This window comes from Amycolatopsis eburnea, assembly GCF_003937945.1.
In the GTDB taxonomy this organism is placed as follows: Bacteria; Actinomycetota; Actinomycetes; order Mycobacteriales; family Pseudonocardiaceae; genus Amycolatopsis; species Amycolatopsis eburnea.
Genome location: NZ_RSEC01000053.1, coordinates 1 through 56,281 on the forward strand (window position 1 = coordinate 1; position 56,281 = coordinate 56,281).

Consider the following 56,281-nt stretch of genomic DNA (forward strand, 5'->3'; position numbering starts at 1 on the left):
GCCAGCTCGTCATACGACGGGCGAACACCTTCCCCCACAAGCAAGATCATCCCACATGGCCACTCACAGCCCGGAAACGACCTGAACAGTTACCGATCAGGTAGTCAATGACATCTGCGCAGCGAACGCCCCCAACGCATCCCGCCGCCGCCCGGGATCGGCGTCGCCAGGACTGATGACAATCCGCGTAACCCCTTCCGCGGCCAGCGTTTCGACATCCTCCGGCGACATGTCGAGAGACCCCCACCGCGTGTACTGCACCCGATCCGGATCACGCCCCGCCGCGATCGCCGTCGTCCGGACGAGCGCGAACTGCCGGCGACGCTCCTCCGCCGTCAGCCTCCCACCAGGAAAGTACCCATCCCCCCGCAACCCGGCCCGCCGCGCCGCGGCCGCACTGGACCCGCCGACGTGGATCGGCAGCTCCCCCAACGGTTTCGGGTACACGCACGCGTCCTCGAAGCGGTGGAACTCACCGGCGAAACCGACCCCCGACTCGTCGCCCGCCCACAACGCGCGCAGGATGTCGATCGCCTCGTCCGCCCGCCGGCCCCGGCTCGCGAAGTCGACGCCGACCGCGCGGGCCTCGCCGGGCAGTGCGCCCACGCCCACCGTCAGCAACCGCATGCGGCCGCCGGACAGGACGTCGATCGTGGCGAGGCGCTTGGCCAGTGTCACCGGGTGGTGGTACGGCAGCAGCAGGACACCCGTGCCCAGCAGGATGCGCCTTGTCCCGGCGGCCACGAAACTCAAGCACTCCAACGGGTCCGCGTACGGCAGCGACGGCGGCAGTGCCACCTCCCCGATCTTCGCGCCCGGGTACAGCGCGACGTGCTCCGGCAGGTAGAACGACTCGAACCCGAACTCCTCCGCGTCCCGGGCGAAGCCCAGGAGCGTTTCCGGGTCGGCGCCGAAAAAGGGTGTGCTGTAACTGATTCCGAACTCCACGCCGCGAAGGTAGACCTTCACGCGAACGTCAAGGCAAGTTCATCCCGGTGAGGCGGGCGAGGGCGGCGAACCCGTCGTCGGAGCCGGGCCAGTGCTTCCGGACGGCGTCGAGCCCCGCCCGCCGGACGACGCTCCGCAGCACCGCCGCGACGATGATGGCGTCGTCGGCGTAGCCGAGCACCGGGATGAAGTCCGGGACCAGGTCGATCGGCAGCGCGAGGTAGGCCAGCAGCAGGCCGAGCCGGACCCGCACGCCGCGGGGCAGGGTCTTGTCCGCCGCGAGCCGCCGGAGGAGCCGCAGCAGGTCCGGGAGCAGGCGGAGGGCTTCCTTGAGCTGCCCTCCCCGCGGGCGGGCGACGAGCAGCGCGACGACGAGGGCGAGCCACGCGAGCACCAGCGCGCCGGCGATGGCGATCAGCAGATCCCACCAGAACGAACCGGTTCCCATGGCACGATGCTACGGCGGCGGGATTCAGCGATTCCGCAGCTGGGTCCCAGCGATCCTGTGCGCTGGACCGCCGCGCCGTCCGGGCGAACACTCGGAGCATGCAGCGTTCCGAAGCGACCGACCTGACCCGCCTGCTGCGACGCCTCGCGATCCGGGCCCTCGCGCTCGGCGCGGTGACCGCCCTAACGGGCCTGACCACCGTCGCGATGGCCCTCGTGCTGGCCGGGTTCGGGTTGCTCTTCGTGCCCGTCCGCGAGCGCTGACGGCCCGTCCAGCAGGTGCGCCAGCAGGGCCCGCGCGGCCGGGTTCGCCGGCCGGGGGCCGCGGCCGGCCAGGTGGATCGAGCGGCTGAAGCCCGGCTCCGCGAGCGGCGCGTACGGCAGCCCCGACTTCTCCGCCACCGGGCGAGGGACGATCGAAACGCCGAGGCCCGCCGCCACCAGGTCGACGAGCAGGGGCATGTGGGTCGCCTCGCAGACCCGCTGCCTGCGGACACCCGCGTCGGCGAACCGGCGGGCGATCATCACCTCGATGCCGCTGCCGCTGAAGCCCACGAACGGCTCGTCGGCCAGCTCCGCCAGCGGGATCCGGTCGCGGCCCGCGAGCCGGTGGCCCGGACGGCACAGCAGGACCAGGTCCTGGCTCCAGCTCGCGAAGCTGAACAGATCGGCCGCCAGCGGCTCCGGCACGGCCAGGAAGCTCAGGTCCAGCTCGCCGTCGGCGATGCCCGCCGTCAGGTCGAAGACCGTGCTCTCGCGGACGTGGATGCGGACACCCGGGTAGCGGAGCCGGAACTCGCCGAGCTTCGACGGCAGGTCCACGACCGTCAACGTCTGGATCGTGCCGATCGACACCCGCCCGCGCGTCAGGCCGCTCACCGCGGCCACCTCGCCGCGGGCGGCCGCGACGTCCGCGACGATGCGGTGTGCCAGCGGGAGCAGCGCCCGGCCCGCTTCGGTCAGCGTGACGCGGCGGGTGGTGCGGTCGAACAGCGAGGCGCCCAGTTCGCCCTCGAGCTTCCGGATCGACGCGCTCAGCGCCGACTGCACCACGTGCACCTCCTGCGCCGCGGCCGTGAAACTCCCGCTCCGCACCACCGCGAGGAAGTGCTCGACCTGCCGCAGCTCCATGCACCGACCATAGGCCGGTCCGGCGCGGGCGCCCGGGGCCGTGGTGGTCACATCACCGTCCGTGCTCGCCAGCACTCGTCCAGGTAATCACTCATCCGTGTCGGATCCGGCGACCGATCGCCTCGAATGTCGCAATGGGCACTACTGCCCGTCCGCAATTCGCGGCCGCTCCCCCGGCCCGAGCACCACGACAAGGTGGCCGGCCCGGCGGTGATCACTTTTCGCGCAGTGCCCCGGCTCCGGTCGCGCGGCGAAATCCTTGCCGCGCGTAGCGATTTTGATAGCGTGGCCGGGCTTCCCCAGCGGGCCGAACTCTGACCGGCGCCGCTTCCCCCCGTTTTTCCTTTGCGGTGAAAGGACTTCTTCATGCGCACCACCCTGCTCCGAGCCGGGAGCCTGGCCGGGATCACGGCCGCCCTCCTCGCGGGATCCGCCGGCGTCTCGGCCGCCGGCGACGCCGTCACCGGGTCCGCGTTCGGGGCCTCCGCTTCGGTTTCCGTGCTGCCCGGTGTGCTCACCGGCGACAAGGGGATCACCGTCGAGACCGGGCAGCTCGCCGCGTCGAGCAGCACCGGGCCGGCTTCGGCGAGCGTCGCCGACGTGCCGCTCAAGGGCCTCGTCACGGCGAAGGCGATCAGCAGTTCCGTCGTGACCGGCGACGGCACCGTGGCCGCCAAGGCGAGCGTCGCCGAGGCGACCCTGCCGCTGCTCGCGCCGGTCGCCGGGCGGGTGCCGTCGATCCGGGTGATCAGCGCACGCTGCGCCTCGGCCGACGGGCACGTCACCGGCAGCAGCGACCTCGCCGGCGTCAACCTCGGGCGGCTCGGGACGCTGCCCGCCGCCACCGGGCCGAACCAGCGCCTCGGGATCCCCGGGGTGGCCGAGGTGATCGTCAACGAGCAGGTCCAGCGCTACGACGGCGGCCTCGAAATCACCGCGCTGCACGTCAAGCTCCTCGACGGCGACGCCAAGCGGCTCGGCAGCGGCGACGTCAAGCTCGCGTCGGTCACCTGCGGCCCGTCCAAGGAGCACGCGCCCCAGGCGCCGCCGCGGCCGGGGCCGGGCCAGGTCGTCGTCGTGCCCGCCGGCGCCCCGCAGACCGGCGACGGCAGCCTCGCGGCGGAGGGCTGACGATGCCCCGCCGCGCGCTGCTGATCGGCCTCCTTTCCCTGCTGCTGGCGGGATGCGGGGCCCAGACCACCCCCGCCGCGCCACCGCCGAGCGCGGTTCCCGCCGCCACGGTCGCCCGGTCGCTGCCGACCGCGCTCGACGTCCCGGCCATCGACGCGAAGTCGTCGCTGGTGTCGCTCGGGCTCAACCCCGACCGGACGGTCGAGGTGCCGCCGGTCGACCAGCCGCTGCAGGCCGGCTGGTACGAGTACGGCCCCACGCCGGGCGAGGCCGGGCCGGCGGTCATCCTCGGGCACATCGACGGCGACCACCGGAAGGGCATCTTCTGGCGGCTGCACGAACTGAAGCCGGGTGAAGAGGTGCACGTCGACCGCGAAGACGGCGGACGGCTGACGTTCGCGGTGACGAAGGTCGAGCAGATCGCCAAGAAGGAGTTCCCGACCGAAGCCGTCTACGGCGACACGACCGACCCGGAACTGCGCCTCATCACCTGCGGCGGCCGGTACGACGCGGCGAACCGCAACTACCTCGACAACGTCATCGTGTACGCGAAGCTCAAGCGCTGAGCGCGTACGACCGCTGAGACGCGTGTTTCGCGGGTGACGGCCCGGGGAAGCCCCGCCCGGGGGCCGGCACTCGAGGAGGTCGTCATGGCGGCAACACCGGCGTCGTCCGGGGTGCGGACGCTGATCCCGGCGCGCATCGACCGGCTGCCCTGGTCGCGGTTCCACACCCGGATGGTCGTCGCGCTCGGGGTGGCCTGGATCCTCGACGGCCTCGAGATCACCGTGGCCAGCGCGGTCGCCGACACCCTGACCAGCCCCGAGACGCTGCACATGTCGTCGACGGCGGTCGGGCTGCTCGCGACGGTCTACCTGGCGGGCGAGGTGGTCGGGGCGCTGTTCTTCGGCAGTCTCTCCGACAAGCTGGGCCGCCGGAACCTGTTCATGCTCACCCTCGCCGTCTACCTGGCCGGCAGCGGCCTGACGGCGCTGACCCTCGGCAACGGCGCGGGCTGGGTGGTCTTCCTGTACGCCACCCGGTTCGTCGCCGGGATGGGGATCGGCGGCGAGTACGCGGCGATCAACTCCGCCATCGACGAACTGATCCCGGCCCGCTTCCGGGGCCGGGTCGACATCGCCGTCAACGGGACGTACTGGGCCGGGGCCGTGCTCGGCACCATCGGCACGTACATCCTGCTCAACCAGGTGGACCTGTCGCTGGGCTGGCGGCTCGGCTTCCTGATCGGCCCGGTGCTCGGGCTGGTGATCCTGCTGGTGCGGCGCCACCTGCCGGAAAGCCCGCGCTGGCAGATCATGCACGGCCGGACCGAGGCCGCCGAGGAGTCGATCGCGCGGATCGAGCGCGAGGTCGAGCACGCGGGCCGGGACCTGCCGCCGGTCGACGAGAAGAAGGCCATCGAGGTGACGCCCGCCGAGCAGATCGGCTACGTCGCGCTGGCCAGGGTGCTGTTCCGCGAGTACCCGTCGCGCGCGGTCCTCGGCGCGTCGCTGATGATCAGCCAGTCGTTCCTGTACAACGCGATCTTCTTCACCTACACACTGGTGCTCGGCAAGTTCTACGGCGTGTCCTCGGCGGCCACGCCGATCTACCTGATCGCGTTCGCGGTGGGCAACCTGGTCGGGCCGTTCACCATCGGGCACCTGTTCGACACCCTCGGCCGGCGCCGGATGATCTCGGGCACGTACGTCGTTTCGGGCGTGCTGCTGGCCGTCACCGCGGTGCTGTTCTACGCCGGTGCGCTCAACGCGATCACGCAGACGATCGCGTGGTGCGTGATCTTCTTCTTCGCCTCCGCGGGCGCCAGCGCGGGTTACCTGACGGTGAGCGAGATCTTCCCCCTCGAAGTCCGGGCGAAGGCGATCGCGGTGTTCTTCGCGATCGCCCAGTGCTTCGGCGCGCTGGGCCCGGTCATCTACGGCGCCCTCATCGGCACCGGCGACCACCCGGTCCGCCTCTTCATCGGCTACCTGCTCGGCGCGGCGGTCATGGTCGCGGGCGGGCTGGTCGCGCGGTTCCTGGCCGTGGACGCGGAGGGGAAGTCGCTGGAGGACGTCGCCCAGCCGCTGGCCGCGGGCGGACGACGGGGGCGGACCCGGGCGGAGGGCGCTTCGTCGCCGTTTTCGACTTGAGCGGGTCGGGGTCGGAGCGTGGCCGGCGATGTCATGAAAGGGTCGTTCATGTCGTCTGGCGAGGTGAAAGGGTCGTTCACTACGTCCCGGGCCAGGGCCCGGTGAAGTCGCGGCGGCGAGCGGGTGACCGGTCGCCCCCGCCTGGGCCGTGGCCTGCCCGGCGCCGCGGGGATCGGCCGGGCTGCGCGACTTTGTCGAGACCCTGACGTCCCGGACGAGGGTCCGGCACAGCCGCGGCGGCTCGCTCGGCGGCTTCGCTGACGTCTTGAATGAGTCATTCAGGTCTTCGGAGGTCCTGAATGACTCATTCAAGACATCGTCCGGTCGCCGGTCCCGCCGAGCCGGTTTACGCTCGGCTCCACAGGGGTAGCCCGGCAGCGAAGCGGAGCGGGAGGTGACATGGGACCACGGCACTGGCTCGAATCCTGGCCCGTGTACCGCCAGCTCACCGGCACCGATCCGCTCGGCCGGGGCAAGGCCGCCGAGTCCTCGCGGTCCGCCGCCCTAGCGCCGCGGACCGCGAGCGCCGACCGGGTCGCGAAATCCGTCTGCCCCTACTGCGCCGTCGGGTGCGGGCAGCAGGTGTTCGTCAAGGACGAGAAGGTCGTCCAGATCGAAGGCGATCCCGACAGCCCCATCTCGCGCGGGCGGCTTTGCCCGAAGGGGTCGGCCAGCACGCAGCTGGTCACCGGGCCGCAGCGGGAGCGGAAGGTCCGGTACCGCGCGCCCTACGCCACCGAGTGGACCGAGCTCGATCTCGAGACCGCGCTCGACATGGTCGCCGACCGGGTGCTCGACGCCCGGCGCAAGGGGTGGCAGGACACCGACGAGCACGGCGCGCCGCTGCGGCGGACGATGGGCATCGCCAGCCTCGGTGGCGCGACCCTGGACAACGAAGAGAACTACCTGATCAAGAAGCTCTTCACCGCGCTCGGCGCGATCCAGATCGAAAACCAGGCGCGTATTTGACACTCCGCCACCGTTCCCGGTCTGGGGACTTCCTTCGGTCGCGGTGGCGCGACGGACTACCAGCAGGACCTGCAGAACGCCGACTGCGTCATCATCATGGGCTCCAACATGGCCGAGGCGCACCCGGTCGGGTTCCAGTGGGTGATGGAAGCGAAAGCTCGTGGTGCGCAGGTGCTGCACGTCGACCCGCGCTTCACCCGGACGAGCGCGCTCGCCGACGCCCACGTGCCGCTGCGGGCCGGGACGGACATCGCGTTCCTCGGCGGGGTGATCAACCACATCCTGAGCAACGACCTGGACTTCCGCGAATACGTCGTCGCCTACACGAACGCGTCCTTCCTGGTGCACGAGGACTACCGGGACACCGAGGACCTCGACGGCCTCTTCAGCGGCTACGACGAGGCCAAAGCCGCCTACGACCCGGCGACCTGGCACTACGAGGACATCCGGCCGCAGGACACCGGGCACGGGAAGGAGACCTCGCCCTCGGACCAGCACGGCTCCGGCGGGCCGGTGGTCGAAGGCGGCAGCGAGGAGATCGCCGCCGACCCCACGCTGCAGCACCCGCGGTGCGTGTTCCAGATCCTCAAGCGCCACTTCGCCCGCTACACCCCGGAAATGGTCGAGGCGACCTGCGGGACGCCGAAGGAGCTCTTCCAGCGGGTCTGCGACGCCTGGACGAGCAACTCGGGCCGGGACCGGACCGCCGCGCTCGTCTACAGCGTGGGCTGGACGCAGCACAGCGTCGGCGCGCAGTACATCCGCGCAGGGTCGATCATCCAATTGCTGCTGGGCAACATCGGGCGGCCCGGCGGCGGCGTGTTCGCGCTGCGCGGGCACGCCAGCATCCAGGGCTCGACCGACATCCCGACGCTGTTCAACCTGCTGCCCGGCTACCTGCCGATGCCCACGCCGGCGCAGCGCACGCTGGCCGACTACCTCGACGCCGTCAGCGGCGACAAGCAGAAGGGGTTCTGGCGCAACGCCGACGCCTACACCGTGTCGCTGCTCAAGGAGTACTGGGGCGAGAAAGCCACCGCCGACAACGACTTCTGCTACGGCTACCTGCCGCGGATCAACGGCGACCACGGCACCTACCGCACGGTCATGGACATGGTCGACGGCAAGGTGTCCGGCTACTTCCTGCTCGGGCAGAACCCGGCCGTCGGGTCCGCGCACGGCAGGCTGCAGCGGCTCGGCATGGCCAACCTGGACTGGCTGGTCGTGCGCGACCTGGCGATGATCGAAAGCGCCACCTTCTGGAAGGACGCGCCGGAGATCGAAACCGGCGAGATCACCCCGGAGACGTGCCGCACCGAGGTGTTCTTCTTCCCCGCCGCCTCGCACGTCGAGAAGGAAGGGACGTTCACCCAGACCCAGCGCCTGCTGCAGTGGCGCGAAAAGGCCGTCGAACCGGCCGGGGACCAGCGCTCGGAGCTGTGGTTCTTCTACCACCTGGGCCGCAAGCTGCGGGAGCGGCTGGCCGGGTCCGCCGACGAGCGCGACCGGCCGCTGCTCGACCTCGCCTGGGACTACGCGGTGCACGGCGACGAGCCGTCGGCCGAAGACGTGCTGCGGCGGATCAGCGGCCAGGACCTCACCACCGGCGAGGACGTCAGCGGCTACCTCGACCTCAAGGCCGACGGCAGCACCTCCAGCGGCTGCTGGATCTACAGCGGCGTCTACGCCGGCGGCGTCAACCAGGCCGCCCGCCGCAAGCCCCGGTCCGAACAGGACCACACCGCCCTCGAGTGGGGCTGGGCCTGGCCGTACAACCGGCGGGTGCTCTACAACCGCGCCTCGGCCGATCCCCAGGGCCGGCCGTGGAGCGAGCGCAAAGCCCTCGTCTGGTGGGACGCCGACGCCGGTGAATGGACCGGGCACGACGTACCCGACTTCGAGAAGACCAAGCCGCCGGACTACGTCCCGCCGGCGGACGCCGTGGGCCCGGCCGCGCTGCGCGGCGACGACCCGTTCGTCATGCAGGCCGACGGGAAGGCGTGGCTGTTCGCGCCGTCCGGGCTGGCCGACGGCCCGCTGCCGACGCACTACGAGCCGCACGAGTCGCCGTTCCGCAACCCCTTCTACGCCCAGCAGGGCAACCCGGCGCGGAAGGTGTACGGCCGCCGGGACAACCCGTCGAACCCGTCGCCGCCCGAGCCGCACGGCGAGGTGTTCCCGTTCGTCTTCACCGCCGCCCGGCTGACCGAGCACCACACCGCGGGCGGGATGAGCCGGACCCTGCCCTACCTCTCGGAGCTGCAGCCGGACCTGTTCGTCGAGGTCTCCCCCGAACTCGCGGAGCTGCGCGGGCTGGCGCACCTGGGCTGGGCGCACGTCGTCACGTCGCGGGCGGCCGTCGAAGCGCGCGTCTTCGTGACCGACCGGATGCGGCCGCTGCGGGTGCAGGACCGGGTCGTGCACCAGGTGTGGATGCCCTACCACTGGGGCGGTTCCGGGCTGGTGCCCGGCGACGTGGTGAACGACCTGTTCGGCGTCGTGCTGGACCCGAACGTGTTCATCCAGGAGAGCAAGGTCGCCACCTGCGACGTCCGGCCCGGGAAGCGCCCGCGCGGCGCCGCGCTGACCGCGTACCTCGCCGACTACCGGGAGCGCGCGGGCATCACGCCGGAAACGGGTACGCGGGTGTCGACGGCGCACGAGACCCGGCACGTCGAACCCGGCCACGAGGAGGACGGCACATGAGCGTCGAGGACCGGCTGTCCGGCCCGCTGCCGGACGTCGCCGGGGAAGCCGGGCACACCGGGCACCCGCCGCGGGTCGGGTTCTTCACCGACACGTCGGTGTGCATCGGCTGCAAGGCCTGCGAAGTGGCCTGCAAGGAGTGGAACGCCGTCCCCGAGGACGGGCTGGACCTGCTCGGGATGTCGTTCGACAACACCGGCGCGCTCGGCGCGAACACGTGGCGGCACGTGGCTTTCGTCGAGCAGCCGCGCCCGCCGGGCGGACCGGGCACCGCTCCCCCGCCGGGCGCGCCCGAAGACCTCGGCATGCCGTCGTTCGACCTGCCGGGCGCGAAGACCGGCGCCGACGGCCGGACCGACTTCCGCTGGCTGATGGCGTCGGACGTGTGCAAGCACTGCACGCACGCCGGCTGCCTGGACGTCTGCCCGACCGGGGCGCTGTTCCGCACCGAGTTCGGCTCGGTCGTGGTGCAGCAGGACATCTGCAACGGCTGCGGCTACTGCGTTTCCGGCTGCCCGTACGGCGTCATCGACCGGCGGCCGGACGACGGGCGCGCGCAGAAGTGCACGCTCTGCTACGACCGGCTGCACGACGGCCTCGAACCGGCCTGCGCCAAGGCGTGCCCGACCGACTCCATCCAGTTCGGCGAGCTCGACGAGCTGCGCGAGCGGGCCGACCGGCGCGTCGAGCAGCTGCACGAACGCGGGGTCCCCGAAGCCCGGCTCTACGGGCACGACCCGGCCGACGGCGTCGGCGGCACCGGCGCGTTCTTCCTGCTGCTGGACGAACCCGAGGTCTACGGCCTGCCGCCGGACCCGGTGGTGCCGACCCGCGAACTGCCCGCGATGTGGAAGTACGCCGGGATGGCGGCCTCGGCGCTGCTCGCCGCCGCCGTCGCCGCGTTCGGAGGACGCCGCCGATGACCGACCGCAAGCCGCGCCGCTCCCGCGAAGAGCTGGTGGTGCCGGACGCCGAATTCCGGTCGTACTACGGGCGTCCGGTGCTCAAGCCGCCCGTGTGGGAGTGGAAGGTGCCGGCGTACCTGTTCACCGGCGGGCTCGCGGCGGGCACGTCGCTGCTGGCCGCGGGCGCCGACCTGACCGGGCGGCCGCGGCTGCGCCGGGTGGGCCGCACCGGGTCGCTGGCGGCGCTGCTGGCCAGCGTCTACCTGCTGGTCGCCGACCTCGGCCGGCCGGAACGGTTCCACCACATGCTGCGGGTGGCGAAACCGACGTCGCCGATGAGCGTCGGCACGTGGATCCTCAGCGCGTTCGGGCCCGGGATGGGGGTCGCGGCGGCCGCCGAGGTGCTGCCCGCCGGGTCGTGGCCGGGCAAGCTCGCGAGTGCGGCCGCCCGCCCGGCCGGGCTCGCGTCGGCGGCCGTCGCCCCGGCCGTCGCGTCGTACACGGCGGTGCTGCTGTCGCAGACGGCGGTTCCGGCGTGGCACGAAGCCCATCCGCAGCTGCCGTTCGTCTTCGCCGGCTCGGCCGCGGCCAGCTCCGGCGGCTTCGCGATGGCGCTGGTGCCGGTCGAGGAGGCGGGCCCGGCCCGCGCGCTGGCCGCGATGGGCGCGGTGACCGAGCTGGTGGCGTCGAAGGTGCTGGAGAAGCGCCTCGGCCTGACCGCGGAGGCCTACACGACGGGCAAGGCGCACCGGCTGCGGAAGTGGTCGGAGCGGCTGACCGCGGCGGGCCTGCTGGGCACGCTCGCCGGGCACCGCAGCCGCGTGGTGTCCGCGGCCGCCGGCGCGGCGCTGTTCGCCGGGAGCGCGCTGCAGCGGTTCGGGGTGTTCGAGGCCGGGGTCGCGTCGACCGAGGACCCTAAGTACGTCGTCGTGCCCCAGCGCCGGCGCGCCGCAGCAGCACCCCGGCCATAACGCCCGCGACCACGGCGGCGAGGATCCCGGCGTAGCCGAACGTCCACCCGAGCCCGGCCGCGTCGATCACCGGCTGGGCGAGCAGCGGGGAGGCGAACTGGCCGAGGAACAGCGCCGACGTGAGCAGGCCGAGGGCCTTGGTGCGGGCGCCGGGGGCGACCGAGGCGACCACCCAGCCGTTGACCACCGGGTTCAGCAGGCCGATCCCCACGCCGACCACCACCATCCCGGCCGCGGCGGTGCCCAGCCCGCCCGCCGAGCCGAGGACGGCCAGCCCGGCCGCGAACGCGGCGAACACCGCGGCCGCCAGCACCGGGAAGTCCCAGCGGGCGCGCAGGCGCCGGAAGTTCAGGCCGACCACGGTCATCACCAGGTTCACCGCGGCGATGAGCGCGCCGGTCACGGCCGGGCCCGCGCCGCCGACCCGGTCGAGCCAGAACGGTGCCTGCGTCGGCACGGTGTAGAACACGATCACGCCGAGGAACATGACCGCGTACAAGCCGAGCAGCCGCGGCGTCCACGGCGTCGCGGCCGGGGCGTCTTCGGGGCCCGCCTGCGGTGCGTCCGCTTCGGGGACGAACCGGAGCACCAGGACCAGCACCGGCACGGCCAGCAGGTAGACGGCGAACGGGCCGCGCCAGCTCAGCGCGGCCAGCAGGCCGCCCAGCAGCAGCGCGACGACCCCGCCGAATCCCATGGCGGCGCCCTGCAGGCCCAGCACGCGGCCGTGGTCGGCGACGGGGTGGTGGTCCGCGAGCAGCGCGGTCGCCGTGGTCATGACGCCGGCGATGCCGACGCCGAGGATCGCGCGGCCGGCGAGCAGCGCGGGCAGGGAGTCGAGGACCAGGCCGGAGCCGCCGCCCACGATGTAGAGCAGCAGGCACGCGACGAGCACGCGCACCCGGCCGGTCCGGCCGCTGAGCCGGGCCAGCAGCGGCGCGGAGACCATGATCGCCAGTCCCGGCAGGGTCAGCACCAGGCGCACGAGCAGCTGGGCGTGGGGCTCGGCGGCGAAGTGCCGCTCCATGCCCGGCAGGGCCGGGGTGATCGTGGCGCTGGCCATGATCGTCATCGTGCTGACCGCCAGCAGCGTCGCCAGCAGGGACTTCGGCGGCCGCCGCACGATCGTCGTCTCGGTCATGCGGCGAGCGTAGAAGCTCGACCATACTTGAGGTCAACCGTCCGGCGAACGCCGCTTGACCAGCCGCTCCACCCGCGATTATGGTCAGCGTCCCCGCTCGGTGTTAGCGCTAACTCACACGAAGGTCCCCGACGATGACGAACCCCCGCGGCTCGGTGACGATCACCGACGTGGCCAACGCGGCCGGGGTTTCGGCGAGCACGGTGTCGTACGTGATCACCGGCAAGCGGACGATCTCCGCGGCCACGCGGCGGCGGGTGGAGGAGACCATCCGCACCCTCGGCTACCGGCGCCGCGGCGGGTCGGTCGCGTCCCGGGCCGGCGTGCTGGCGGTCGCCGTCGGGCTGGACCGGCACCTGGGCGTGGCGATGGAGTTCTTCGCCGCGGCCGCCGGCACCGCCCGCGAACTCGGCTTCGACCTGCTCCTGGTCACCGACGACACCGGCACCGCGGGCCTGCACCGGGTGACGTCGGCCGCGCTGGCCGACGCGGTGATCGTGCTGGACGCGGGCGACGACGACCCGCGCGTCCCCGGCCTGCTCGCCTCGGGGAGCCCGGCGGTGCTGATCGGCCGCGGTCCTTCGGCCATCCCCGTGGACTTCGCGCCGGCCGGCCAGGCGTGCGCGACGCACCTCGCCGGTCTCGGCCACCGCGCGATCGCGCACCTGACGCCGTCGGCCCCGCACCGGCTCCGCTACCTGGCGGGCTTCCGCGAGGCCGCCGTCCACCGGCGCCTGGAAGCGCTTTCCCGCCCGTGCGCACCCGAGGACGTGCCGCGCTGCCTGGACGAGCTGCTCACCCGCGACGGGCCGACGGCGCTGGTCGTCCACGACGAAGCCGTGCTCCCGCCGGTCCTGGCCGAGCTGGGGCGGCGCGGGCTGCGGGTGCCCGGGGACGTGTCCGTCGTGGCGGTGTGCTCGGCCGGTGTGGCCGACCACCAGCGGCTCCGCCCCACGGCGGTGGTCGTCCCTGCGCGGGAGCTGGGCGTGCGGGCGGTGCAGCTGGCGGTGGGCCGGCTGGAGGGGCTGCCGCCGGCCGAGCCGGAGCCCGTGGTCCCTTCGCTGGTGCTCGGCGAAACCACCGGCCCGGCCGTCGGCTGACCTTCAGCGTCCCGGTGCGGCTCGCTCGTCGAGGCCGAGCGCCGCGACCAGGTCGGCCACCCGGTGGTGGGCCTCCAGCGGGTGGCGCAGCCTGCCCTCCGGGTGAATCCGGTAGTGGTTGCGCCTGCCGACCCGCTCGCGCTCGAGGTAGCCCTCGTCGATCAGGTCGCGCAGGACGAGCTGCACCCCGCGTTCCGTGATGCCCACCCGGGCGGCGATGGCGTGCAGCGTCGAGTCGGGATCCGCGGCCACGCACAGCAGAACGTGCGCGTGGTTGCTCAGGAACGTCCACGAAACCATACCGGCCACAGTAGACGTCCGAACTTGACAGACGAACTGCAGTTCGTCATTCTGGAGGCACGGAGGGGAGTACCCGCCCGGTCCGGCATCGTCAGTCCGGCTGCCCGTGTGCGGCCCGGTGCCGGCGTCACCGCGTGTGGCCGGGGAGACCTCTGGTTCGGCACCGAACCGGAGGAGTGTGCATGACCGTCCCCTTTTGGGCCTGGCTCGCCGTGCTCGGCGTCATCCTGGCGATGCTCGCCGTCGACCTGGCCGCCCATCGCCGCGCGCACGTCGTCGGTGTCCGCGAAGCCCTGGCCTGGTCCGGTGTGTGGGTGGCGCTGGGGCTGGCCTTCGGCGCCGTCGTCTGGTGGGTCTGGGGTGCGGAGTTCGCGGGCCAGTACTTCGCGGGCTACGTCATCGAAAAGTCGCTGGCGGTCGACAACGTCTTCGTGTTCGCGATCATCTTCGGGTACTTCGCCGTCCCGCGCGAGCACCAGCACCGCGTCCTGTTCTACGGGGTACTCGGCGCGCTCGTGTTCCGCGCGGTGTTCATCGCGGCGGGCTCGGCGCTGATCGCGAGCTTCGCGTGGATCCTGTACGTCTTCGGGGCTTTCCTCGTCGTCACCGGCTTCCGCATGGCGCTGCACCGCGAGCAGGAAGTCGACTACGAGCGCAACGTCGTGCTGCGCGCGTTCCGCCGGGTCGTCCCCTCGACCGATCGCCACCACGGCGCCAGGTTCCTGGTCCGCGAAGGCGGCCGCTGGGTGGCGACGCCGCTGCTCGCGGTCCTGGTGCTGATCGAGGTCGTCGACGTCGTCTTCGCGGTCGACTCGATCCCGGCGATCTTCGCCGTCACGCAAGAACCCTTCCTCGTCTTCACGTCGAACGCCTTCGCGGTCCTCGGCCTGCGGGCGATGTACTTCCTGCTGGCCGACGTCATGCACCGGTTCGTCTACCTCAAGTTCGGGCTGGCGCTGGTGCTGGTCTGGGTGGGCGTGAAGATGCTGCTGCTGGAGGTCTGGAAGATCCCGACGGCGCTGTCGCTGGGCGTGGTGGCCGCGATCCTCGCGACGGCGGTGGGGGCCAGCCTGCTGCGGACGCGGACCCGTTCCGGGTAAATCGCTTGCCCCGTCCTCGGCCCGGCGATGGACTGTCGCGATGGAGATCCGCCCCACCACCGACCAGGACCTCGACGCCTTCGTCACCACGTTCCACACCGCGCTGGGCCGCTTCCCGGAAGCCCCCGGCGAAGACGGCGGCGTCTGGTGGTCGGCGCTCGAGATGGACCGGAGTCTGCTGGCCGTGACGCCGGCGGGGCAGCCCGTCGGCACCGCCGGCGCGTACACCTTCGAGCTCACCCTGCCCGGCGAGGTCCTCGCCCCGGCCGCCGGGGTGACCGCCGTCGGGGTGCTGCCCTCGCACCGGCGGCGGGGCGTGCTCAGCGCGATGATGCGGCACCAGCTCGGCGACCTGCGCGCCCGCGGCGAGTTCCTCTCGGTGCTGCTGGCCTCCGAAGCCGTTATCTACCGCCGGTTCGGCTACGGGCCGGCGACCTACACGCAGCGGCTGACCGTGCCGCGCCACCAGGCCGGGCTGGCCCTCCCCCGGTCCCGCGCCGGCGCCGAAGCGCCCGGCTCGGTCGAGGTGCGCCCGCGTGCCGAGTGCGTCGGGACCATGGAAGAGGTCTACGACCGCTACCGGCGCACGCAGCCCGGCGCGCTGTCGCGGCCGCCGCGCTGGTGGAGCTCGGGCGCGGGGCAGCCCCCGATCGCCCCGGCGCAGCGGTACGTCGCCGTCCACCGCGACGCCGGCGGGGTCGCGGACGGGTACGCCAGCTACGCGGTCGGCGAGCCCCGCACGTTGACCGTCGACGAGATCATCGCCACCGACGACGCCGTCTTCACCGCACTGGCGCGGTTCGCGCTCGAGCACGACCTGGTGACCGACGTCGTGCTCAAGCACGTCCCGCCCGGGCACCCGCTGCGCTGGCAGCTCGGTGACTTCCGCGCCGCCGAGGTCGGCGGGGACACGGACTGGCTCTGGGTCCGGCTGCTGGACGTCCCCCGCGCGCTGACCACCCGTGGCTGGTCCGCCGACGGCGAGCTGGTCCTCGACGTCACCGACCCGTTCCTCGCCGAGCGCGGCCGCTACCTGCTGACCGTCCGCGACGGCAAGGCCGGGTGCGTGCCGACCGACCGCGAGCCCGGCCTGTCCCTGGACGTGAGCGACCTGGGGTCGATCTACCTCGGCGGCACGACCCCGAGCACGCTGGTGCGGGCCGGCCACATCGAGGCCCACGACCCGGAGGCGGCCGCCGTCGCCGACGCCCTCTTCCGGACCGAGCGCGCGCCGCACTGCCTGCACTGGTTCTGACCGGTCATGGCCTTCTCCGACGCTTCCCTGACCGCGCTGCGGGTGTTCCGCGAGGTCGCCGAGCGGGGAACGCTCACGGCCGCGGCTGCCGCGCTCGGGTACACGCAGTCCGCGGTCTCGCGGCAGATCGCGGCGCTGGAACGCGCGGCGGGCACGCCGCTGCTGGAACGCCGTCACGACGGGGTGCGGCTCACCGCGGCCGGGCAGATCGTGCTCCGGCGGGTCACCGGCGTCGTCGACCAGCTCGACGCCACCGCGCGCGAACTCGCCGGGCTGCCGGCCGAGCGGGCCACGGTCCGGCTGGGCTGGTTCCCGACCGCCGGCGCCGAGCTGCTCCCCCGGGCGCTGGCGGCCCTGCGGCGCACCGACCCGGCGATCACCGTCCTCAGCCGCGAAGGCGGCACCCCGGCGCTGGTCCGGGCACTGCGCGCCGGCACGCTGGACGTCGCCCTGCTGGCCTCGGCGCCGCCGTTCCGCCCGCCGGACACCGAAACGCCGGCGCTGACCGTGCACACGCTGGCCGAACGCAGCCTCCGCGTCGCGGTGCCCGCCGACGACCCGCTCGCCCGCCGCGGCTACCTCGACGTGGCCGACCTGCGCGGCCGCCGCTGGATCGCGGGTTCGGGCGACGACCGGGTGCTGGGCGTGTGGCCGGGCCTGGACGAGCGGCCGGAGATCGCGCACACCGCCCGCGACTGGCTGGCCAAGCTGCACCTGGTGGCCGCCGGGTGCGGCATCACGACGGTGCCGGGCGCGCTCGGCTCAGTGGCCCCGCCCGGGGTGCGCGTGCTCCCGGTGCGGGGCGGGCCCGGGGAACAGCGCCGCGTGCTCCTCGCGCACCTGCCGCGTCCGTTGCCGGACCCGGTCGCCCGCGTGGCCGCCGCCTTGCGCGCGGCCGCGCTGGAAACGGACACCGGCGAGTAGGCAGGCAGTCCCAATGCCGTTAAGGCCACCTTACGGGCGTCTGACGCCCGTAAGGTGGCCTTAACGGCAGTCGGGGCAGGCTTCCTTCTTCGGGACCGCCATCGGGACCACGCGCATCGCCGCGCCGGCCATCGCCGCGTTGCCCACGCGGTCCTGGCCCGCCGCCAGCGTCGAGGCCAGGTGGGACGGGACCGTCTTCGCACTGCCGTCCATCGCCGTCTTCGCGGCCTGTGCGTTGCCGATCACCGCAGGGACCAGGACGAGCTTCTGCTTCACCTTGTCCGAAGCCGCGGCCGTGCGGAGCTCGTGGGCCGTGACCGGGACGGCGGGTTTGGTCTGCGGGGGCATCAGTTCAGGCATGCGCACTCCCGTTGTCCGTCAGGAGTTCAGCGTACCGGCCCAGCTCCGCCGGGCGGAACAGCCGCGCCTCGCGCTGGAACTGACGGGAGACGCCGCGCACCACGTGGCGCATCCCGATGGCGGCGCTGCCCGCGTCGGCGGCCGCCAGTGCCGCCGTGCGGGCCGCCGCGGTGATGCCCGCGCCCGTCATGTCCAAGCGGCACAGCACATCCACGTCGACGTCCGGCGCCAAGGGCGCCTCCGGTGGGAACGCCAGGTGCCACAGGCGGCGGCGCTCCGCCACGCTCGGGCGGGGGAAGTGGACCACGAAGTGGAACCGCCGGGTGAAGGCCGGGTCGATGTTCTCCTTCAGGTTGCTCGTCAGGATGATCAGGCCGTCGCTCGCTTCCAGGCGCTGCAACAGGTACCCGACCTCCAGGTTGGCGTACCGGTCGGTGCCCTGCTTGACCTCGCCGCGCTTGCCGAACAGGGCGTCGGCCTCGTCGAAGAGCAGGACCGCGTGGCTGTCCTCCGCCTGGCGGAACACCGCCTCCATGTTCTTCTCCGTCTCCCCCACCCACTTCGACACCACCTGCGCCAGGTCGACCTTCAGCAGCTCCAGGCCCAGGATCCCGGTGACGACCTCCGCCGACATCGTCTTGCCCGTGCCCGGCTCGCCGGTGAACATCGCCTTGACACCGCCGGTCGTCGTCTTGCGGGCGAAGCCCCACGCCTCCGCGATGCGGGGCCACGCGCGGAACGCCGACGCGATCTCTTCGATCTGGGCCAGCTGCGCGTCCGGCAGGACCAGGTCCGCCAGCCCGCGGCGCGGGATGATCGACTGCACCGCGCCGCTGGAACGCCCCCGGGTCACCGTGGCGATCGCGGGCTCGACGTGGTCGGTGACCGGGTGGCCGCCGGACAGGCGCGCGCCGGTGTCGGCGACCGCGGCCACCGCGCGGAGTTCGCCGCCGCTCATCCGGTAGCGGGCGGCCAGGTCGGCCAGGACGTCCTCGCCCAGCACCGGGAACGCCGACGACCACATCGCGCGCCGCTCCGGGAAGCCCGGCGGCGGGATCGTCAGCTCCGCGTAGGTGCGGGCGGCCAGCAGCCGGGGCGGGCGCCACGGGGTCGCGCCGGTCAGGCACAGCGGCACGCCCGAGCTCGCCCACGGCTCGTCGGCCCGGTCCTCGCGGCCGTCGGTCGGGAGCCACAGGATCGCGTTGAGGGCCGCCGCGGTCCGCAGGTCGTCCGCGTCGCCGGTGGTCACCCGCCGCAGCGGACGGCCGGCCGCGGCCGCCAGTGCCTGGGCGGCGTCGAGCTGGCTGTCGGCGGGGCAGCCCCACAGGCCGACCACGTCGACGTCGCCGTCGGCCAGCGCGCGGCCGAGCGCGGTGAGCCGGTCCGCCTCCAGGAACGGGGACGCCACCCAGCGCTCGGGCCGGGTGACTTCGCCGGGGTCGTGGCCGAGGATGCCGACGTCGCCGCCCCAGCCCAGCAGGTACTCGAACACGCCGCCGCCGAGGGCCAGCTCGCGGGCGAGCTCGGTCGGCGCGTCACCGGCCGCCCGCACCAGGCCGTAGCGGCGCAGCCGGCCCGCGGCGCCGAGCGCGCGGCGCAGGGCCAGCCGGTCCGCCGGGGCCTCGGCGATCACCGTGACCAGCAGTTCCACGCACGGCGCCCGCCGGTTGAGGTTGTCCACGATGTAGGCGTAGACGCGCTCGTAGCCGGGGTCCAGCTCCGGCGCGGCCACCAGCAGCAGCGCGTCCTGCTCGTCCCGCGACAGGCCGTACCGGGTCGCGAGGGCGTCCAGCGGGAGCGTGACGCCGCGCGCCGCGGCCAGCCGCCGCAGGTGCTGCTCGGACTCCGGGGCCTGCCGGGCCGGGGACGGCGGCCCGGTCATCCCCTCGGCGAAGGCGTCCACGCGGTCGAGCAACGCGTCCACCTGCTCGTCGGTCACGCAGAACGGGGTCAGGTCCGGGCGCGTCAGCACCGCCGCGGCTTCGGCCTGCCGGGCGACGGCGCCGCGCAGCGCGTGGTGCAGTTCCGCCAGGCGCACCCGGAGGTGCTCGACCGCGGGCCCGTTCACGTCAGCCACCGGAGAAGGTCAGGGTCCGGCCGCCCAGCCAGACCACGTCGGGTACGTCGGTGAGGGCGCCGCCCCGCCACAGGTCCGTGTGGCGCCGCCCCAGGGGGAGCTTCACGCGCACCGCGTCCCGGGTGAACCGGACCGTGGCTTCCAGGTCGGCGAACGTCGTCAAGGCCCGCACCGGCGAATCCCCTTCCCACAGCTGCCACGCGATCATGCCCAGCGCGAGCGACGCCGCCAGCGAGACGCTGTGCTCCAGGGCGCGGTCCGCCGCCAGCGGCACGGCCCGGTGCTCGACGAACAGGACGCGGACCAGCTCGTCCAGGCGCTCGGCGGAAAACCTCGCGGCCAGGCGGGGTTCGACGCCGCCGGTCGTCCACAGTGGAGTTTTCCACCGCACGCGGGTCAGCGGGTCGTCGCGCAGGGGGCGCGCGTCGGTGAGGAACCGGACGCCGGCCGCCGCCAGGTCGCGCAGGGCCGACGGCGGGAGCGGGCCGTCGCGGACCAGCACCGGCGGCCGCCCGCACAGCGCCCAGTGCGGCAGCAGGCCGGCCGCGCCGTCCGCCCAGGCGACCGGGAACAGGCCTTGCGCGTCGACCAGCAGCAGGCCGTCGTCCACGCCCGCGACCAGCAGCGGGCCGGCGGGATCGTGGCCGCGGCACAGCGAAAGCGCCAGCACGCCGTCCAGCACCGGCAGCGCGGGGACGGCGTCCGCGGCGAACGCGGTCAGGTCCGGCACCGACTCCAGGCCGGCGAACGCGGCCGCCGCGACATCGTCCGCGGGCGCCCGCCGCCAGCCCCGCTGCGGCGCGCCGAGCACCTTGTACGCCAGGGCCGCGGCGAACAGCGGGGCGGCTTCGGCCAGTGCGGGGCCGATCGCGTCCAGGTACCCGGTCCTGGCCAGCGGCCCGGTCAGCAGGAACGGGAGCACGGACCCGACCCGGATCTCACCCGCCGGTCTCGGCTCGGTTCGCGCGGCGCCGGACGGGGTGCCCACCGGCGGCGTGGTGGCCGCCGCCTCCGGCGCGCCCAGCAGCTCGGCGATCTCCGCCGGGGTCGCGGGCGGCGCCGGGAGGGACAGCCGCCGCGCCAGCTCCGCGGCCAGTTCGACGGCCGGTCCGGGAAGGCTCGCGACGGCGGACGAGCCGGGCACTTCGCCGACTTCCCCCGCGAGCGCGACAGAATACTCGCCGCCGGACTCGGAAAGCAGTACCGACAGCAACCTCCGCACGGTCTCCTCGGGAAGCAGGGCGAGCAACGCGGCGAGTTCGTCCCGCGCGGCCAGCTCCTCGAACAACGCGGCCACCGTGGGTTCGTCCGCCGCCTCGGCCGGCACGAAGGACGGCAGCTCGGCAGAAGTGTCCATAGTGGACAACTCCGGTACCGCACCAGCGGGAGCCGTTGCGGGCAGCGGGATCGAGACCACCTCCGCCGGGAGCGTCCCACCGCCGGGCACCGCGGCTTCGAGGACGAAGCTAGCGGGCGGCGAACCGGCACCGGGCGCGGAAAGCCGGACGGACAGCCGCACCGGCTCGGTGATCTCCACGTCCGGCCCGTCGTCCTCGGCGAGGTCGCCGAACCGCTCGGCCAGCAGGTCCGGCAGCGCGTCGAGAACCCGCCGGACGAGGCCGCGGGGGTCGGGCCCCCAGCTCCACCCGCCGCGCCGGACCACCCGCACCACGCAGTGGCGCACGGTGATCCCGCCGCCGGTGGGCGCACTCACTTGCCGACCTCGTCCAGCCGGCCCGCCCGGCCCGCGACCAGCGTCAGCACGGCGTGCGCGCCCGCGCTCACGGTGACCGGGAGGGACACGCTGTCGTTGCCCTCCTTGATGGTCCCGCTCAGCGGCAGCGTGTCCCCGCCCTCGGAGACCAGCGCGAACACCGCGAGCGGCTCGGACGTCTTGTCCGGGACGGTGACCAGCAGCCCGGCGCCGTCGAACTTCGGCGCGGGCAGCTTCGCCAGTTTCGCCAGCGCGGGCTTCGCCGGCTGGCCGGGCACGCGCGTGACGCCGTAGGCGAGCGGTTCGACGAACACCGCGGGCTGGTCGTCGGCCTCGTGCACGGCGAGCTCCCGGCCCGCCAGTGAAAGGGTCACCACCTCACCCGACTTCAGCGACAGCCGCACCGGCAGCGCGGCGCCGACCAGTGCCTCCGCCGCCGGCACCGGCGTGCCGATCGCCTTGACCGCGCCGACCACGTTGCCGGTGCTCGACTCGTACACCGCGAACACGCTCACCTCAGCCACCCCCGCTCGTCGCCGCGACCGTCGCCAGTACCAGGAAGTCGACCGAGCCCGCGGTTTCGGTCACCGCGGGACCGACGCCCGGGTCGTAGGACCGCAGGCGGCACCGGACCCGCCGGTCACCGTCCACAGTGGCCTCGGCGGGCACGGTCAGCCCCGACTCCGACGGCGGGATCTTCGGGGTCACGTAGACGTGCAGCGCCACCCGCCCGTCGGCGACCTCCGCCGGGGTGACCCCGGACGGCAGCGGCAGCACCATGCCGTCGGTGGCGCTGCCGGACGTCGCCAGCACGCTGCCCGCCGAGATCTGGCCGGAGAAGCTCCCCGCGATGGTCAGGTTGCCGTTGGGCGCCACCGTCAGCAGCGGGTCGACGTCGCCGGTTCCCTTGTACAGCCCGTAAACCAGCGACGGCGTGGGCGAGCCCGACAGCACCAGCGCCGGCTTGCCCTCCTGCACCGCGGGCAGGGTGCGCAGCGCCAGCGAATCCGACCGGGCCGACACGGTGTCCGCGCGCACCCCGACGTACCGCGGCCCGACCCCGCGCGCCGCCGGGACCGCGGCGGTGAAGTGCGTGCCGTCCCACTGGACGAAGCCCAGCAGCACCAGCCACTGCGCGGGCGGGGCGGCCGGGGCGGCGGCCACCGCGGGCGGCTGCTGGTCGGCCACCAGCCGCTCGTCGCCGTGCCGCCGGAAGAGGATCTGGTAGGACTCCTCGACCCGGGTCGGCCCGCCGGCGCCGGCGCACGACGCCGGGCCGGTCGCGGGGCGGGCCCGGTCGGCGGCGGTGAGGAACACCGGGTACGGCTCGGTCGACGGCCCGTCGGCGCCGTTCACGGCCTCGAAGTCGGCCTCCGAAAGCACGACCGGCGCCGGCACCAGGATCTCCCGGCCGGTCCCGTCGATCGCGAGCCCGGCCTGCACGGTGACTTCGGCGAACCGGTTGCCCGACACGGGGTCGGTCCGGTTCACCGTCGTCATGCCGAGCCCGTCGGCGATGCCCCAGTCGTGCGAGAGGCGCGCGTGCCGGACGGCCGCCGAGCGGGCGTAGGCGACGGTCGCCGCGAGGTCCGCGGCGGCGAGCACCTGCCCCTCGTGGAACTCCGGGCGCAGTGGACCGGTCACGACGTCTCACCCGACCGCGGCTTGCGGGCGGTGCCACCGCCGCGAGCCGGCGACGACCGGCCCCGCCGCGGCGGCGGCTTCGGCTTCACGGCCTGCTCCTCGTCTTCCGCCGCTTCGGCGTCGGCGGCCTCGGCTTCCGGGGCGTTCTCCAGCTCCGAAAGCCGGTCGGACAGCCGTTCCGGCAGCTCGTCCCGCACCTGCGAGACCTGGCGGCGCGCGGTGTCCAGCTGACCCCGCAACGCTTCCACGGTCGCGACCAGGTCGCTCACCTGGCCGCGCAGCGCGTTCATCTCCTGCAGGCTGTCGGTCACCTCGGCCGGCACGGTGTACACCTGCTCGCGCACGGGTTTCGGCACGGTCTCCCCCGGCGCCGGGGTCACCAGCAGCTCCCACATCCGCTCCAGCGGGCCCCGCGACCGCCAGTCCTCCAGCAGCCGCGGCACGTACGGCCGCGGGATCGGCCCGCCGGCCGGCACGGACGGCGGCCGGTACACCGGGATCGGCTGGCAGCAGATCTGCTCGGCGAAGTGGCGCAGCTGGTAAAGCTTCGGCAGCCACTCGCCGTAGGCCGACCCGCCCGGCAGCACCTGCTCCCGGGTCGCCGAGCAGACGCGCACGACGTCGCAGCCGTCCAGCTCCAGGTGCGCGAGCAGCACGTCGTTGTCCGCGCAGTCCGTGCACGGCGGGTTCAGCGTCGAGCAGGCCGCGTCGGTGACGAACCGGCGCACGTACGTCGTCAGCTTCCCCGCCGCGTCCGTGAGCAGGCCCAGGTCGGCGACGCCCAGCCGCTGCATCTGGTCCGGCTCCGGGATGGGCAGCGGCTGCGGGACGGCGACCTTGCGGACGTCGTCGTGCAGCCGGCAGTCCGCGACGCCCGCCACCCGGTCCAGCCGGCCGAGCAGCCACTCCCGCAGCCGCACCAGATCGGCCCGGAACTCGGCTTCCAGCACGTTGTTCACCGGCGTCCCCTGCGCCAGCAGGCGGCGCTCGATCGGGGCGTCCGGGTCGGGCGTGACCACCCGGCTCTTCACCTCCGCCAGGAGGGCCAGCGCGAGCTGCCGGTGCGCGGGCTCCGGCCAGACCTCCTCGGCGTCGGTCCCGGCCAGCCGGTCACAGGCCGCGCCGAGCACTTCCCGGGCGCCGTCGATCGCGCCGAGCTCTTCGTACTGCGACCGCAGTTCCCGCTGCCCGGCCTCGTCGTAGGTGTCGTACCGGGCGACGGCCGAGGCCAGGGCCCGCACGTACTCGGTCTGCTGCCGCGCCTCCGGCGGCTGCGGGGTGTCCCCGGCGGCCTTCAGCAGGGCGAGGTTGTCGTGGTACCGGACGGCGTCGTCCTTCTCGAACGTGATCGGCCGGGTCGATGAGCCCCCGGCGACGGCCATCGGGTCCAGGTGGTGCTCGAGCCGCGCGGCCAGCAGCCGGACGTGCTCGTAGGCGTCCTTGTCCCCGATCCGCGCGAGCAGCTTGGTGGCGGGGTTGTACCGGTGGTCGTCGGTCGGGTCGCACTTGACGACGAACCGGAAACCCTCCTCGGCGCGGGAGGGCACGCAGCCCGGCGACGGGCACGGCTCTTCGGTGGCGAACGGTGCCACCGGGCCGACCATGCTCTCCTCGTACCGCACGAAGAGCCCGAAGTGGCGCTGGTCGTCGTCGCACGGATCACCGCATTCGACACCCGGCGAGGACACCCGCAGCTCGCGGACGAGCGCCTGCACGTCGACCTTCTCCTTGCAGGACAGCACGATGTCGTTGCCGCAGCAGTCCAGGGCGTGCCCGGGGTGCACGAGCACCGTCCCGCCCGCGCACGAGTCGCAGGACACCTCGAGCCCGCACACGACCCCGGGGCCGGAGAGCATCCGGTTGTGCAGCCGGTCCTTCCCGGCCACGTAGTCGGTCAGCAGCGTGAGGTCGTCCTCGGTGAGCAGCTGCCCCGCGAAGAACCTCGGCCGGACGAACGCGGCGGGGAAGGCCGGCGCCCCGCCGCACCCGCACCCGCAATCAGTCGTGCTCATGAACGCTCCTCGGTGATGAAGAACCAGCTCTCGAAGACGTCGCCGCCCGCACCGGTGCCGGACGTCCACGGCCCGATGCCCGTGGGCGGCACGAGGCAGCCGGTCGGCTCGGGCTCGGGGTCGTGGCCGTGGCCGGTCTCGGTCTCGACGTCCGCGTGGCCGAGGTAGGGCACCCGGCCGCCGACGTTGGTGCCGTCGACGGGACGGCAGCAGTGGTCGAGGATGAACGCGGCGCGGACGGTGATCAGCACCCGGTCGCCGTCCTGCAGCGTCTCGCGGGTCGTCTGCCGGTAGCGGAAGTGGTCGGTGAACTCGCCGTCCTGGGGCGTGGGTTCCTCGAACTTCCCGCCCATGTACCAGGTGTCGGCGTTGCGGCCGGCGCCGCCCTCGATCACCTGGATCTCCACCACGCCGCGGCGCAGGCTGTCGACGCGGACGCCGTCGGAGAACTCGACGACCAGGCCGCCGGAGTTCTTCTGGGTGCCGAGCAGCTCCTTGGCCTCGTTCACCGTGTACGTGTGGCCGTGGCGCCAGTTGACGCCGGTGATCACCGTCGGCACGCGCTTGCCGAAGAACCGCCGGACGTCGAGGTGGATCTGCTCCTCGCGGACCGGCTTCGCGAAGTCGACGTCGTCGATCCTGGCCAGCCACAGGACCTTGTGCTCGCACCGGGTGCAGCAGGTCTCGCAGCGCTCGTCCTTCGGCGGCGTCTTGGTGGTGACGCGGACGCAGTAGCTCTCCTCGGTGTAGCCGAAGTCGCAGTCCGAGGTGTCCGCGCAGGCGGAGTTGAACACCGTCCGGGTCGGCTCGACCGCGCGTTCGGTGTACTCGACGCCGACCCACACCGTCGACCCGGTGCGCTCGTCCTCGTGCAGCGCGTCCCACAGGTCGATCGCGCAGCTGCCCGGCACGAGCACTTCGTTGCCGTCGCAGTCGACGCCGAGCCCGCTGGTGATGTGCACCTTGGCCTGGTGCTCGTGCTTCTCCTTGTCGTCCGGCGCCGGCGCGGGTTCCACGAACAGCCCGCACACCACGCCGTAGCCGAGCAGGCAGCGCATGCGCAGCTTCAGCTTCTCGCGGAAGTACTCCTGCTCCCGCTGGAAGTCGCGGGCGGTGAGCAGCTGGCCGTGGAAGTACCGCAACCGGCGGAAGGGCTGTTCCTCTGTCGTTGCCTCGGTCATCTCTTCCCTGTCCTCTCAAGACACTCGCGTGTGGACCCCGACCGCGGACACCACGCCGACGCTCACCCCGTGGCGGACGCCCCGTGGCCCGGGCCGCAGTACTCCGTCGTGGTTCAGGCGCACGCCGCCCACCACCGGCGGCGGCAGCGGGACGAACGCGGTGTCGACCCCGACCGCCGACCGCGTGCCGACCACGAACCCCGTCCCGCCGACGCGCACCGCGCCTTTCGTGTGCGCCGGCGCCTGCCGGACCACCAGGCGCCGCACCGCCTCCTCGTCGGCCGCGCCGGCGGGCAGCAGGACCCGGAACCGGTGGGCGTGCTCGGTGAGGGGGTCGGAGTCCGGGTCGCCGAACGCCCGCAGCGGCGTCGCGCCCAGCGTCGAGGTGTCCAGCCGCAGCCGCGACGAGGACCGGCCGAACAGCCGCACCGAGCCGAGGCCGCGGGCGGTCGGGGGCGCCGCGGTCGCGCGCACCTGCGCCCAGTGCCGGTCGCCGGCCAGCTCGTCGATGACCGGGTCGACGCCGAAGACGATCCCGATCGCGTCCTTCAGCGCGGCGGGGGTGCCGCGCCGCCGGTACAAGGCGGGGGCGGCGGTGATCAGCTTCCGGCGCGTTTCCGCGTCCCAGCCGGCTTCGAACGACAGGCCGAGCAGCCCGGCCAGCCACGGCAGCGCGCCGTCCGGCACGCCGGCCGGGTCGAGCAGCGCCGGGTAGCGCTCGACGACCTCGTCGATCTCGGCCGTGGCCGCGTCGAACAGGGACAGGAACCGCTCGGTGAAGTCGTCGGCCGCCGGGTCCTGCCGGAACGCCGCGGGCAGCAGGTCCGCGCTGGTGGACCGCGGGAAGTCGAGCCGGATCCGGTGCAGGACCGGCGTCGCCGACGAATCGCCGGACAGCCGCACGCGGGCCGTGAGGTGGCGGCCGGGCGGCTGGTCGACGAGGAAGTCGGTGACGCCCGCGGGCGCGGTCTGCCAGTCGCTGTCGGCGAACTCCCCGTCCTCGGACACCACGATGGACACCGTCACCGCGGTACCCGGCGGCACGTCCGCGGTCACCCGCACGCGGTGCCACCGGCAGCGCGAGATCCCGCTGTCGATCCGGAAGGTGGTGAACTCGCCCTCGGTGACGAACTGCCCGGGCTCCGGCGCCGGTTCCTCGCGTGGCTGCCCTTCCCAGTCGTAGCACGAGGTCACCTCGCCGTCGGGCCCCGGCTCGCGCAGGCAGAAGCCGTCCTCGTCCGCGCGGACGAGCCCGCTGGGCGGCACCTCCGCGGCCAGTTCGTCCAGTGTGGACTCACAGTGGTCGCGGTAGATCCGGAACCGGCCTGCTTCCTCGGTGAGCAGCCAGATCGTGCGGCCGGGCCCGGTGCGGATGCCGATGATCTCGCCCCGGACGTGCGTGCGGACGACCTCGCAGAGCCGCCCGTCGGCGCCGTAGCGCCACAACCGGTCGCTGCCCTCGCGGGAAACGAGCACCTGCTCGTCCTGCGCGAGCGCGACGACCTTCGCGTGCCGGAGCCCGATCACCGCGACCAGGTGGTCGCCTTCGTTGCGCCACACGAAGACCCGGCCGGAGTCGACCACGGCGATCCGGTGCCCGCGCGCGGCCACGGCCGTCGGCGCGGACAGCAGCCGGGGGTCGCAGTACGACGGCCAGACGGGCACCCAGCCGCCGTCGCAGGTGTCCCGGCGCAGCAACCGCTTGCCGGACAGCAGGTACCAGCCGCACGGCCCGCAGCCGGGGGCCAGCCGCGGATCGGGGAACCACGGCAGCAGTTCCGCCCGCGTCGGGCCGTCCGGGGACGCGCCGGCGTGGGCGAGCCGGACGCCGGCCGGGCCGTCGAACCCGACGAGGTCCGCCACGGCGTCCTGGTCCCACCCGACGACGTCGTCGAGGAGCCGGAACGTGCCGGTCGTGGGTGTGCACGTCATGCGGGCTCCTCCACCGGGATCAGCAGCGGGCGCTCCGGCCACACCAGGTCTTCGGGCGGGATCGGGTGGTCGGTGCACGGCGGCAGCCGCAGCCCGTCGGCGGTGAGCGAAAGCCCGGACACCGCGAGGACGCCGTCGACGGCCAGGAGCCGGCGCACGAGCGCGGTGTGCCGCACCGCGCCGCCGAACGGCCAGCCGCCGCCGTTCTCCCCGCCCCGCAAGGGGTCCAGGTAGGTGGTGACGGCGTCCGCCGCGCGGGCAAGCAGGGCCGCGCGGTCCTGGCCGGTGTCGAGCACGACCCGGGCTTCGACGCCGATCCGCCGGAACGCGACCGGCCCGGCGACCACCGTGACACCGGCGGGCGCCACCTCGCGGGAGAGGTAGGCGGCCACCGCGCGCAGGGTCGCGGCGGTCGGGACCGGCGGCTCGGTGCCGCCGGCCTCGAACGGCGGCACCACGAGGACACCGACGACACCGGGGATGGGCGTGCCGGCGAAGTCCGGGTGCAGGCCCGGCACCCCGTTCGCGCGGGCGATCGAGGCACCCGGCGCGCGCAGCGCCAGCAGGCCGTAGTCGGCGGGGGCGACGGCCCGGCCGCGGGACCGCAGCTCCCCCACCCCGCGCCGCACGACGTCGGCGTCCGGCTCGGCGTCGGCGCCGCCGGTGGCGGGGAACGGGTTGGTCACGCCGGTCACGAAGGGCCGCGCGGTGACGACGCCGTTGACCGCGCCGGCACCCACCGCGCCCGCCGCGCCGCCGCCGACGCGGTAGCGCACCGCGCGGACGTTGCGGAAGCCCGGCGGCACGGGCGCGCCGTTGACGCCGTCGCCGAAGGTGACCACGCCGGTGTCGTAGTCGACGACGAACACGTGGTCGTCCGGGCCGTAGGCGGCGAGGCTCGGCACCTCCTGCCACCGCGAGGCGCCCTCTTCGGTGGTGCCGAACAGATCCATGCCCGGGTCGTCGTCGACCTCGATGACCACGGTGCCGGCCAGGATCGGGACCTGGCTCAGCCGCAGCCGCCGCCGTTCGGACGGGTTCGCGGGATCCTGGACGGGCTCCAGCGGCTCGTCGAAGAAGGTGCGGGCGGCGGTGGCGGCGACGGTGTTCAGCCGCAGCCCCGACACGAGCGGCGGCGCGACCGTGAACATGCCCTGCGCGACCTGCAGCCGCAGCCAGCGCAGCGGCGGGCTCGGGCGCGCGGTCGGCGGCTGGCCGGGTGCCCAGTCGCGGGGCAGCCGCAACTCCACGGTGCCACTGGCGCGCAGCCCCTGTGTCCCGTCGCGGACGACTTCGGCGGGCCGGAACCGGCCGCCGTCGAGGACGTCCCAGCGCAGCAGCGGCTGCGGTTCGAGCGGCAGCGGGGTGAGCCCGCCGTCGGCCGCGGGCACCGGCGGCGCGACCGCGACGACGAACCCCAGCGACAGCGAGGGGAACGGGCTCGCGATGCCGTCGAGACCCAGCCACAGCGCGTTGCCCGGCCGGGGCTCGGTGCCGAAGGGCGCGAACGGCCGGCCGGGCCCGTTCGGGCCGAGCGGCACCGGCTCGAGCGCCCCGCCCCGCTGCACCGCGAGCACGCTCAGGGTGGCGGGCGTGGCGTAGAGGTCCTGGTCGGTTTCGTAGACGACGTCGCCGCCGGTCCCGGTGGCGGCGGCCTGGAAGCCGGCGGGGACGAGCACCGAAGCGCCGTCCGGCGGCTTCACGGTGAACTCGAGCAGCGCGGCCGCCGCGGTCGCGGGCCGTCGGCGCACGCCCGCGGTGTTGAGGTGCTCGGCGAGGATCTTCTCCGGCAGCCGGTTGACCCGCAGGAGCACGGGTTCGGCCTGGGTCCCGAAGAGCCGCACGAGCGCGACCCCGGCGTCCTGCCGGTCGAAGCTGGTCCAGTCCGGGGTGTAGCCGGGAATGCGATCGCGCACGGCGCCCCGCACCGCTTCCCGCGTCGCCTCGACGAGCTCCGGCTGCACCCCGGACGGCCCGGGGCCGGGAACCATGCGGGCTTCCTCGTCGGAGTCACGCGCCCACCAGACGTCGGTCACCACACCCCACCTCCGATCCGCCCGGCCGCGGCAGTGTCTTGGCCCGGTTCCAAGCGCCCCAATGTGGCGTTGGGTGCGTCCAGCGCACCCAATGTGGCGTTCGGTGCGTCAGACGCACCGAACGCCACATTGGGGGCATGTGACCGGCCCGATCCGCGGAACGTCACAGCAGTCCCTCCCCCGGCTCCACCGCGGGCACCACCCGCGTCCGGACCTCCCGCACCACCGGGAGGTCGCCCGGCCGCAGCGGCACGTCGTCGCACGTCTGGGCCGGATCCGCGCCGTCGATGCCGATCGCCACCGCGGTGACCGCCGCCAAGTCGCCCAGCGCCTCCTGCGCCGCCCGGAGCAGCGCCGAAGGCCGCAGCGGCTCGCCGAACGGCCAGCCCGTCCCGGCTTCGCCGCCTGCCAACGGGTCGAGGAACCGGCGCAGCGCCGAACCGGCCACTGCGGACACCCGGACCCGGTCGGCCGGGGCTCCGGACAGGTCGACCCGCAGCCGGACGTCCCGGTACACCGCGGGCCGGACGAACACTTCGGCCGTGAGCAACCGCGCTTCCGCCAGCCGGTCCGCGACCGCGCACAACGTGCCCGGATCCGGCTCCGGCGCCGCCACCACGTCGTCGCCGTCGCGCGGCACCGAGGGGACGATGTGGACCGTCACCGCTCCGGGGACCCGCGCGCACGGGAAGCCGGGGTGCTCGCCGACCGCCGCGTGGGCACGGCCGACCGAGACGCCCGGCGTCGTGACGGCCAGCGTGACGAAGTCCTCGGCCGTGACCGCCCTGGTCACCTCGCCGAGCGCGCCCGCGGCCCGGTCGCGGGCCTGCGCCACCGTCTCCGGATCCGTCCCGCCGGCGGCCTGGACCGGGTTCGCCGCCCGGACCGGCACCGCGAGGTCGACCGGCAGCCAGTTGTCGGTCAGGCCGCCGTTGCCGTCGCGGCCGCCGCCGATCGTGTAGGCGACGCGGACTTCTCCGCCGGGACGCGGGATGCGCCCGGTCAGGCCGTCGCCGAACACCAGCGCGCCGTCGTGGCGGTCGAGCAGGAAGATGCGGTCGCGACCGGAGCCGAAGGCGAAGTCGGCCGCCGCTTCCCACGCCTCGCCCGCCAGGTGCAGGGCCGCGGTGAGCAGCCGGCCGGCGGCGTCCGGCAGTTCGAGCCGCTGACCGGGCAGCTTCAGCCACTTGCGGGTCTGGTCGTCGAGGCCGGTCACCGTGCGGTGCTCGGCGTGCCGGGCGCCGGACGCGTTGACCGCCAGGCGCCGCAGCCGAGGCGGCGAGGAATAGGTCGCGGCGCGGGTGGCGACCGCCAGTCCGGAGTCCATTGTGGACCATTCGGCCGGCGGCCGCAGCCGGACCACGCCGGAGCGGCGCAGCCCGCCGGTGCCGTCCTCGACCTCGGCGAACTCGCCCGAGGCGTCGCCGCTGGGCCGGAACCACGACCACGTCAGCTCGGCTGGCGGGCGGACGACGGGGAGCGGGGGCGGTGCCCACGACGGCGGCAGCGGTGAGTCGAGTTCGACCAGCAGCGACAGCCAGCCGGGCGCCGGGTGCGCCCCGGCGAGCGGCAGGGTGAAGCGGGCCGAGGCGGCGGACCCGTCGCTCGCCAGCAGCGGAACCCCGCGTCCCGCCAGCAGGTCGGCGGTGCGGTCCCGGTCGGTGAACACCGTGACCTCGCCCGACAGCGGGAAGGCGGTCACCTCGTCGTCGAGGGTGAAGCGGATGGCCGCGGCCGGGTCGCGGGCCAGGACGGTACCCGCGGGCACCACGGTCGGCGTCTCCTCGGCGGTGCGCAGCGCCAGGACCGTGGCCGCCGCCCGGGCCGGGCGCGGCGGCTCGAGCCCCAGCAGCTTCAGGATCGCGACGACGAGCTCGTCCGGCGCCTGGTCCAGCCAGTAGAGCCGCTGCTCCAGCAGGTAGGCGAACAGCTCCAGCAGCGTGACGCCGGGGTCGGCGGGCGCGTGCAGCGTCCACGTGCCGTCCGACTCCGCCGGGATGCGGCGGGTAATGGCCGCCATCATGTCGGCCCAGGTGAGATCGTCCAGCTTCGGCACCGGCAGCGTCATGGCGTCGTCCCCGTCAGGCCGAGGTAGAACGGGAACACCAGGTTGGCCTTGGTGTTGGTGCGCCGGATCCGGTACTCGACGGAGATCGTCACGCGGGACTCGTCGGCCGGGTCGGCCTCGGCGAGCACGCCCGCCAGCTCCACCCGCGGCTCGAAGGTCCGCACGGCGTCGGCGATCGACCGTTCGAGGCCGCGCAGGTTCTCCGCGCTGCCCGGCGCGAACACCGACTCCGGCACGGTGGTGCCGAACTCCGGCCGCATCACGCGCTCGCCCGTGGCGGTCAGCAGCAGCGCCCGCAGGCAGTGCTCGATGCTCGTCTCGCCGACGGCGTAGGACAGCCGGCCCGCCTCGTCGGGCAGGATCGGGAACCGCCAGCCGGTACCGAGGAAGGGTTCGGTCACGTCGCCTTCACCTTCTTCGCGAGCACGGACGGCGGCAGCGGCGTGGCGGGCCCGGTGACACCGCCCGGTGCCGGGTGGGTGTGCTGGACGAAGGCCTGCATCAGCGCGTTGCCGAGCACGACGGGCTCGGCCGAGCCGCCCCCGAGGTCGATGCCGGACGCCTGCACCGTCACGGTCTTGGCTTCGAGCGTGATCTCCCCGCTGTCCTTGAGCACCACCTTCGCTCCCGAAGCGGTGCTGATGGTGATTTCCTTTTCCTTGTCGTCGAACAGGATCCGGTGTCCGGCCTTGGTCCGGATGATCTTCTGGTCGACGCCGCCGGAGTGCGTGACCGGCGGCTTCTTCTTGCCGTTGTAGAGCCCGCCCAGCACGTACGGCTGGCGCATGTCGCCCTGGAAGAACGCGACCAGCACTTCGTCGCCGACCTCGGGCACGAACACCGAGCCGTAGCCGTCGCCCGCGTACAGCTGGCTGACCCGGATCCACGGGCTGATCGACGCGCCGCCGTCCAGCCAGTAGTACTTGACCCGGACGCGGCCCTCGTCGTCCCCGTCGTTCTCCACGACCTCCGCCGGCGCGACGCCGTAGAAGCGCTGGTCGGTCGCCATGGCCCGTGGCACGGTCATTGCTTGTCCCCCTGGAAGATCCGCCGGGCGGTGAAGGTGGTGAAGAAGCCGCTCGTGTTGAGGGCGTGCTCCACGCGCTTGACGAAGTAGGTGCCGGAGAACCGGGTGCCGAGGCCGAAGATCTCCAGGTTGTCGCCCGGCCGCAGCTCCGGCAGCCCGGCCAGCCGGCCGGTCGCGGTGATGAACTCGTAGGCCCGCTCCCGCAGCAGCGAGATGGCGAGCTCCTTGGCTTCCTCCTGGCTGAGCACCGGCGCGTCGACGACCACCTCCTGCCGGTCGCCCGCCGCGGCCGTCGCCGCCTCGGGCCCGCTCTGCCCGCCGGCGGAGTTCTGCCCGCCGGGCAGGTCGTCCTTGGTCGCGACGTACTCGATCGGCTCCGCCTTGACCGGGTCCCAGCCGTGCACGGTGAGCTTGCTGACCTGGTCGGACACGGTCATCGTCGGGGTGAAGTCGAGCAGGTTGGGCACCAGGCCGGGCGGCTGCCCGCTCGGCCCGGACGCCAGCCCGGGCGCGTAGGCCAGCCGGAACACCCGGATCGGCCGCGAGTCGCGGCCGTCGGTGGGCTTGATGAAGTACAGCGTCTGCACGCCCGAGTGCGGGTCCGGCAGGAGGTAGCAGTCGAAGTCGATCCGCTTCGCCCGCTCCACCAGGAACTGCGCGTCGGACTGGTTCTTCTGCACCACCAGGTCGTGCCGCGGGCCCTCGTGCGTCGTCTCGAACGCCAGGTGGTTGCGCCGCGCGATCTGCTCGGCGATCTCCCAGTCGGTCTTGTTGACGAAGTTCTTGTCCTCGTCCTTGGTGGGCTTGCGGTCCTTGAGGTCGAGCAGCCCGTCCACGCAGGTGATGGAGATCGTCGGCGACGCGGAATCCGGGAACTTCGGCGCGAGCGTGCTGATCTTGCCGGTGGCGACGGTCAGCAGCCGTCCCGCGTAGCCGAGCCGGACGGACACGTGCGCGCCGATTCGCAGCTTCGCCGAGTCGCTGTACTTGAACTTCAGCGCGACGTCGTCCCAGTTGTTCAGCTCGAGGTCGAAGCCCGACATCTCGTCGAGATCGCGGTGCACCTTGACGTCGAGGATGTCGTTCTTCGTCGCCGGGTCCAGGGTCAGTCCCTCGACGGCCACCTCGAACTCCGGGGCGTAGCCGTCCGGATCGGCGATTTCGGGCTGGGTGCCCGCGGGCGCGGTCATCGGCGGCCCCCTCTCACGGCAGCCGGGGCACGGTCAGCACCAGCCCCGGCCGCAGGTCGCGTGGATCGGAGATGCCGTTGGCGCGCGCCAGTTCCCGCCACGCGTCCGGCCGGCGGTACACCGCGGCGGAGATGCGGTCCCAGGTGTCGCCGCGGCGCACGACGTAGCTCTTCTCGACCGTCGGCGAGGACCGCGGCGGATCCACGGCCTGGTCCTTCGCCAGGCGGTACTCCTTGAGTGTGATGTCCAGCTGGGCCCGCAGCGGCACGCCGTTCTTGGCGAACAGCACGTAGTTCACGTCCAGCTTCTCCAGCACGCCCTTGAACACCGGCCCGTTCCAGTGGAACCGGACGATCGGCGGCGCGTGCTCGGTACCGTCGATCCGCATCAGGTCGCGCACGGCGTCCACATAGGACGTCCGGACGTCGTTCAGCGTGTCGGAGGTGTCGACCAGCGCCTGCAGCGTCAGGGTTTCGGTGCCGCCGCGGATGAACTGGAGCGGCGGGGTCTCCAGCCCGGGGATGGTGATCTCGGCGAACGTGTTGCTCTTGCTGAGCTTGTACTCGGTCGGGTTGAACCGCAGCGGGATCACCTGCGGCGTCCGGTTCGGCGGCCGCTCGATCTCCAGGTGCGCGTCGGCGCCCTGGCTCACCGCGGAGAACGGCGTGGTGATCACCGGCGGCCTCCCGAGTCCCCGATCCGGCGGTCGTTCCCGCTGCGCTCGGCGCGGGCGCACTCCTCTTCGTAGCGCCGTGCCCACGCCTGGATGTACCGGTTGAACAGGCGGGCGAACACGGCCCCGTCGTCGCCGTCCACGGCGAAGTGCACCTCGACGTTGTGGAAAGTCACGTTCCTGGGCACGGTTTCTTCTCCTAGAGCACGGCCGTCAGGCCCTCGTGGGCGATTTCCAGGGACTCGATCGCGACCGCGTTCTGCTCGGCGTGCAGGTCCGGCCCGGTCCACTTGGCGGCGAGGCCGCCGTGGAAGAGCCACGACTTCGCGGGCAGCCCCGCCTCGTCGAGCATGATCAGGGCGCCGTCGCGGCGGGCCCCCAGCGAGTCGTGCAGGCCGGTTTCGTACCAGGACCACAGCAGGCGGTCGCGGACCACGCCGCGCTTGAGCGTGATCGGGTTCCACGAGTGGCGCAGCGGGAGCTTGTGCACCGCGTCGTTGCGCCCGCCTTCGGGGTAGCTGACCACCTCCAGCTGCGCGCCCAGCCCGGTGACCTCCTGGAAGGCACCGGCGGCGACCACCTGCAGCAGCAGGGCCTGCGCCGGCGGCAGGTAGACGTCCGCCGCGGAGAGCGTCACGAGGAAGCGGAACTTGGGCAGCGGCTCGTTGAGCGCGAGCAGCTGGTCCACCGGGGTCGTCACTGCTCGATCACCTCCAGACCGCGGTCCTGGCCCAGCACGAGCCGCAGCGCGATGAACTCCATGGGCACGGCCGGCGCGACTTCGACCTCGCACACGACCTGCCCGGGGTCCTGCTCGGGCGGGTTGTTGCTTTCGTCGCACACGACGCGGAAGGCGTCTTCCGGCCGGCTGCCGGCGAGCGCGCCGGTGCGGAACGCCTCCAGCAGCACCGACGTGATCGCGCGGACCAGCGCCAGCCGCAGCTCCGCCGAGTTCACCTCGAACACCAGCGGCGCGGCGGCCCGCCGGATGGCCCGCACCAGCAGGTGCAGCAGCCGGCGGTGGGCGACGTACACCCGGCGCGGGTCGGGCGAAAGCGTCCGCCCGCCCCACACCACGAGGCCGCGGCCCCGCAGGCACCGCACCAGGTCGACGCCCGCGTCGAACAGCCGCACCTGCTGCGCTTCCGGGTACTCGACCTCGATGTCGACCGCGTCGAGCAGCGTGGCGTTGGCCGGGGTGTGGGCGGCACCCCGCTCGGCGTCGAGCCGGGCCACCAGCCCGGCGACGTGCCCGGACGCCGGCACGGTCCGCAGCCCGTCCGGGGACGGCGCCCGCAGCGGCGGGTGGTACACCGCCACCGCGGCGAGCAGCACCTCGTCGCCGAGACCCGCCAGCGCCCGGGTCCACTCGGCCACCTCGTCCACTGTGGACACATCCGGTGGCACGTCCAGCAGCACCAGCCGGTCCAGCAGCGGCGCCACCACCCGGAGCAGCTCCAGCACCAGGTCGGTGTGGTCGGTGCCGGTCAGGTCGGCGCCGAGGTCCGGGAGGGCCACCAGCGCCGGCTCCGGCAGGTCGGCCTGCGCCGCCACCGCGTCGGCGTAGTCGTTGCGCCGCGGCGGGCTGTCCGTGCCGCCGGTGAGCGTGAGGTCCCAGGCCAGCGAGAGCGGTGCCCCCGCGGGGATCGGGCTCGCCGGCCCGTCCGGGCGCAGCGGCACCACCCGGATCAGCCGGGACGCGGTGAGCCGGCCGGCGACCTCGCCGGGCGCCATGCCCGCGAAGGTTTCCGGCGGCTCGCCGGGCACGAGCACCCGCACGGTGACCGCCGGCGGGCCCGCGACGCTGCTCGCCGAGTACCGCACGGCGACCCGGCCGCCGTTCGCCCACGCACCGGGACTCGCGGCCACCACGCGGAAGTCGTCCGTCCACTGTGCACCGGCGGGTGCGGCGGGCCCGGAGACCCGCAGCACCCACGCCGCCCGGCCCTGGTTTTCGAAGAACCCGCGCAGCGCGTACGGCGTCGCCGACGTGCCGTCGGGCGGGCCGAACGCGCCCACGACGTCGTTCCAGCTCTCGACGCGCACGGGCACGCCGACCGGGCCGCGCCGGGTGCGGCCGAGGAAGACGGCCACGTCCGTGCGCAGCGGCTCGTCGCCGGCAGCCGCTCGCTCGAAGGTCAGGGAAACGCCGGGAAGCGCCGCGCTGGTCATCGCTGCCCGCTCACGCGTCGATCACGAATTCCTCGACGGCCAGCACGAGCGTCTCCATGGCGATCTCGTTCTTGGTCGCGTTGAACGACGGTCCGGTGTACTTCGTCGGCCAGCCCCGGTTGAAGTTCCAGCGCATGACCTCCTGGCGGTTCTCGTCCAGCATCACGATCGAGCCGGACGTGCGCCGCACCCGGCCGTCGAGCGCCTCCTTCACCCAGTTCCAGAACCCGACGTGGCCGGTGACCCCGCGCTTGAACGTCAGCGCGCTCGGGAACTTCTTGAGGCCCACGAGCTTGCGGACCGTGATGTCCTCGCTGCCGGTGCGGTACTCGATCACCGGCAGTTCCACGTCCAGCCCGCTGGCTTCGGTGAACGACCCGCTCACCGCGACGCCGTCGTCGCTGACGTTGGTCACGATGACCAGGAAGTTGTACGCGGCGTACGGATCGTCGCGCGTCACAGGTGGCATGTCCGTTGCCTTTCAGTGGTCAGACGAGCTGGGGCTCGCGGGTCTTCTGCTGGATCCGGAAGATCACGAACTCCGCCGGGAACACCGGCGCCACCCCGATCACGCAGATGAGCCTGCCGTTCGCGATGTCGTCGTCGGTCATCGTGGAGCGGTCGCACTGGACGAAGAAGGCCTCGTCCGCGGTGGTGCCGGCGAGCGCGCCGCTGCGCCAGACAGTGGTCAGGAAGTTCGCGATCGTCTGCCGCACCAGCGCCCACAGCGATTCGTCGTTCGGCTCGAACACGACCCACTGCGTGCCCTCGTCGATCGACTCCTCGAGGAAGAGGAAGAGCCGGCGCACGTTGACGTACTTCCACGACGTGTCCGACGACAGCGTGCGCGCGCCCCACACCCGCTGGCCCAGGTTGGGGAAGAACCGCAACGCGTTGATCCCCTTGGGGTTCAGCAGGTCCTGGTGCCGCTTGGTGACGTCCTGCGCGATGCCGCCGGGCGACCGGATGCCGCGGATGACCGCGTTGGCCGGCGCCTTGTGCACGCCCCGCTCGACGTCGGTGCGGGCGTAGATGCCGATGACGTGCCCCGACGGCGGCACCTCGACGAACTTGCCGGTGGACGGGTCGTTGACGACCAGCCACGGGTAGTACAGCGCGGCGTACTTGGTGTCGAAGGGTTCGCGGAACTCCTGGATGCCCTCGATGTCGAGGCCGTCGCGCGGGTCGAGGACGGCGAACCGGTCCTTGAGCTGCTCGCAGTGCGTCACCAGCGCCGATTCGACGGTGCCCGCCCACACGCCGGGCACCGCGCAGATCGCGACCTCGTCGATGTCCTCCAGCGCCACGATGCCGGTGCGCTTGCCGCTCCCGCCGTCCGTGCCGACGAAGTCCCCGACGTCGAGGCCCCCGAAGGCGTCGTCGCCGTCGTCGGCGAGGCTGAGCCACGAGCCGGTGGCGGGCGTCGGGAACTCGGCGGGGTCGGTGCTCAGGTCCAGCGCGGTCGCCCGCACCAGCCGCGACTGGCTCGCCAGCGTGCCGGTCACGGTGCCGGGCGCGTCGCCGACCAGGCGCAGGTTGCGGAACGTCTCGGTCACCGAGCCGCCGCCGGGGTCCGTGAACCGCGTGTCCACTGTGGACTCGACCAGCTGGAGCCGGGCGGTCTCGAAGACCTGCGCGGGGGTGTCGGCGTCGAACGTGACGACGTCGTCCGGCTCGATCGCGACGACGTTCAGGGTGCTCAGCCGGTCACCGGTGTCGAGCTGCGCGGCCGCGCCCTCGTACAGCCGGCTCGAACCGCTGATCCGCAGCTTCGGGCCGGCGCCCGCGTTGGCCAGGCGGACCCGGCGCACGGTGAGACCGGGCTTCCACAGCGCGTGCGTGGGACTGTCGGGGAAGGTGAGCGTCACCTTCCCCGCTTCCGGCTGCGCCACGGTGACCTGGAAGCGCCGCTCGTTGATCAGGACCCAGACGTCGTCCGGCAGGTCGTCGGGGTCCAGGCCGGGCACCGCGTTCACCACGATGGACGTCGCGTCGGCGGCGGCTTCGGCGGCGAGCGCGGTGACGAACAGCGGCCCCTCGTTCGGGTCGGGCAGCACCGGCAGGGAGGCGCTCACCGACGGCGTGATCCGCACCTGCACGGCCTTTCCCCAGGAACCGGGGCTCGACGCGGAGAACCGCAGGCTCGGCGTGGCCGCGCGCGGGGCCTTCTGCACGTAGTCGCCGCGGGCCGCCTTGACCTCCGCCGCCAGCCCGGTGCCGAGCGTGACCCGCCCCTTGCCGGCGTCGTACGCGGTGATCGTCACGGTGCCGATCTCGACGTTGTCGCTGCCGCGGAAGACCTTGACCTCGTCCGCGCCGGTGAAGCCGACCAGGTGGGCCAGCTCCAGCACCTTCGCCCCGGCCGCGGCGTCCCGGGTGATCGCGCTGACCAGGCCGGTGCCGAACGTGCCGGACGCGGCCTGCGCGGTGGCGCTGGCGACCCGCTTGACGTAGAGGCGCTGGCCGCCGTTGTCGAAGAACCCCTTGACCGCCAGCGGGAACAGCCACCAGCGGCCACCCTCCGTCGGGTCTTCCGCCCAGGCGTCCCGGATCGCCGGGTCCGGCTCGGGCAGGAACCCGCCGAAGGTCGTCCGGAACTCCAGGAAGTTCGTCACCAGCTTGGGCTTCCCGTCGGTCGGGCCGCGCTGGGTGACCCCGACCATGCCCGCCGTGCTGGTGCTCACCCCCGCGATCGGCCGCGGCCCCGCGTCGACCTCCTCGACGTAGACGCCGGGGCTCAGGTACTCGGGCATGGTTCAGCTCCTTCTACTGCTCGACGATCTCGATGACGTGCTTGGTGTTCCGGCCGCTGGGCAGCCGGACGTCCAGCGCGCCGGTCCGGCCCGGCCGTTCGGTGGCGCTCAGGTGGAAGACCTGCTCGGGCTGCCCGGTGACGAGCTCGCCTTCCCAGCGCAGCGCGAGCCGGAACGCGCCGGTCGCGCTGGTCAGCGTCCGCTCCTGCCACGCGGCGCCGTCCCTGCTCGTGGTCCCCCGCGCCTCGACCAGCGCGTTGGCCACCGGTACCCCGGCCGCGCGGACGACGCCGTAGACCGTGCGGACGCCGGGCCCGTACGGGAAGGCCACGCTCGGCAGCAGCCGGACCACGCGCGGCTCGCCCGCCACGGCGGGCGGGGTGCCGTCGTCGTACGGGTACGCGGTGAACTCGACGCCGGCCAGGCCCGCGTCGAAGTCCTCGCCGTCCGCTGGGTACAGCGGCGCGAACCCGATGGCGCTGAACCGCACGCGGAACCGCTCGGGCTGCGCGCCCGGGCCGCGGCGCCGGCCGAGCTCCGGGTAGGCGATCACCGCGCTCGGCGTGCGGATCGCCGGGGTTTCCTGGAGCACCCAGGCGTTCGTGGCCGGGTCGAAGCGCTCCAGCTCGGTGGTCACGTCGGCGGCCCGCGCGCGCTGGGCGAACTCGTCGAACGGCACGAACCACGCCGGGCTGTGCAGGACCGAGGATTCGAGGGGGAGGAAGCGGGTCATGGCACCGGTGTCCCGTTGATCGTGCGGCTGCGGACCAGCCGCAGCTCGGAAACGTCGAGCGAGTCGAGGTTGACGACCCGGACCTCGTAGTTGAGGGACAGCCGGTAGGGCTTCTGGATCGCGTACCAGATCCACGACTTCTGATCGAGCGTCAGCGGCGTCAGCGTGAACTGCAGCGCCTCCGTGGTGCCGGCCAGGCTGCCGGTCAGCTCCTCGCCGGTCCAGATCGCGTCGTCGTAGAAGACCTGGAGCGCGCGGCCGATCATCTGGTGCTGGGTGGCCTGGCTGCCGCCCCACGGCGTGATCAGGTACCGCAGCAGCAACGCCATCGGCGGCTTGCGGCTCGTCGGCGCGGCCGGCGGCAGCGCCCGCACCGGCGGCCGGTTGCGCGAGGTGGGGTCCTCGGCGATCTCGTACAGGAAGACCGTGAGCGTGGCCCGGCTCGGCCGGTCCTCGAGGTCGCTCAGCACGGCCGTCGGCGGATCGTTCGGATCGAGCCCGCGCAACGCCTCGGTGAGCCGGTCGACGATGATCGTCGACACGTCGGCGACGACGCCGAAATCGCCCATGCCAGTCCTCCCCTGTGCGGTGCCGCGGCAGCATCGCAGGGGTGGCGTGGCCGGGCCGCGACCCGCGCGTCGCCCGAGCGTCACGACGGCGTTCCCGGTGCGGCCGTTGACGCGGCGGCGACGCCGTGGTGACAGGCCTGCGCGCATCCTGCGTCGGTGGAGGTCCCCGAGGAACGGTCCGGCAGCATGGTCCTGCGTGCGTGGCTGGAAGGCGGCGAGCCCGGCGCCCTGCGGGTCCGCATCCTCTCCACGGTCGGCACCGACGAGGCCAGACCCGTCGCGGTGACGTCCCGGGAAGCGGTGCACGCGGCCGTGCAGAGCTGGCTGGACGAGCTGGGAGCAGGCCCGATGACGTTTTCGTGACGCCCCGTTGACGCCGCATCGACGATAATTCCCCGTAACGTTTCACCTGCGGGTCGCGAATTGCCCCACGGTGGGGTCGATCCGATCGGTGCGGGCGTAGGTTGGGGAACCGATGCGCATTGAAGCAACACAGATCGTGACACTGCGGCTGCTCAAGGGGTTCACGCTGCTGGTGGGAGACGACCCGGTCGTGCTGTCCTACAGCGCGCAGCGGCTGCTCGCCTTCCTCGCGCTGCAGGACCGCCCGCGGACGCGGACGTACGTGGCGAGAACGCTGTGGCCGGAGGCGACGACGCCCCGCGCCAACGCGAACCTGCGCTCGTCGCTGTGGCGCGCGTCCCGCACCGGGCACCGCGTGATCGACGCGTCCACGCAGGAAATGGCGCTGGCGGGCAACATCAGCGTCGACATCCACGACGCGGTCGCCCGCGCGCACTGCCTGCTCGACAAGACGTGCGGCTGCGACGACATCCTGACCCGCCAGACCCGCGACGAGCTGTCGGCCGACCTGCTGCCCGAATGGTCGGACAACGAGTGGGTGCTGATCGAGCAGGAGCAGTACCACCAGCTGCGGCTCTACGCCTTGGAAGCCATGGCCAAGCGCCTCACCACGGCGGGCCGCCACGGCGAGGCGGTGGCGGCCGGACTGGCCGCGGTGCGCGCGGAGCCGTTGCGCGAGAGCGCCCACCGCGTCCTCATCGACGCGCACCTCGCGGCCGGCAACCGGGCGGCGGCGCAGCACCAGTACGAGCAGTGCCGCTGCACGCTGCTCGAGGAACTGGGACTCGAGCCGTCCGATACGCTCCGCGACCTCCTGCCCCATCTGAGCGCGCATTAGTTCCGGCACGAAAACAATGGCGCCTGCCCTTTCGGGCAATTCCAGCCATCCGCATTTCCCGATCGGGCGGCCGCGATTTCGGCACATTCGGGCGGCCGGCCCGGCGGGATCCGCCGGGCGCGCCTGTCGAGTTGCGGGCCCGCCGTTCGTCATCCTCTATGAGAGGCACCACGACCGGCTGGAGGAACCCGTGCAGTACATGCTCCTGATCTACGACTGCGATCGCCCGGAGCCCGGCGACCCGCGCTTCCCGGAGGCACTCGCCCGGGTGAACGCCTTCGCCGACGAGTGCCGGCGGCGCGGGGTGTTCGTCGCGGGTCACCCGCTGCAGCGCGAGCACACCGCGACCACGGTCGCCGTGCGCGAGGGCAAGACGCTGATCACCGACGGCCCCTACCCCGAGACCCACGAGCACCTCGGCGGCGCCTACGTCCTCGACTGCCGCGACCTCGACGAGGCGCTCGAGCTGGCCGCGCTGTGCCCGATGGCCGCGGACGGCTCGATCGAGGTCCGCCCGATCGCCGGCGTGCCGGGGCTCGACCACCGCGGATGACCTCGGAGCAGCTGCTGCGGACCACCTATCGCGAGCACCGGACCCGGATGCTCGCGGCGCTGGTCCGCGTCCTCGGCGACTTCGAACTCGCCGAGGACGCGCTGCAGGACGCGTGCGCGCTCGCGCTGCGCAAGTGGGACGGCGGCGAGCCGGCCGACCCGGTCGCCTGGCTGCTGACCGCGGCCCGCAACAGCGCGGTCGACCGGCTCCGGCGCGCCCGCCGGGGCCGGGAGAAGCTCGCCGAACTCGGCCCGGGGCCGGAGGTGACCACGATGGACGACGGGGACAGCAGCCTGCTCGCCGTCGGCGACGAGCGGCTCAGCCTGATCTTCACCTGCTGCCACCCGGCGCTGGCCGAAGACGTGCGCGTGGCGTTGACGCTGCACGCCGTGGCCGGGCTGACCGCCGGGCAGATCGCGCGCACCTTCCTGGTCGGGGAAGCCACGCTGGCCCAGCGGCTGATCCGGGCCAAGCGCAAGATCCGCGACGCCGGGATCAGCCTCGCCGTCCCCGCCGACCACCTGCTGCCCGAGCGGCTCACCGGCGTCCTCGCGGTGGTCTACCTGATCTTCACCCGCGGCTACACCGCCGAGGGCGACCGGCCGGAGTACCGCGAACTGCAGCGGGAAGCGGTGCGGCTGGCCAAGCTCGTCGCGGCCCTGATGCCCGACGAACCGGAGGCCCTCGGCCTGGCCGCGCTGCTGCTCCTGCAGGACTCGCGGGCCGCGGCGCGCTACGACGAGCACGGCGACGTCGTCCTGCTCGAAGACCAGGACCGGGAGCGCTGGGACCACGCCGGCATCGCCGAAGCCGTCGGGCTGCTCGACCGGGCCTTGCGCCTGGGCGCGCCCGGGCCGTACCAGCTGCAGGCCGCCATCGCCGTGCTGCACGCCCAGGCGCCGTCGGCCGACCGGACGGACTGGGCGGGCATCGCGGGCCTCTACGATCAGCTGCTGGTGGTCGCGCCGTCCCCGGTGGTCGCGCTGAACCACGCCGTCGCCGTCGCCATGGCCACCACCCCGGCCGAGGGGCTCGCGCTCATCGACCGGATCGACGGCCTCGACCGGTACCACCTGCTGCACGCCGCCCGCGCGGACCTCCTGCGCCGCCTCGGCCGCACCACCGACGCGGCGGCCGCCTACCGGCGCGCCCACGACCTGGCCACCAAGCCCGCCGACCGGCGCTACCTCGCCGGCCGCCTGCGCGCGCTCGACCCCACGGAATCCAGCTGAGACCGTCCGGCAACGGGCGGGCCGGCCGGACCCGGCGCCCGGGTCAGGCCGGCTCCTCCGGCGCGAGGGAGTTCCCGGCCGGGATGTGACCGCAGCTCGACGGCGCGGGCTTGCCGGCGAACCGGTCGGCGAGCCAGCCCATCGCCGCGGGTGCCCAGGCCGCCACGCCGCCGACGTGGCTGAGCGCGTCGTACTGGGTGTACTTGATGGAGTCGTTGCCCGTAGCGCAGTACTGGCGGGCCAGCGCCCGCACGTCGCCGGCGACCATCACGCCGTCCCCGGTGCCGATGCCCGGCACGGTGCTCGTGGTCCCTTCGAGGAAACCGGCGTTGCCCTGGGCGATGAAGCCCGGGACCGACGGCGTCGGCGCCGAACCGATGTTCACCTTGTTCACCGCGGCGACGAACGGCGGCACCGAGTTCGGGTTCGCGTACTCCGGCTTCACCAGCTTCTGCCACGTCAGGCCCGGGTACCGGCCCAGCGCGGTGACGATCGACGCGTGCTCCAGCTCGCCGAGCACCTTCAGCCCGTATTCGCTGGCGTACGGCCGCAGGTCGATGCCGAAGCCGCGGGCGACCCCGATCAGCGCCATCGGGATGACGCCGGACCACACCGGGCTCCCGCCGACGTACTCGAGGTTGTGCGCGGGGTCGACGAGCACCCCGCCTTCGGTGAACCCGACGAGGTTCCGGTTCACGTCCGGGGCGTAGCCCGGCGCGAGGGCCGCCGCCCAGCCGGTCGCGATGGCCCCGCCCGAGTAGCCGAGGAGGCCGAACTTCGTGCGGTCGTCCATCCCGGTGGCGGCCGAGCTGGTCGCCGCGCGGATCGAGTCGAGCGTCGTGGTGCCGTATTCGGGCCCCGCGGCGAAGTCGGCGGTCTGCCCTTCGGTGTCGGGCACGACGACGTTGTAGCCCAGCAGGAGCGACGGGAGCAGCAGCAGCGACTCGCCGTTGGGCAGCAGGCCGCCGAGCGTGACGTCGCCGGCGATCGCGCGCGAGGGCGCGTCGGCGGGGTCGAGCGAGTCGTAGGCCGACTGGTACGAAACGGCTTTCGTGCGGTCGCCGGTGATGCTGCGGACCACCGAGGTGACGTTGGCGGACGGCCGGCCCTGCGCGTCGGTGGTGCGGTAGAGCAGCTGCACGGCCTGCACCGGCGTGGCGAGGCCGGCCACGTGGTAGGCCAGGGTCCGGGTCTTGAGCACGGTTCCCGGCGCGTACGACGACAGCGGCGCGCTGCCGTCGTAGGAGTAGAAGGAATCGGACGACCGGGCGTCTGCCACGGTCGCCGTCGTGGCGGTGAAGACCAGCGCGAGCGCGGCGGCGAGGGCCGGGAAACGGACGGGCGTGCGGATCATGACTCCCCTTTGAATCATGAAGTGGATCACTCGACGGCGTGAACCTACCAGCGAGTAGGTCACAGGTACAGCCGCGTACCGGTTTCTCACCCGCCCGTGGGGGACTACCGCGGGCGCCGGTCGCGTCCTAGCGTTGGGGTGCCGGGTGCGCAGCGGAGGAGGGACGATGCAGGGGACGCTCGACCTCGAAGTCGCGCCCCGGCCGCACTACACGCTGGTCACCGTCAAGGGCGGCCTGCACCTGGGCAGCTACCGCCGGCTGCGCGACGGCCTGCTGGAAATCGCGGCGGACGGCCCGGACGCGGTCATCGCCGGCGTCGGCGAGCTCGACTTCAGCGCGGTGGCACCGGTCGGGGTGTTCGCGCTCGTCGCCCGGCGGATCCGGCTCTGGCCGGGCATCCCGCTCGCGCTGGCCACCGGCACCCCCGACCACGCGCGGGCGCTGCGCGAGCACGGCGTCCACCGCGAAGCCGCGCTCGGCGAGGACGTCCCCAGCGCCGAACGCGCACTGGGCAAACCGGCCCGGCGCCAGGCGGAGGTGCTGCTGCCCCGCGGCAGCGAAGCACCGGCGGTCGCCCGCGCCGCGGTGCGCCGGGCGTGCGCGGAGTGGGACGTCACGCACTTCGTCTACGACGGCATCCTGGTCGCCGGCGAGCTGGCGACGAACGCGGTCCAGCACACGGCGTCCGCTGCCACGCTCAGGCTGGACCTGCGCCACGGACGCCTGACGATCGCGGTCCTCGACGACGACCCGCGCCCGGCGGTGCTGTCCCCACGGCCCAGGCCGGGGTCCTCGGGCCTGGGGCTGCACTTGGTGGCGCATTCGGCGCAGCGGTGGGGAAGCAGCCCGCGGTGGTCCGGCGGGAAGGCCGTCTGGGCGGTCTTGACCACCGACCGCCGCCCGGGCGCGCGTGGGTGATCAGGCCCGCCGTCAGCAGGGCTCCGGGTCCATCGCGATCGGCTCCGGCCGCACCGGGCACCGCCCGATCGACGCGCTCCCGCAGTCGATCCGTGCCCACACCGTCTTCCCGAGCCCGGTGCCGCGCACGCCCCACGCGCGCGAAAGACCGCGCACCAGCACCAGTCCCCGGCCGTGCGGGGTGCCGGCGCCCGGCTCGCCGGTCACCGGGCGCTCGGGGCCGTCGTCGTGGACCTCCAGCAGCACCGAGCACGGGACCGGGTCGGCCGAAGCGGTGATCGTGACCGGCCCGGCGCCGTGTTCGTGCGCGTTCGTGGCGAGTTCGGTGACGACCAGGCGCACCGCCCACAGGTGGTCCGCGCCCAGCAGCGGCAGCACCCGCCCGGTCCACCGCCGGAGCGCGCTGAGCGGTGGCACGGTGCCCGGCTCGATCACGAACACCGCGCGGTCGTCCGGCCCCGTGCTCATCCCGGGTCCCCGGGGTCCGCCCGCAGCGCCTCCGCCAGCGTCGCGAACCCGCGGACGCGCTCACCGGGCCAGAACATCGACAACGCGACCGAAACCGGGTGCGGCGGCACGACCAGCCACAGCCGGCCACCCTCCACCCGCGCGCGCCAGGCGGCCTGCGCCAGCGCGCGCAACCCGGCCGCGCCCAGCAGCGTCACCCCGGACAGGTCCACCACCGTGACCGCCGCTGTCTCCTGCCAGGTCGCGCGCTGCAGCAACCGCACCGACACGGCGTCGATCTCCCCGACCGCGGTGACGACCAGCCAGCCCGGCCGCGGCTCCGAGCGTTCGACCGCGAGGATCTCCTTCGCCGCCTGCCGCCGGACAGCGGACGGCCCGTGCCGGTCCGAGGACATGACGCCCTCCTCCTGTCCCGGGCCGGGCTGCCGGCCCGTCACCCCTTAGTCAAGCACGCTCGCCGGGCGCCGGCTCAGTTCGCGCGCAGCACGGCGGCGCCGGTGACCCGGTCCGCGGCCAGGTCCGCCAGCGCGCGGTCCGCCTCCCGCAGCGCGTACGGCACCGTGCTGACGCTCAGGTGGTGTTCGCCCGCGAACGCGAGGAATTCCCTGGCGTCCGCCCGGGTGTTGGCCGTGACGCTGCGCACCTGCCGCTCCTGGAACAGGTGGCGCTGGTAGTTCAGCACCGGCACGTCGGACAGGTGGATCCCCGCGATGGCCAGCGTCCCGCCGCGATCGAGGGCGGCCAATGCGGGCGGGACGAGCGCGCCGGCCGGGGCGAACAGGATCGCCGCGTCGAGGAGCTCCGGCGCGGCGTCCCCGGCGGACGCGGCCCCCAGCGCGAGCGCGAGTTCACGCGCTTCGGCGCTGCGGGTCACGACGTGCACGGTGGCGCCGCGGGCGATCGCCACCTGGGCCGTCAGGTGCGCGCTGCCACCGAAACCGTAGATCCCGAGCCGGCCGCCCTCGGGCAGTTCCGCCCGCGCGAGCGCGTGGTACCCGATCAGCCCGGCGCACAGCAGCGGCGCGAGCTCGTCGTCGGAATAGCCACCCGGCAACGGAAGCGCGTACGCCGACGGCACCACGGCGAACTCGGCGTACCCGCCATCGGCGTCCCACCCGGTGTAGCGCGACTCCGGGCACAGGTTTTCCCGCCCACGCAGGCAGAAGCGGCACCGCCCGCAGGTCTCGCGCAGCCAGGCGATCCCGACCCGGTCCCCGGCGTTGAACGCGGTGACGCCGGCCCCGGCGGCGACCACCTCGCCGACGACCTCGTGCCCGGGCGTCACCCCGGGCCGGTGCACGGGCAGGTCGCCTTCGGCCACGTGCAGATCGGTCCGGCACACGCCGCACACCAGCACCCGCACCAGCAGCTCCCCCGCCGCAGGGCGGGGTACCGGCACCCGCGCCCAGTCCAGGGGCCGCGAGGCCATCGGCCCGGGCCGGGTGACGCGCCAGGCGCCCATGTCCGCCGTCGGGTTCACGACGCACCCTCCTCGATCGGTCGCGGAACCCCAGCATGCCGCACGGGACACGGCTCGTCTCGCACGCCGGCCGCGATGTCGTGAAAGGGTCGTTCACCTCGCCAGACGACATGAACGACCCTTTCATGGCATCCCCCGCCGGGCGCCCCGAGCATCCACTGTGGACAGAAACCGGACCACCGGGATCACTGGTCCGGGCGGCGAAAGGGCACCGTCGAGGGCCGTCAGTACCCGACCCGCCCCACCGGGTGTTGACCGGCCCCCCACCGCGTACCTACGGTCCGGTCACTCTGTCCGGCGGACGCGCGGCGGCCTGCCCCGCGAACCCCGGCCTTCCCGAGGAGGTGCCATGCTGTCGAGGCGTACCTTCGTCACCGCGGGCCTGGTCGCCGCGGCGAGCGCGCCGCTGTGGTCCGCCGCCACCGCGCCGCGTGCCCGGGCCGCCGCAGCCCTGCCGTTGACGCTGAAGAACAATTCGGGCAGCGGCACCGTCTACGCCTACATCAGCGGCGCCGACACCTCGGGCCGACCCGGGTTCGTCACCGCCGACGGCCGGTTCCACGCGCTGGCCAACCCGTCCGCGCCGGTGACGCCGATCCCGGACTACGCCATCCCGCTCGGCGGCTCGGGTTCCCAGCTCACGGTGACCCTGACCGACTACCTCATCGGCGGCCGCGTCTGGTTCTCGGTCGACAAGAAGATCCAGTTCTTCGTCAACCCGGGCCCCGGCCTCGTGCAGCCCGGCTTCACCAGCTCGGACCCGAACTGGCAGACGAACTGGACGTTCGCCGAGTTCACCTACAACAGCGCGAACCTCTACGCGAACATCAGCTACGTCGACATGGTCGCGCTCCCGGTGTCGATGGCCACCACCGGCGCGGCGGGCGCGCAGTCGGTCAGCCCGCTGCCCAGCGGCGCGCTCGGGAGCATCGCGGACGGGCTGCGCGCCCAGCACAACGCCGACGGCGCGCCGTGGGACCGCCTCGTCGTCACCGACGGTTCCGGCAAGGTGGTGCGGGTGCTCGCGCCGGGCCACTCCCCCGTCGACTTCGGCGGCTACTGGACCAACTACCTCAACGCCGTGTGGGACCACTACCGCTCGACGCCGCTGACGATCAACGGCCAGGGCGGGATCGGCTCCTACACCGGCACGGTCAGCGGCGACGCGATCGTGTTCGCCGGCCTGAACACCAACGGCGTGCCGTTCACCAAGCCGAGCGCCGCCGACATCTTCGGCTGCGCGAGCGGGCCGCTCTACAACTCCGGCGCGGACGCGCGCGGCGCGGTCGCCGCCCGCCTCGCCGCGGCGCTGAACCGCAGCAGCCTGCTGGTGTCCGGCGGCAACAACCAGCCCGACGGCGTCGCGCCGGCCAACTACTACAAGGACGCCACCACCAACCACTACGCGCGCCTGGTGCACCAGTACGCGTCGATCGGCTACGCCTTCCCGTACGACGACGTGGGCCCGACCGGCGCCCAGCCCGTCGACGGCCACCTGCAGGACCCGGCGCCGACGTCGTGGACGGTAGCGCTGGGCCCGGGTGCGGGTGGCGGCACGACCCCGCCGGGCAGCGGCGGCACGAGCGCGTACTCGACCATCCAGGCGGAGGCCTACAACGCCCAGAGCGGCACGCAGAACGAGTCGTGCAGCGAGGGCGGCGTCGACGTCGGCTGGATCGCGAACGGCGACTGGCTGAAGTACGCCCGCGTCGACTTCGGCTCGAGCTCGCCGAACCAGTTCGTCGCCCGCCTCGCCTCCGGCGCGGCCGCCGGCGTCAGCGGCGCGATCAAGGCCCGGCTGGACAGCGTCACGGGCCCGGTCCTGGCCGAGATCGACTTCGCGAACAACGGCGGCTGGCAGAACTGGCAGACGGTGCCCGCCAACATCGTCAGCGCGGCCACCGGGGTGCACGACCTGTACCTGACGTTCTCCGGCAGCACGTCGGACTTCGTCAACATCAACTGGTTCACGTTCACCCGGTAGCGCGGACGTCCGCGCTCAGTGAGCCACCTCCACGTCGAGCCCCATCAGCCGGACCGTCCGGCGGCGGCGCACCCACCCGCGGACCGGGGCCGCGTCCGGCAGTTCCGCCAGGAACGCCTTGCGCTGCGCCGAAGTCGCCGCGCGCCAGCGCATCGCCAGCACCGGGCGGACCGGGGCGATGAAGCCGCGGACCCGTTCGTGCGCGCCGGCGAGCCGGGCCTGGTAGTCCTGGTCGGGCCGGTAGGCGAGCTGCAGGTCGATCAGCGGGTCGGCGCCGCCCGCCTGGTGCCGGCAGCGGGAAAGCCGGCGGGCGAGCTCGTCGATCGCGACCTGCACCAGGCAGGGCATCTGGTCCTGCCAGCGGCCGAGCCGGGGCGCGTGCACCGTTGCCGCGGTCAGCTCGTCCGCCAGCACGATCAGCGCCCGGACCGCGGTGCCGGCCAGCTCGACGCGGATCCGCCGCCCGTTCGCGTCGACGAAGAAGTGCAGCACCCGGCCGGCCACCACGGCACCCGAGCGCAGCCCGACCCACTCCCCGACGGCGTCGGGTGAGGGGCAGGACGACACGAAGGTGAACGCCAGGTCGTCGCCGGCGAGGCTCATCGTCACGGGGAACAGGGAACCGAGGTCGCGCATGAACGCCGAGCCGATGACGAGCGCGGCGCGCGAGCCGCCTCCTCCGGTGTGTGCGCGGGTCACACCTGCAGGTCGGTTTCGATCCGTTTGAGGTAGTGGCGCGCCAGCGCCAGGTTCGCCCGCTCCCGGTCCAGCACCAGGTAGAGGAACAGCGAATTCCGCGAGGAGTTCAGCAACCGGATCAGGTGGTACTGGCGGTGCAACGTGATCAGCATGTCCTCGATGGTGTCGTTGAGCGACAACGAGGACATGACGCGCAGTTTCGACCGGACGACCTCGGTGTTGCCCGCGGCGGCGACGTCGAGGTCGAGCCACTCGCCGCCGCCGCTGGTGCCGAGCGACATCCCGCTTTCGTAGTCGACGAGCGCGACGCCGACGGCGCCGGCGATGGACATGGCTTCCTTGAGGGCGGTGTCGATGTTCATCATCATGCTGCTTCCTTCCATTGTGCGCTTCTCCGCTACGCGGCCAGGATCGCGCCGATGCGCTCGATGACGGGCCGGGCCTCGAACAGCAGGCGCCCGACGTTGAGTCCCTTGTCCCCCAGCACGACCATCAGCGCCAGCCGCCCCACGGCGTGGACGGCCATGTACCCCTCGCTGCCGAACACGACGGTCTGGGCGAGCGTGCCCTTCCCGGTCAGTTCGGCCGCCTGGCGCGCGATCCCCAGGTCGGCCGCGGCGAGTGCGGAGATCTTCGCCGGATCGAGGTGGTCGTCCGCGTCGGCGATGATCGGTATCCCGTCGACCGCGGCGAGCACGGTGCCGGTCACGCCGGCGACGTTTTCCCGGAGTTCGCGCAGCTGGCCGGCCAACGCTTCGAAATCCAAAAGTCATTTCTTTCTGGGTAATCAGCCATTCGGGTTTCTTTCGCCGGGGGACCCTACCGTTTCCGCTACTGCGCGCCAATAAGTACGCCAACGCTCGCAGCACTACTACACGATCGAGTGAACCGAGACCGCGTTCGTAACAGAATTGCGTAACCAACGGAAAGCCGCGGTCATTGATCACCGGAACCGGGGAACCGAGGTTCACCATTCTCGGACGGCCGCGTGAAATGCCGCGACGCGGCCACGCCGGGACAGCGGGCGATCAGCGGCGCCGACGGCCGCCGTCCCGCGCCACCGCCGTCCGGCCGCCCGGCACCGAGGCCCCGCCACCCTCCGCGACGGAGCCCGAAGTCCCTACGGCAGCGCGAAACCCAGTTCCCGCCCGCGCTCCCGCAGCTCCGCCCGCGTGTCGGGGTGCGCGACCCGCTCGACGATCTGCCGGGCCTGGTCCCCGGCGTCGTGCCCCCAGATCGCCGCGACGCCCTGCTCGCTCACGAAGAAGCTGTGCTGGAACGAAGTCACCGGCCCGGCCAGCCGCGGCACCACGGTCGAGACGTCCGCCTTGGGGTGCCACGACGGGAGCGCGATGATCGCCCGCCCGCCCGGGGAGTGCAGGGCGCCGACCACGAAGTCCGTCTGGCCGCCGAAGCCCGAATGGATCGCGCCGCGGACCCGGCTCGCGTTGGCCTGCGCGTACAGGTCGACCTCCAGCGCGCTGTTCACCGACACCAGCCGGCGCTGGCGGGCGATCACCGCGGGGTCGTTCGTCTTTTCCGTGCGCAGCAACCGCACCCGCGGGTTGCGGTCGACCCATTCGTACAGCTCCGCGCTGCCGAACACGAAGGACGCCGTCACCGGCTCGGCCGGGTCGAGGGCGCCCGCGCGGTCGAGCGCGAGGACGCCGTCGCTGAACATCTCCGACCACACCGCGAGCCCGCGGCGGCCGGTCAGCGCGGCCAGCGTCGCGTCCGGGATCCCACCGATGCCCAGCTGCAGCGTCGCGCCGTCGGCGACCAGGCCGGCCACCCGCTCGCCGATCTCCCGGGCCGTGCCGCCCAGCGGCCGCGGCACCGGCGACCTGAGCGGTTCTTCGACCTCGAGCGCGTAGTCGATCTCGTCGAGCGGCAGCACGCCGTCGCCGTGCGTGAACGGCATGTGCGGGTTCACCTGCGCGAGCACCAGGCCGCCGCGGGCACGGGCGGCTTCGATCGCCGCGGGCAGGATGTTGACCTCGGTGCCCAGCGACACCACGCCGCCGACCGGCACCGAGGTGTGCACCAGCACGACGTCGGGCGGCAGCGCCTGCTTGAGCAGCTGCGGCACCAGCGACAGCCGGGACGGGAAGTAGCGCAGCCCGGCGCGGCCGCGCATCCCCGGCCCGACGAACGGGGTTTCGAGCACCACCCCCGGCCGGTCCGGCAGGCCGTCCTGCGCGTTCAGCGCGAACAGCCGGTACTCCGCGAGCGCCGCGTCGACGACGGCCAGCGCCCGCGCGGGCGTCGCGAAGTTCCCACTGACCACGACCCGCGGCACCGGCGTGGGCACGCCCGCCAGCACCGCGCCCAGCTGCTCTTCCGAGAGAACCCGCATGCCGCCATCCGATCATGGTCCGCGCGTCGGCCCGGCACCGGCACCGCTTTTCCGCGAACGCGGTCCTGCCCCGGCACCGGCGACATCGACCGCAACCTCACCCTGGAAGCCGCGCCCGGCCACCCGGCGCGGCGTCCTCGAACGGGCGGCGGCCGGTTCGCGATCCACCACTGGGCGGGGTGAATCCTTTCGGCGGGACGCGCCCTCTTATGGGTGTCGTCGTCGAACCGGGAGGGAGTGCCGGATGGGGTGGGTCAGCGAGCAGCTCGTGGAGGCCGCGCAAGGGGGTGACCTCGAGTCGCTCACCGCGGTGGTGCACGGGGCGCACCCGCACGTGCGGCGCTTCGCCGACCACCTCTGCGCGTCGCCGCAGGACGCCGAGGACGCGGCCCAGGAGGCGCTGCTCGTCCTCTACCGCAAGATCGGCTCCCTGCGCGCGACGGCGGCGCTCGCCTCGTGGATGTTCCGGATCGTCCGGAACGAGTGCCTGCGCCGCGCCCGACGGGTCCTCGACACCGGTGCCGAACCCGATCCCGGGCTCACGGAATCGGCCGAGGACGAAGCGCTGAAGCGGCTCGAAGCCGAGCGCGTCGCACGGGCGATCCAGGCCCTGCCGGACGTCCAGCGCCGCGTGCTCGTGATGCGCGACGTCCTGGGCCAACCGGGACGGGCGGTCGCGGATGCGCTCGGGCTCAGCACGGCGGCGATGAAGTCCCACCTGCACCGGGCCCGGACCGCGGTCCGGGCCCGGCTGTGACCTCGAAAGGACAGCACGTGCTCGAACCCGGAACCCCCGTCCCGCCCCTGGACCTCGAAGACACCGCGGGGCGCGCCGTCGACCTCGGCGGCCACGCGGTCCTGCTCTACTTCGTGCGCTCGACGACCTGCCCGGTCTGCCGCCGGCACGTCCGCGACCTCGCGGCCGACGCGGAGACGCTCGCGGCCGACGGCGTCCGCGTCGTCATCGCGGTCCCCGAAGACCGCGAGACGGCGGCCGCGTGGCGCGCGAAGCACGACGTCCCGTTCCCGGTCGTCACCGGCCGCCACGGCACGCCCCACGAGGCGGTCGGCCTCGGCAAGGCGGTGTTCGGCGCGCTGCAGCGGTCGGGCAGCGTCCTCGTCGACGCCGACGGCGTCGTCCGCCACGCCCACAGCGCGACCCTCCCGACCGGCAGCTACGACAAACCGGGCATCGCGGCGGCCGTCGCGGCCCTGCGGACCCGGGCTTAGCGCAGCGGCTCAGCACCGGACCCGAGCGCCCCAATGTGGCGTTGGTTGCGTCAGACGCACCCAATGTGGCGTTCGGTGCGTCTGACGCACCGAACGCCACATTGGGGCGCTTGAGCGGAACCGGACCCGGGCTTAGCGCAGCGGCTCGAGCGCCTTCGCCAGCGGCTCGAGCACCGCCGGGGTGTGCGGCGGCGGCAGGTACACGATCGCCAGGTCCAAGCCCACCTCGCCGAGTGCCTCCGCCTCGGCGGCGACCTTCGCGAAGTCGCCGTCGGGGCCGAGGCGGACGTGCGAGGACAGCGTGATCTCGGCCGGGTCGCGTCCGAGGTCCGCGCAGTGGGCGTGCAGGACGTCACGCTTGCGGGCGAATTCTTCGGGGGTGCCGCCGACGAAGTTCCAGTGCTGGGCGTACTTCGCCGTCGTGCGCAGCGTCCGCTTCTCCCCACTGCCGCCGATGCAGATCGGCGGGTGCGGCGTCTGCACGGCCTTCGGCTCGCAGCGGGCGTCGGTGAGCTGGTAGTGCTTGCCCTGGAACGTCGTGGTCTCCTGCGTCAGCAGCCCGACGAGGACCTCGCACGCCTCCTCGAACCGGTCGCTGCGCTCCTTGACCGTGCCCAGCTCCATGCCGTACGCACCCGACTCCTCCTCGTTCCAGCCCGCGCCGATGCCGATCTCGAGCCGGCCGCCGGAGACGATGTCGAGCGTCGCGGCCATGTTCGCCAGCAGCGCGGGGTGGCGGTAGTGGATGCCGCTGACCAGGGTGCCCACCCGGAGCCGCTTCGTCGCCTGCGCGAGCGCGGTCAGCGTCACCCAGCCTTCGAGGCACGGCCCGGTCGGGTCCGAGAAGATCGGGTAGAAGTGGTCGAACGTCCAGCCGGATTCGAACAGCTCGATCTCGTCGGCGGCCTGCCACACGGCGAGCATGTCCGCCCATTCGGTGTTCTGGGGCGAGGTCTTGATGGCGAATCGCATGATCTTCATCGTAAGCCTGGAGCTCCTCCAGCACGGTCGGAGTTTTTGTCGGTGGTGCCCGGTAACGTCCTCCCCGTGAACGCTCAGGAACGCATCCAGGAACTCGCCGACCGCGTCGTGGCGCTGCGCGACGCCTACTACCGGGGTTCGCCGCTGGTGGCGGACGCGGAGTACGACGCGGTCGAGGACGAGCTGCGGGGCCTGATCGAGGCGCACCCGGAACTGGCGCCCGACCCGAACCCGCTGGAGCAGGTCGGCGCGCCCGCGGTGCTGCACGCGCCGATCCGGCACTCGCGCCCGATGCTGTCGCTGGAGAAGGCGACCAAGCCCGAGCAGGTCGCCGCGTTCTTCGACCGCTTCCCCGGCCAGCCGGTCGTGGTCATGCCGAAGCTGGACGGCCTTTCGCTGGCCGTCGTCTACGAAAACGGCAGGCTGGCGCGCGCGGTCACCCGCGGCGACGGCACAACGGGTGACGACGTCACGGTGCTGGTGCGCGCGCTGACCGACGGCA

The 56,281-nt window shown here is 73.4% G+C and carries 55 protein-coding genes (1 of these 55 cut by a window edge); 20 read left to right on the plus strand and 35 right to left on the minus strand.

Features of this window, described 5'->3' with window-relative positions:
- Positions 1–96: 96 nt before the first annotated feature.
- Both EIY87_RS23530 and EIY87_RS23535 read right to left on the minus strand, forming a co-directional pair.
- On the minus strand, positions 97–948 hold the full coding sequence (locus EIY87_RS23530; protein WP_125311810.1) for a TIGR03619 family F420-dependent LLM class oxidoreductase: 852 nt from the start codon (positions 946–948) through the stop codon (positions 97–99).
- 28 nt (positions 949–976) lie between these two features.
- Positions 977–1,396: a YkvA family protein gene (locus EIY87_RS23535; protein WP_125311813.1), complete on the minus strand. Its 420-nt coding sequence runs from the start codon at positions 1,394–1,396 to the stop codon at positions 977–979.
- Positions 1,397–1,494: 98 nt separating this feature from the next.
- Here EIY87_RS23535 and EIY87_RS47715 point away from each other — a divergent pair, with 98 nt between their 5' ends.
- A complete protein-coding gene (locus EIY87_RS47715) occupies positions 1,495–1,659 on the plus strand; it encodes a hypothetical protein (RefSeq protein WP_158641344.1) in 165 nt (54 codons plus the stop codon).
- Here EIY87_RS47715 and EIY87_RS23540 read toward each other — a convergent pair.
- Positions 1,579–2,526 (minus strand): LysR family transcriptional regulator, encoded by a 948-nt coding sequence (locus EIY87_RS23540; RefSeq protein ID WP_125311815.1) that lies wholly within the window; start codon positions 2,524–2,526, stop codon positions 1,579–1,581. The two genes, EIY87_RS47715 and EIY87_RS23540, sit on opposite strands and share 81 nt — an antisense overlap.
- Before the next feature lie 366 nt (positions 2,527–2,892).
- Here EIY87_RS23540 and EIY87_RS23545 point away from each other — a divergent pair, with 366 nt between their 5' ends.
- The 6 genes from EIY87_RS23545 (at position 2,893) to nrfD (ending at position 11,361) form a co-directional block, all read left to right on the plus strand.
- A complete protein-coding gene (locus EIY87_RS23545) occupies positions 2,893–3,657 on the plus strand; it encodes a choice-of-anchor P family protein (protein ID WP_125311817.1) in 765 nt (254 codons plus the stop codon).
- A 2-nt stretch (positions 3,658–3,659) separates the two neighbouring features.
- On the plus strand, positions 3,660–4,223 hold the full coding sequence (locus EIY87_RS23550) for a class F sortase (protein ID WP_125311819.1): 564 nt from the start codon (positions 3,660–3,662) through the stop codon (positions 4,221–4,223).
- 84 nt (positions 4,224–4,307) lie between these two features.
- On the plus strand, positions 4,308–5,810 hold the full coding sequence (locus EIY87_RS23555) for an MFS transporter (protein ID WP_125311822.1): 1,503 nt from the start codon (positions 4,308–4,310) through the stop codon (positions 5,808–5,810).
- 399 nt (positions 5,811–6,209) lie between these two features.
- Complete coding sequence (gene fdh, locus EIY87_RS23565; protein WP_225440004.1) at positions 6,210–9,485, plus strand: formate dehydrogenase; 3,276 nt, start codon at positions 6,210–6,212, stop codon at positions 9,483–9,485.
- Positions 9,482–10,408, plus strand: coding sequence for a 4Fe-4S dicluster domain-containing protein (locus tag EIY87_RS23570; RefSeq protein WP_125311829.1), 927 nt, complete (start codon positions 9,482–9,484; stop codon positions 10,406–10,408). The genes fdh and EIY87_RS23570 overlap by 4 nt, the downstream gene beginning before the upstream one ends.
- Positions 10,405–11,361, plus strand: coding sequence for an NrfD/PsrC family molybdoenzyme membrane anchor subunit (gene nrfD, locus EIY87_RS23575; protein ID WP_125311831.1), 957 nt, complete (start codon positions 10,405–10,407; stop codon positions 11,359–11,361). The genes EIY87_RS23570 and nrfD overlap by 4 nt, the downstream gene beginning before the upstream one ends.
- Here nrfD and EIY87_RS23580 read toward each other — a convergent pair.
- A complete protein-coding gene (locus EIY87_RS23580; RefSeq protein WP_125311834.1) occupies positions 11,306–12,502 on the minus strand; it encodes an MFS transporter in 1,197 nt (398 codons plus the stop codon). The genes nrfD and EIY87_RS23580 overlap by 56 nt on opposite strands.
- 134 nt (positions 12,503–12,636) lie before the next feature.
- On the opposite strand from EIY87_RS23580, the gene EIY87_RS23585 reads away from it, so the two are divergent.
- On the plus strand, positions 12,637–13,602 hold the full coding sequence (locus tag EIY87_RS23585; protein WP_125311836.1) for a LacI family DNA-binding transcriptional regulator: 966 nt from the start codon (positions 12,637–12,639) through the stop codon (positions 13,600–13,602).
- Positions 13,603–13,605: 3 nt separating this feature from the next.
- Here EIY87_RS23585 and EIY87_RS23590 read toward each other — a convergent pair whose 3' ends face one another.
- Positions 13,606–13,902, minus strand: a complete 297-nt coding sequence (locus tag EIY87_RS23590) for a helix-turn-helix transcriptional regulator (protein ID WP_125311838.1) — start codon at positions 13,900–13,902, stop codon at positions 13,606–13,608.
- Between the two features lie 182 nt (positions 13,903–14,084).
- Here EIY87_RS23590 and EIY87_RS23595 point away from each other — a divergent pair, with 182 nt between their 5' ends.
- From EIY87_RS23595 to EIY87_RS23605, 3 genes are read left to right on the plus strand one after another with little or no spacing between them, the layout of a single operon-like run.
- Positions 14,085–15,002, plus strand: coding sequence for a TerC family protein (locus EIY87_RS23595; RefSeq protein WP_125311840.1), 918 nt, complete (start codon positions 14,085–14,087; stop codon positions 15,000–15,002).
- A 40-nt stretch (positions 15,003–15,042) separates the two neighbouring features.
- The gene (locus EIY87_RS23600) at positions 15,043–16,257 is read left to right on the plus strand and encodes a GNAT family N-acetyltransferase (RefSeq protein WP_125311843.1); all 1,215 of its coding nucleotides are present in this window, start codon (positions 15,043–15,045) and stop codon (positions 16,255–16,257) included.
- A 6-nt stretch (positions 16,258–16,263) separates the two neighbouring features.
- Positions 16,264–17,181 (plus strand): LysR substrate-binding domain-containing protein, encoded by a 918-nt coding sequence (locus tag EIY87_RS23605; protein WP_125311846.1) that lies wholly within the window; start codon positions 16,264–16,266, stop codon positions 17,179–17,181.
- 60 nt (positions 17,182–17,241) lie between these two features.
- Here EIY87_RS23605 and EIY87_RS23610 read toward each other — a convergent pair whose 3' ends face one another.
- The 21 genes from EIY87_RS23610 to EIY87_RS23710 form a co-directional block, all read right to left on the minus strand.
- Complete coding sequence (locus EIY87_RS23610; RefSeq protein WP_125311849.1) at positions 17,242–17,541, minus strand: hypothetical protein; 300 nt, start codon at positions 17,539–17,541, stop codon at positions 17,242–17,244.
- Positions 17,534–19,618: an ATP-binding protein gene (locus EIY87_RS23615; protein ID WP_225440005.1), complete on the minus strand. Its 2,085-nt coding sequence runs from the start codon at positions 19,616–19,618 to the stop codon at positions 17,534–17,536. Before EIY87_RS23615 ends, EIY87_RS23610 begins: the two co-directional genes overlap by 8 nt.
- Positions 19,611–21,332 (minus strand): hypothetical protein, encoded by a 1,722-nt coding sequence (locus tag EIY87_RS23620; protein ID WP_125311852.1) that lies wholly within the window; start codon positions 21,330–21,332, stop codon positions 19,611–19,613. The genes EIY87_RS23615 and EIY87_RS23620 overlap by 8 nt, the downstream gene beginning before the upstream one ends.
- Positions 21,329–21,856, minus strand: a complete 528-nt coding sequence (locus EIY87_RS23625) for a hypothetical protein (RefSeq protein WP_125311855.1) — start codon at positions 21,854–21,856, stop codon at positions 21,329–21,331. Before EIY87_RS23625 ends, EIY87_RS23620 begins: the two co-directional genes overlap by 4 nt.
- Positions 21,849–22,976 carry a hypothetical protein gene (locus tag EIY87_RS23630; RefSeq protein ID WP_125311857.1) on the minus strand — a complete coding sequence of 376 codons (1,128 nt, stop codon included), beginning with the start codon at positions 22,974–22,976 and terminating at the stop codon, positions 21,849–21,851. The genes EIY87_RS23625 and EIY87_RS23630 overlap by 8 nt, the downstream gene beginning before the upstream one ends.
- Complete coding sequence (locus tag EIY87_RS23635) at positions 22,973–24,988, minus strand: hypothetical protein (protein WP_125311859.1); 2,016 nt, start codon at positions 24,986–24,988, stop codon at positions 22,973–22,975. Before EIY87_RS23635 ends, EIY87_RS23630 begins: the two co-directional genes overlap by 4 nt.
- The gene (locus tag EIY87_RS23640; protein WP_125311861.1) at positions 24,985–26,169 is read right to left on the minus strand and encodes a hypothetical protein; all 1,185 of its coding nucleotides are present in this window, start codon (positions 26,167–26,169) and stop codon (positions 24,985–24,987) included. The genes EIY87_RS23635 and EIY87_RS23640 overlap by 4 nt, the downstream gene beginning before the upstream one ends.
- Positions 26,170–26,184: 15 nt before the next feature.
- On the minus strand, positions 26,185–28,101 hold the full coding sequence (locus EIY87_RS23645; protein WP_125311863.1) for a phage tail protein: 1,917 nt from the start codon (positions 28,099–28,101) through the stop codon (positions 26,185–26,187).
- Complete coding sequence (locus tag EIY87_RS23650) at positions 28,098–30,137, minus strand: putative baseplate assembly protein (protein ID WP_125311865.1); 2,040 nt, start codon at positions 30,135–30,137, stop codon at positions 28,098–28,100. The genes EIY87_RS23645 and EIY87_RS23650 overlap by 4 nt, the downstream gene beginning before the upstream one ends.
- A 163-nt stretch (positions 30,138–30,300) precedes the next feature.
- Complete coding sequence (locus EIY87_RS23655; protein ID WP_125311867.1) at positions 30,301–32,205, minus strand: putative baseplate assembly protein; 1,905 nt, start codon at positions 32,203–32,205, stop codon at positions 30,301–30,303.
- Positions 32,202–32,606 (minus strand): GPW/gp25 family protein, encoded by a 405-nt coding sequence (locus tag EIY87_RS23660; RefSeq protein ID WP_125311869.1) that lies wholly within the window; start codon positions 32,604–32,606, stop codon positions 32,202–32,204. Before EIY87_RS23660 ends, EIY87_RS23655 begins: the two co-directional genes overlap by 4 nt.
- Entirely contained in the window at positions 32,603–33,232 is a 630-nt protein-coding gene (locus tag EIY87_RS23665) for a phage baseplate assembly protein V (protein WP_125311871.1), read from the minus strand. Before EIY87_RS23665 ends, EIY87_RS23660 begins: the two co-directional genes overlap by 4 nt.
- Positions 33,229–34,422 (minus strand): phage late control D family protein, encoded by a 1,194-nt coding sequence (locus tag EIY87_RS23670; protein ID WP_125311873.1) that lies wholly within the window; start codon positions 34,420–34,422, stop codon positions 33,229–33,231. Before EIY87_RS23670 ends, EIY87_RS23665 begins: the two co-directional genes overlap by 4 nt.
- 13 nt (positions 34,423–34,435) lie before the next feature.
- Complete coding sequence (locus EIY87_RS23675; protein ID WP_125311876.1) at positions 34,436–35,098, minus strand: CIS tube protein; 663 nt, start codon at positions 35,096–35,098, stop codon at positions 34,436–34,438.
- Complete coding sequence (locus EIY87_RS23680) at positions 35,095–35,283, minus strand: putative phage tail protein (RefSeq protein WP_125311879.1); 189 nt, start codon at positions 35,281–35,283, stop codon at positions 35,095–35,097. The genes EIY87_RS23675 and EIY87_RS23680 overlap by 4 nt, the downstream gene beginning before the upstream one ends.
- Before the next feature lie 11 nt (positions 35,284–35,294).
- On the minus strand, positions 35,295–35,795 hold the full coding sequence (locus tag EIY87_RS23685; protein ID WP_191984239.1) for a phage tail protein: 501 nt from the start codon (positions 35,793–35,795) through the stop codon (positions 35,295–35,297).
- A complete protein-coding gene (locus tag EIY87_RS23690) occupies positions 35,792–37,267 on the minus strand; it encodes a phage tail sheath subtilisin-like domain-containing protein (protein ID WP_125311882.1) in 1,476 nt (491 codons plus the stop codon). The genes EIY87_RS23685 and EIY87_RS23690 overlap by 4 nt, the downstream gene beginning before the upstream one ends.
- Before the next feature lie 10 nt (positions 37,268–37,277).
- Entirely contained in the window at positions 37,278–37,736 is a 459-nt protein-coding gene (locus EIY87_RS23695) for a phage tail protein (protein WP_086863737.1), read from the minus strand.
- Positions 37,737–37,755: 19 nt separating this feature from the next.
- Positions 37,756–40,020: a phage tail sheath family protein gene (locus EIY87_RS23700; RefSeq protein ID WP_125311884.1), complete on the minus strand. Its 2,265-nt coding sequence runs from the start codon at positions 40,018–40,020 to the stop codon at positions 37,756–37,758.
- A 13-nt stretch (positions 40,021–40,033) separates the two neighbouring features.
- Positions 40,034–40,753 (minus strand): carboxypeptidase regulatory-like domain-containing protein, encoded by a 720-nt coding sequence (locus tag EIY87_RS23705; RefSeq protein WP_125311886.1) that lies wholly within the window; start codon positions 40,751–40,753, stop codon positions 40,034–40,036.
- Positions 40,750–41,322 carry a DUF4255 domain-containing protein gene (locus tag EIY87_RS23710; protein WP_125311888.1) on the minus strand — a complete coding sequence of 191 codons (573 nt, stop codon included), beginning with the start codon at positions 41,320–41,322 and terminating at the stop codon, positions 40,750–40,752. The genes EIY87_RS23705 and EIY87_RS23710 overlap by 4 nt, the downstream gene beginning before the upstream one ends.
- Before the next feature lie 156 nt (positions 41,323–41,478).
- On the opposite strand from EIY87_RS23710, the gene EIY87_RS23715 reads away from it, so the two are divergent.
- The 4 genes from EIY87_RS23715 to EIY87_RS23730 all read left to right on the plus strand — a co-directional run bounded on the left by EIY87_RS23715 (position 41,479) and on the right by EIY87_RS23730 (position 44,308).
- Positions 41,479–41,685: a hypothetical protein gene (locus EIY87_RS23715; RefSeq protein ID WP_125311890.1), complete on the plus strand. Its 207-nt coding sequence runs from the start codon at positions 41,479–41,481 to the stop codon at positions 41,683–41,685.
- A gap of 136 nt (positions 41,686–41,821) precedes the next feature.
- The gene (locus EIY87_RS23720; RefSeq protein ID WP_125311892.1) at positions 41,822–42,523 is read left to right on the plus strand and encodes an AfsR/SARP family transcriptional regulator; all 702 of its coding nucleotides are present in this window, start codon (positions 41,822–41,824) and stop codon (positions 42,521–42,523) included.
- Between the two features lie 199 nt (positions 42,524–42,722).
- Entirely contained in the window at positions 42,723–43,076 is a 354-nt protein-coding gene (locus EIY87_RS23725; RefSeq protein ID WP_449657962.1) for a YciI family protein, read from the plus strand.
- A complete protein-coding gene (locus EIY87_RS23730; protein ID WP_125311896.1) occupies positions 43,073–44,308 on the plus strand; it encodes an RNA polymerase sigma factor in 1,236 nt (411 codons plus the stop codon). The genes EIY87_RS23725 and EIY87_RS23730 overlap by 4 nt, the downstream gene beginning before the upstream one ends.
- Positions 44,309–44,351: 43 nt before the next feature.
- On the opposite strand, the gene EIY87_RS23735 is transcribed toward EIY87_RS23730, so the two are convergent.
- On the minus strand, positions 44,352–45,662 hold the full coding sequence (locus EIY87_RS23735; protein WP_125311898.1) for a lipase family protein: 1,311 nt from the start codon (positions 45,660–45,662) through the stop codon (positions 44,352–44,354).
- Between the two features lie 166 nt (positions 45,663–45,828).
- Between EIY87_RS23735 and EIY87_RS23740 the strand changes: the two genes are divergently transcribed.
- A complete protein-coding gene (locus EIY87_RS23740) occupies positions 45,829–46,581 on the plus strand; it encodes an ATP-binding protein (RefSeq protein ID WP_125311900.1) in 753 nt (250 codons plus the stop codon).
- 12 nt (positions 46,582–46,593) lie between these two features.
- On the opposite strand, the gene EIY87_RS23745 is transcribed toward EIY87_RS23740, so the two are convergent.
- From EIY87_RS23745 to EIY87_RS23755, 3 genes are all read right to left on the minus strand, one after another.
- Positions 46,594–47,049 (minus strand): ATP-binding protein, encoded by a 456-nt coding sequence (locus tag EIY87_RS23745; protein WP_125311902.1) that lies wholly within the window; start codon positions 47,047–47,049, stop codon positions 46,594–46,596.
- Positions 47,046–47,444 (minus strand): STAS domain-containing protein, encoded by a 399-nt coding sequence (locus EIY87_RS23750; protein WP_125311905.1) that lies wholly within the window; start codon positions 47,442–47,444, stop codon positions 47,046–47,048. The genes EIY87_RS23745 and EIY87_RS23750 overlap by 4 nt, the downstream gene beginning before the upstream one ends.
- A 74-nt stretch (positions 47,445–47,518) precedes the next feature.
- Positions 47,519–48,511 (minus strand): zinc-binding alcohol dehydrogenase family protein, encoded by a 993-nt coding sequence (locus EIY87_RS23755; protein ID WP_125312235.1) that lies wholly within the window; start codon positions 48,509–48,511, stop codon positions 47,519–47,521.
- A 367-nt stretch (positions 48,512–48,878) separates the two neighbouring features.
- Here EIY87_RS23755 and EIY87_RS23760 point away from each other — a divergent pair, with 367 nt between their 5' ends.
- Complete coding sequence (locus EIY87_RS23760; protein ID WP_125311908.1) at positions 48,879–50,513, plus strand: beta-1,3-glucanase family protein; 1,635 nt, start codon at positions 48,879–48,881, stop codon at positions 50,511–50,513.
- 15 nt (positions 50,514–50,528) lie between these two features.
- On the opposite strand, the gene EIY87_RS23765 is transcribed toward EIY87_RS23760, so the two are convergent.
- The 4 genes from EIY87_RS23765 to EIY87_RS23780 all read right to left on the minus strand — a co-directional run bounded on the left by EIY87_RS23765 (position 50,529) and on the right by EIY87_RS23780 (position 53,568).
- Positions 50,529–51,212, minus strand: a complete 684-nt coding sequence (locus EIY87_RS23765; RefSeq protein WP_404800091.1) for a hypothetical protein — start codon at positions 51,210–51,212, stop codon at positions 50,529–50,531.
- A complete protein-coding gene (locus tag EIY87_RS23770; RefSeq protein WP_191984253.1) occupies positions 51,209–51,574 on the minus strand; it encodes a hypothetical protein in 366 nt (121 codons plus the stop codon). Before EIY87_RS23770 ends, EIY87_RS23765 begins: the two co-directional genes overlap by 4 nt.
- Before the next feature lie 35 nt (positions 51,575–51,609).
- Positions 51,610–51,978, minus strand: coding sequence for a roadblock/LC7 domain-containing protein (locus tag EIY87_RS23775; protein WP_125311911.1), 369 nt, complete (start codon positions 51,976–51,978; stop codon positions 51,610–51,612).
- Positions 51,979–52,332: 354 nt separating this feature from the next.
- Positions 52,333–53,568 carry an acetyl-CoA hydrolase/transferase family protein gene (locus EIY87_RS23780; protein ID WP_125311913.1) on the minus strand — a complete coding sequence of 412 codons (1,236 nt, stop codon included), beginning with the start codon at positions 53,566–53,568 and terminating at the stop codon, positions 52,333–52,335.
- Between the two features lie 244 nt (positions 53,569–53,812).
- Here EIY87_RS23780 and EIY87_RS23785 point away from each other — a divergent pair, with 244 nt between their 5' ends.
- Positions 53,813–54,325: an RNA polymerase sigma factor gene (locus EIY87_RS23785; RefSeq protein WP_125311915.1), complete on the plus strand. Its 513-nt coding sequence runs from the start codon at positions 53,813–53,815 to the stop codon at positions 54,323–54,325.
- A 17-nt stretch (positions 54,326–54,342) separates the two neighbouring features.
- Positions 54,343–54,798: a peroxiredoxin family protein gene (locus tag EIY87_RS23790; RefSeq protein ID WP_125311917.1), complete on the plus strand. Its 456-nt coding sequence runs from the start codon at positions 54,343–54,345 to the stop codon at positions 54,796–54,798.
- Between the two features lie 132 nt (positions 54,799–54,930).
- On the opposite strand, the gene EIY87_RS23795 is transcribed toward EIY87_RS23790, so the two are convergent.
- Complete coding sequence (locus EIY87_RS23795) at positions 54,931–55,770, minus strand: LLM class F420-dependent oxidoreductase (RefSeq protein WP_191984241.1); 840 nt, start codon at positions 55,768–55,770, stop codon at positions 54,931–54,933.
- A gap of 75 nt (positions 55,771–55,845) precedes the next feature.
- On the opposite strand from EIY87_RS23795, the gene ligA reads away from it, so the two are divergent.
- Positions 55,846–56,281: the 5' portion of an NAD-dependent DNA ligase LigA gene (gene ligA, locus EIY87_RS23800; RefSeq protein ID WP_125311921.1), read on the plus strand. The gene runs 1,556 nt beyond the window's last position; 436 of the gene's 1,992 nt are visible here — the first part of the coding sequence; the start codon lies at positions 55,846–55,848; the stop codon falls past the right edge of the window.

Coding starts and splice junctions, on each gene's coding strand:
- EIY87_RS23535 (WP_125311813.1), bottom strand. CDS start 1,396: ATGGGAACCGGTTCGTTCTGGTGGGATCTGCTGATCGCCATCGCCGGC.
- EIY87_RS47715 (WP_158641344.1), top strand. CDS start 1,495: ATGCAGCGTTCCGAAGCGACCGACCTGACCCGCCTGCTGCGACGCCTC.
- EIY87_RS23540 (WP_125311815.1), bottom strand. CDS start 2,526: ATGGAGCTGCGGCAGGTCGAGCACTTCCTCGCGGTGGTGCGGAGCGGG.
- EIY87_RS23545 (WP_125311817.1), top strand. CDS start 2,893: ATGCGCACCACCCTGCTCCGAGCCGGGAGCCTGGCCGGGATCACGGCC.
- EIY87_RS23550 (WP_125311819.1), top strand. CDS start 3,660: ATGCCCCGCCGCGCGCTGCTGATCGGCCTCCTTTCCCTGCTGCTGGCG.
- EIY87_RS23555 (WP_125311822.1), top strand. CDS start 4,308: ATGGCGGCAACACCGGCGTCGTCCGGGGTGCGGACGCTGATCCCGGCG.
- EIY87_RS23570 (WP_125311829.1), top strand. CDS start 9,482: ATGAGCGTCGAGGACCGGCTGTCCGGCCCGCTGCCGGACGTCGCCGGG.
- nrfD (WP_125311831.1), top strand. CDS start 10,405: ATGACCGACCGCAAGCCGCGCCGCTCCCGCGAAGAGCTGGTGGTGCCG.
- EIY87_RS23580 (WP_125311834.1), bottom strand. CDS start 12,502: ATGACCGAGACGACGATCGTGCGGCGGCCGCCGAAGTCCCTGCTGGCG.
- EIY87_RS23585 (WP_125311836.1), top strand. CDS start 12,637: ATGACGAACCCCCGCGGCTCGGTGACGATCACCGACGTGGCCAACGCG.
- EIY87_RS23590 (WP_125311838.1), bottom strand. CDS start 13,902: ATGGTTTCGTGGACGTTCCTGAGCAACCACGCGCACGTTCTGCTGTGC.
- EIY87_RS23595 (WP_125311840.1), top strand. CDS start 14,085: ATGACCGTCCCCTTTTGGGCCTGGCTCGCCGTGCTCGGCGTCATCCTG.
- EIY87_RS23600 (WP_125311843.1), top strand. CDS start 15,043: ATGGAGATCCGCCCCACCACCGACCAGGACCTCGACGCCTTCGTCACC.
- EIY87_RS23605 (WP_125311846.1), top strand. CDS start 16,264: ATGGCCTTCTCCGACGCTTCCCTGACCGCGCTGCGGGTGTTCCGCGAG.
- EIY87_RS23610 (WP_125311849.1), bottom strand. CDS start 17,541: ATGCCTGAACTGATGCCCCCGCAGACCAAACCCGCCGTCCCGGTCACG.
- EIY87_RS23635 (WP_125311859.1), bottom strand. CDS start 24,988: ATGAGCACGACTGATTGCGGGTGCGGGTGCGGCGGGGCGCCGGCCTTC.
- EIY87_RS23640 (WP_125311861.1), bottom strand. CDS start 26,169: ATGACCGAGGCAACGACAGAGGAACAGCCCTTCCGCCGGTTGCGGTAC.
- EIY87_RS23645 (WP_125311863.1), bottom strand. CDS start 28,101: ATGACGTGCACACCCACGACCGGCACGTTCCGGCTCCTCGACGACGTC.
- EIY87_RS23655 (WP_125311867.1), bottom strand. CDS start 32,205: ATGACGCTGCCGGTGCCGAAGCTGGACGATCTCACCTGGGCCGACATG.
- EIY87_RS23665 (WP_125311871.1), bottom strand. CDS start 33,232: ATGACCGTGCCACGGGCCATGGCGACCGACCAGCGCTTCTACGGCGTC.
- EIY87_RS23670 (WP_125311873.1), bottom strand. CDS start 34,422: ATGACCGCGCCCGCGGGCACCCAGCCCGAAATCGCCGATCCGGACGGC.
- EIY87_RS23690 (WP_125311882.1), bottom strand. CDS start 37,267: ATGACCAGCGCGGCGCTTCCCGGCGTTTCCCTGACCTTCGAGCGAGCG.
- EIY87_RS23695 (WP_086863737.1), bottom strand. CDS start 37,736: ATGCCACCTGTGACGCGCGACGATCCGTACGCCGCGTACAACTTCCTG.
- EIY87_RS23700 (WP_125311884.1), bottom strand. CDS start 40,020: ATGCCCGAGTACCTGAGCCCCGGCGTCTACGTCGAGGAGGTCGACGCG.
- EIY87_RS23705 (WP_125311886.1), bottom strand. CDS start 40,753: ATGACCCGCTTCCTCCCCCTCGAATCCTCGGTCCTGCACAGCCCGGCG.
- EIY87_RS23710 (WP_125311888.1), bottom strand. CDS start 41,322: ATGGGCGATTTCGGCGTCGTCGCCGACGTGTCGACGATCATCGTCGAC.
- EIY87_RS23725 (WP_449657962.1), top strand. CDS start 42,723: ATGCTCCTGATCTACGACTGCGATCGCCCGGAGCCCGGCGACCCGCGC.
- EIY87_RS23730 (WP_125311896.1), top strand. CDS start 43,073: ATGACCTCGGAGCAGCTGCTGCGGACCACCTATCGCGAGCACCGGACC.
- EIY87_RS23735 (WP_125311898.1), bottom strand. CDS start 45,662: ATGATCCGCACGCCCGTCCGTTTCCCGGCCCTCGCCGCCGCGCTCGCG.
- EIY87_RS23740 (WP_125311900.1), top strand. CDS start 45,829: ATGCAGGGGACGCTCGACCTCGAAGTCGCGCCCCGGCCGCACTACACG.
- EIY87_RS23745 (WP_125311902.1), bottom strand. CDS start 47,049: ATGAGCACGGGGCCGGACGACCGCGCGGTGTTCGTGATCGAGCCGGGC.
- EIY87_RS23750 (WP_125311905.1), bottom strand. CDS start 47,444: ATGTCCTCGGACCGGCACGGGCCGTCCGCTGTCCGGCGGCAGGCGGCG.
- EIY87_RS23755 (WP_125312235.1), bottom strand. CDS start 48,511: ATGGGCGCCTGGCGCGTCACCCGGCCCGGGCCGATGGCCTCGCGGCCC.
- EIY87_RS23760 (WP_125311908.1), top strand. CDS start 48,879: ATGCTGTCGAGGCGTACCTTCGTCACCGCGGGCCTGGTCGCCGCGGCG.
- EIY87_RS23770 (WP_191984253.1), bottom strand. CDS start 51,574: ATGAACATCGACACCGCCCTCAAGGAAGCCATGTCCATCGCCGGCGCC.
- EIY87_RS23780 (WP_125311913.1), bottom strand. CDS start 53,568: ATGCGGGTTCTCTCGGAAGAGCAGCTGGGCGCGGTGCTGGCGGGCGTG.
- EIY87_RS23785 (WP_125311915.1), top strand. CDS start 53,813: ATGGGGTGGGTCAGCGAGCAGCTCGTGGAGGCCGCGCAAGGGGGTGAC.
- EIY87_RS23795 (WP_191984241.1), bottom strand. CDS start 55,770: ATGCGATTCGCCATCAAGACCTCGCCCCAGAACACCGAATGGGCGGAC.